Source organism: Vibrio sp. 1288, assembly GCF_033344475.1.
The window spans coordinates 1-57,671 of record NZ_JAWPOX010000002.1; the positions used below are offsets into that span (position 1 = coordinate 1).

50 protein-coding genes and 1 riboswitch (1 of these 51 running past the window's edge) are annotated in these 57,671 nt (G+C 44.3%); of the genes, 37 read left to right on the forward strand and 13 right to left on the reverse strand.

Translation table 11 applies throughout. The features are described from left to right. Positions 1-601: 601 nt before the first annotated feature. The 3 genes from uvrB to luxU all read left to right on the forward strand — a co-directional run bounded on the left by uvrB (position 602) and on the right by luxU (position 4,671). The gene (gene uvrB, locus R8O11_RS01595) at positions 602-2,632 is read left to right on the forward strand and encodes an excinuclease ABC subunit UvrB (protein WP_318193866.1); all 2,031 of its coding nucleotides are present in this window, start codon (positions 602-604) and stop codon (positions 2,630-2,632) included. 291 nt (positions 2,633-2,923) lie between these two features. Next, complete coding sequence (gene luxO, locus R8O11_RS01600; protein WP_005380768.1) at positions 2,924-4,330, forward strand: quorum-sensing sigma-54 dependent transcriptional regulator LuxO; 1,407 nt, start codon at positions 2,924-2,926, stop codon at positions 4,328-4,330. Continuing rightward, positions 4,327-4,671: a quorum-sensing phosphorelay protein LuxU gene (gene luxU, locus R8O11_RS01605; RefSeq protein WP_054576229.1), complete on the forward strand. Its 345-nt coding sequence runs from the start codon at positions 4,327-4,329 to the stop codon at positions 4,669-4,671. The genes luxO and luxU overlap by 4 nt, the downstream gene beginning before the upstream one ends. A 138-nt stretch (positions 4,672-4,809) precedes the next feature. Here luxU and R8O11_RS01610 read toward each other — a convergent pair whose 3' ends face one another. Further along, on the reverse strand, positions 4,810-5,706 hold the full coding sequence (locus R8O11_RS01610; protein ID WP_005388931.1) for a YvcK family protein: 897 nt from the start codon (positions 5,704-5,706) through the stop codon (positions 4,810-4,812). 175 nt (positions 5,707-5,881) lie between these two features. Beyond that, positions 5,882-6,016: riboswitch (molybdenum cofactor riboswitch) on the forward strand. Between R8O11_RS01610 and moaA the strand changes: the two genes are divergently transcribed. The 11 genes from moaA to R8O11_RS01665 all read left to right on the forward strand — a co-directional run bounded on the left by moaA (position 6,005) and on the right by R8O11_RS01665 (position 16,106). Continuing rightward, positions 6,005-6,994 carry a GTP 3',8-cyclase MoaA gene (gene moaA / locus R8O11_RS01615; protein ID WP_017636052.1) on the forward strand — a complete coding sequence of 330 codons (990 nt, stop codon included), beginning with the start codon at positions 6,005-6,007 and terminating at the stop codon, positions 6,992-6,994. It overlaps the preceding riboswitch by 12 nt. A gap of 101 nt (positions 6,995-7,095) precedes the next feature. Next, entirely contained in the window at positions 7,096-7,608 is a 513-nt protein-coding gene (gene moaB, locus R8O11_RS01620; protein ID WP_005388935.1) for a molybdenum cofactor biosynthesis protein B, read from the forward strand. Between the two features lie 26 nt (positions 7,609-7,634). Continuing rightward, the gene (gene moaC, locus R8O11_RS01625; protein WP_005380779.1) at positions 7,635-8,114 is read left to right on the forward strand and encodes a cyclic pyranopterin monophosphate synthase MoaC; all 480 of its coding nucleotides are present in this window, start codon (positions 7,635-7,637) and stop codon (positions 8,112-8,114) included. Continuing rightward, complete coding sequence (gene moaD / locus R8O11_RS01630; RefSeq protein ID WP_005388938.1) at positions 8,111-8,368, forward strand: molybdopterin synthase sulfur carrier subunit; 258 nt, start codon at positions 8,111-8,113, stop codon at positions 8,366-8,368. Before moaC ends, moaD begins: the two co-directional genes overlap by 4 nt. A 1-nt stretch (position 8,369) precedes the next feature. Next, the gene (moaE, locus tag R8O11_RS01635) at positions 8,370-8,825 is read left to right on the forward strand and encodes a molybdopterin synthase catalytic subunit MoaE (RefSeq protein WP_017821374.1); all 456 of its coding nucleotides are present in this window, start codon (positions 8,370-8,372) and stop codon (positions 8,823-8,825) included. A 531-nt stretch (positions 8,826-9,356) separates the two neighbouring features. After that, complete coding sequence (locus R8O11_RS01640; protein WP_017633862.1) at positions 9,357-11,033, forward strand: ABC transporter substrate-binding protein; 1,677 nt, start codon at positions 9,357-9,359, stop codon at positions 11,031-11,033. Between the two features lie 128 nt (positions 11,034-11,161). Continuing rightward, complete coding sequence (gene oppB / locus R8O11_RS01645; RefSeq protein ID WP_005380786.1) at positions 11,162-12,082, forward strand: oligopeptide ABC transporter permease OppB; 921 nt, start codon at positions 11,162-11,164, stop codon at positions 12,080-12,082. Between the two features lie 15 nt (positions 12,083-12,097). Then, the gene (gene oppC, locus R8O11_RS01650; RefSeq protein ID WP_017633861.1) at positions 12,098-13,000 is read left to right on the forward strand and encodes an oligopeptide ABC transporter permease OppC; all 903 of its coding nucleotides are present in this window, start codon (positions 12,098-12,100) and stop codon (positions 12,998-13,000) included. A gap of 27 nt (positions 13,001-13,027) precedes the next feature. After that, the gene (locus R8O11_RS01655) at positions 13,028-13,999 is read left to right on the forward strand and encodes an ABC transporter ATP-binding protein (protein ID WP_005380792.1); all 972 of its coding nucleotides are present in this window, start codon (positions 13,028-13,030) and stop codon (positions 13,997-13,999) included. Next, the gene (gene oppF, locus R8O11_RS01660) at positions 13,978-14,991 is read left to right on the forward strand and encodes a murein tripeptide/oligopeptide ABC transporter ATP binding protein OppF (protein ID WP_005387265.1); all 1,014 of its coding nucleotides are present in this window, start codon (positions 13,978-13,980) and stop codon (positions 14,989-14,991) included. The genes R8O11_RS01655 and oppF overlap by 22 nt, the downstream gene beginning before the upstream one ends. A 167-nt stretch (positions 14,992-15,158) precedes the next feature. Further along, positions 15,159-16,106 carry a glutathione S-transferase family protein gene (locus R8O11_RS01665; RefSeq protein ID WP_206958076.1) on the forward strand — a complete coding sequence of 316 codons (948 nt, stop codon included), beginning with the start codon at positions 15,159-15,161 and terminating at the stop codon, positions 16,104-16,106. Between the two features lie 114 nt (positions 16,107-16,220). Here the strand turns inward: R8O11_RS01665 and R8O11_RS01670 are convergent, their stop codons facing one another. The 3 genes from R8O11_RS01670 to R8O11_RS01680 form a co-directional block, all read right to left on the reverse strand. Next, a complete protein-coding gene (locus R8O11_RS01670; RefSeq protein ID WP_005380804.1) occupies positions 16,221-16,643 on the reverse strand; it encodes a hypothetical protein in 423 nt (140 codons plus the stop codon). Between the two features lie 342 nt (positions 16,644-16,985). Beyond that, positions 16,986-19,130 carry a phosphate acetyltransferase gene (gene pta / locus R8O11_RS01675; protein WP_005380805.1) on the reverse strand — a complete coding sequence of 715 codons (2,145 nt, stop codon included), beginning with the start codon at positions 19,128-19,130 and terminating at the stop codon, positions 16,986-16,988. Positions 19,131-19,266: 136 nt separating this feature from the next. Continuing rightward, positions 19,267-20,463 (reverse strand): acetate kinase, encoded by a 1,197-nt coding sequence (locus tag R8O11_RS01680; protein WP_005380807.1) that lies wholly within the window; start codon positions 20,461-20,463, stop codon positions 19,267-19,269. A 346-nt stretch (positions 20,464-20,809) separates the two neighbouring features. Here R8O11_RS01680 and yfbV point away from each other — a divergent pair, with 346 nt between their 5' ends. The 6 genes from yfbV to R8O11_RS01710 all read left to right on the forward strand — a co-directional run bounded on the left by yfbV (position 20,810) and on the right by R8O11_RS01710 (position 28,062). Next, the gene (gene yfbV / locus R8O11_RS01685) at positions 20,810-21,262 is read left to right on the forward strand and encodes a terminus macrodomain insulation protein YfbV (RefSeq protein WP_005380809.1); all 453 of its coding nucleotides are present in this window, start codon (positions 20,810-20,812) and stop codon (positions 21,260-21,262) included. A gap of 330 nt (positions 21,263-21,592) precedes the next feature. Next, entirely contained in the window at positions 21,593-22,558 is a 966-nt protein-coding gene (locus R8O11_RS01690) for an ABC transporter substrate-binding protein (RefSeq protein WP_005380811.1), read from the forward strand. Between the two features lie 174 nt (positions 22,559-22,732). Continuing rightward, positions 22,733-23,668: an ABC transporter permease gene (locus R8O11_RS01695; RefSeq protein ID WP_085569758.1), complete on the forward strand. Its 936-nt coding sequence runs from the start codon at positions 22,733-22,735 to the stop codon at positions 23,666-23,668. Then, positions 23,665-24,459 carry an ABC transporter ATP-binding protein gene (locus tag R8O11_RS01700; RefSeq protein ID WP_005387275.1) on the forward strand — a complete coding sequence of 265 codons (795 nt, stop codon included), beginning with the start codon at positions 23,665-23,667 and terminating at the stop codon, positions 24,457-24,459. The genes R8O11_RS01695 and R8O11_RS01700 overlap by 4 nt, the downstream gene beginning before the upstream one ends. Positions 24,460-24,600: 141 nt before the next feature. Further along, on the forward strand, positions 24,601-26,427 hold the full coding sequence (malZ, locus tag R8O11_RS01705) for a maltodextrin glucosidase (RefSeq protein ID WP_025767213.1): 1,827 nt from the start codon (positions 24,601-24,603) through the stop codon (positions 26,425-26,427). A 174-nt stretch (positions 26,428-26,601) separates the two neighbouring features. Further along, positions 26,602-28,062 carry a sensor domain-containing diguanylate cyclase gene (locus R8O11_RS01710; protein WP_025767214.1) on the forward strand — a complete coding sequence of 487 codons (1,461 nt, stop codon included), beginning with the start codon at positions 26,602-26,604 and terminating at the stop codon, positions 28,060-28,062. Between the two features lie 50 nt (positions 28,063-28,112). On the opposite strand, the gene dusC is transcribed toward R8O11_RS01710, so the two are convergent. Further along, positions 28,113-29,072 carry a tRNA dihydrouridine(16) synthase DusC gene (gene dusC, locus R8O11_RS01715; RefSeq protein WP_017633856.1) on the reverse strand — a complete coding sequence of 320 codons (960 nt, stop codon included), beginning with the start codon at positions 29,070-29,072 and terminating at the stop codon, positions 28,113-28,115. A 170-nt stretch (positions 29,073-29,242) separates the two neighbouring features. On the opposite strand from dusC, the gene R8O11_RS01720 reads away from it, so the two are divergent. Next, positions 29,243-29,851 carry a YecA family protein gene (locus tag R8O11_RS01720; protein WP_017821378.1) on the forward strand — a complete coding sequence of 203 codons (609 nt, stop codon included), beginning with the start codon at positions 29,243-29,245 and terminating at the stop codon, positions 29,849-29,851. A gap of 88 nt (positions 29,852-29,939) precedes the next feature. On the opposite strand, the gene dsbB is transcribed toward R8O11_RS01720, so the two are convergent. Together dsbB and nhaB are read right to left on the reverse strand one after the other, a co-directional pair. Beyond that, positions 29,940-30,476 carry a disulfide bond formation protein DsbB gene (dsbB, locus tag R8O11_RS01725; protein WP_017821379.1) on the reverse strand — a complete coding sequence of 179 codons (537 nt, stop codon included), beginning with the start codon at positions 30,474-30,476 and terminating at the stop codon, positions 29,940-29,942. An 83-nt stretch (positions 30,477-30,559) separates the two neighbouring features. Next, complete coding sequence (nhaB, locus tag R8O11_RS01730) at positions 30,560-32,146, reverse strand: Na(+)/H(+) antiporter NhaB (RefSeq protein ID WP_005380822.1); 1,587 nt, start codon at positions 32,144-32,146, stop codon at positions 30,560-30,562. Between the two features lie 639 nt (positions 32,147-32,785). Here nhaB and fadR point away from each other — a divergent pair. Continuing rightward, complete coding sequence (gene fadR / locus R8O11_RS01735) at positions 32,786-33,625, forward strand: fatty acid metabolism transcriptional regulator FadR (protein WP_005380824.1); 840 nt, start codon at positions 32,786-32,788, stop codon at positions 33,623-33,625. 110 nt (positions 33,626-33,735) lie between these two features. Here the strand turns inward: fadR and R8O11_RS01740 are convergent, their stop codons facing one another. Further along, positions 33,736-34,545, reverse strand: coding sequence for a hypothetical protein (locus R8O11_RS01740; RefSeq protein WP_017821380.1), 810 nt, complete (start codon positions 34,543-34,545; stop codon positions 33,736-33,738). Positions 34,546-35,287: 742 nt separating this feature from the next. Between R8O11_RS01740 and R8O11_RS01745 the strand changes: the two genes are divergently transcribed. Both R8O11_RS01745 and R8O11_RS01750 read left to right on the forward strand, forming a co-directional pair. Then, a complete protein-coding gene (locus R8O11_RS01745) occupies positions 35,288-35,932 on the forward strand; it encodes a hypothetical protein (RefSeq protein WP_225452447.1) in 645 nt (214 codons plus the stop codon). A 10-nt stretch (positions 35,933-35,942) separates the two neighbouring features. Beyond that, positions 35,943-36,287, forward strand: a complete 345-nt coding sequence (locus R8O11_RS01750) for a hypothetical protein (protein ID WP_033905756.1) — start codon at positions 35,943-35,945, stop codon at positions 36,285-36,287. Positions 36,288-36,365: 78 nt separating this feature from the next. Here the strand turns inward: R8O11_RS01750 and metG are convergent, their stop codons facing one another. Next, positions 36,366-38,441: a methionine--tRNA ligase gene (gene metG / locus R8O11_RS01755; protein WP_033905755.1), complete on the reverse strand. Its 2,076-nt coding sequence runs from the start codon at positions 38,439-38,441 to the stop codon at positions 36,366-36,368. Positions 38,442-38,603: 162 nt separating this feature from the next. Between metG and apbC the strand changes: the two genes are divergently transcribed. The 3 genes from apbC (at position 38,604) to R8O11_RS01770 (ending at position 42,778) form a co-directional block, all read left to right on the forward strand. Beyond that, positions 38,604-39,680: an iron-sulfur cluster carrier protein ApbC gene (gene apbC / locus R8O11_RS01760; protein ID WP_033905753.1), complete on the forward strand. Its 1,077-nt coding sequence runs from the start codon at positions 38,604-38,606 to the stop codon at positions 39,678-39,680. A 180-nt stretch (positions 39,681-39,860) separates the two neighbouring features. Further along, positions 39,861-40,502 carry a uridine kinase gene (gene udk / locus R8O11_RS01765; protein WP_005380833.1) on the forward strand — a complete coding sequence of 214 codons (642 nt, stop codon included), beginning with the start codon at positions 39,861-39,863 and terminating at the stop codon, positions 40,500-40,502. Positions 40,503-40,690: 188 nt separating this feature from the next. Beyond that, a complete protein-coding gene (locus R8O11_RS01770) occupies positions 40,691-42,778 on the forward strand; it encodes an AsmA family protein (protein ID WP_033905752.1) in 2,088 nt (695 codons plus the stop codon). 62 nt (positions 42,779-42,840) lie between these two features. Here R8O11_RS01770 and cobO read toward each other — a convergent pair whose 3' ends face one another. Beyond that, positions 42,841-43,446 (reverse strand): cob(I)yrinic acid a,c-diamide adenosyltransferase, encoded by a 606-nt coding sequence (gene cobO / locus R8O11_RS01775; RefSeq protein ID WP_005380837.1) that lies wholly within the window; start codon positions 43,444-43,446, stop codon positions 42,841-42,843. A 117-nt stretch (positions 43,447-43,563) separates the two neighbouring features. Between cobO and R8O11_RS01780 the strand changes: the two genes are divergently transcribed. Further along, a complete protein-coding gene (locus tag R8O11_RS01780; protein ID WP_176311094.1) occupies positions 43,564-44,013 on the forward strand; it encodes a low molecular weight protein-tyrosine-phosphatase in 450 nt (149 codons plus the stop codon). 60 nt (positions 44,014-44,073) lie between these two features. Here the strand turns inward: R8O11_RS01780 and R8O11_RS01785 are convergent, their stop codons facing one another. Further along, complete coding sequence (locus tag R8O11_RS01785) at positions 44,074-45,633, reverse strand: SulP family inorganic anion transporter (protein ID WP_005380840.1); 1,560 nt, start codon at positions 45,631-45,633, stop codon at positions 44,074-44,076. 332 nt (positions 45,634-45,965) lie between these two features. Further along, positions 45,966-49,040: a ribonuclease E gene (gene rne, locus R8O11_RS01790; RefSeq protein ID WP_318193867.1), complete on the reverse strand. Its 3,075-nt coding sequence runs from the start codon at positions 49,038-49,040 to the stop codon at positions 45,966-45,968. Between the two features lie 639 nt (positions 49,041-49,679). On the opposite strand from rne, the gene rluC reads away from it, so the two are divergent. Further along, positions 49,680-50,624 (forward strand): 23S rRNA pseudouridine(955/2504/2580) synthase RluC, encoded by a 945-nt coding sequence (gene rluC / locus R8O11_RS01795; protein ID WP_021033985.1) that lies wholly within the window; start codon positions 49,680-49,682, stop codon positions 50,622-50,624. A gap of 58 nt (positions 50,625-50,682) precedes the next feature. Here the strand turns inward: rluC and R8O11_RS01800 are convergent, their stop codons facing one another. Continuing rightward, positions 50,683-51,264 (reverse strand): Maf family protein, encoded by a 582-nt coding sequence (locus tag R8O11_RS01800; RefSeq protein WP_005380845.1) that lies wholly within the window; start codon positions 51,262-51,264, stop codon positions 50,683-50,685. A gap of 149 nt (positions 51,265-51,413) precedes the next feature. Between R8O11_RS01800 and yceD the strand changes: the two genes are divergently transcribed. From yceD to fabF, 8 genes are all read left to right on the forward strand, one after another. Further along, on the forward strand, positions 51,414-51,938 hold the full coding sequence (gene yceD / locus R8O11_RS01805; RefSeq protein ID WP_005387307.1) for a 23S rRNA accumulation protein YceD: 525 nt from the start codon (positions 51,414-51,416) through the stop codon (positions 51,936-51,938). 59 nt (positions 51,939-51,997) lie between these two features. After that, positions 51,998-52,168: a 50S ribosomal protein L32 gene (rpmF, locus tag R8O11_RS01810; protein WP_005396978.1), complete on the forward strand. Its 171-nt coding sequence runs from the start codon at positions 51,998-52,000 to the stop codon at positions 52,166-52,168. A 10-nt stretch (positions 52,169-52,178) separates the two neighbouring features. After that, on the forward strand, positions 52,179-53,204 hold the full coding sequence (gene plsX / locus R8O11_RS01815) for a phosphate acyltransferase PlsX (protein ID WP_017633846.1): 1,026 nt from the start codon (positions 52,179-52,181) through the stop codon (positions 53,202-53,204). A gap of 5 nt (positions 53,205-53,209) precedes the next feature. Continuing rightward, positions 53,210-54,160, forward strand: a complete 951-nt coding sequence (locus R8O11_RS01820; RefSeq protein WP_017821385.1) for a beta-ketoacyl-ACP synthase III — start codon at positions 53,210-53,212, stop codon at positions 54,158-54,160. 75 nt (positions 54,161-54,235) lie between these two features. Next, positions 54,236-55,159, forward strand: coding sequence for an ACP S-malonyltransferase (fabD, locus tag R8O11_RS01825; protein ID WP_238969997.1), 924 nt, complete (start codon positions 54,236-54,238; stop codon positions 55,157-55,159). A gap of 45 nt (positions 55,160-55,204) precedes the next feature. Next, the gene (fabG, locus tag R8O11_RS01830) at positions 55,205-55,939 is read left to right on the forward strand and encodes a 3-oxoacyl-ACP reductase FabG (protein WP_031781117.1); all 735 of its coding nucleotides are present in this window, start codon (positions 55,205-55,207) and stop codon (positions 55,937-55,939) included. A 246-nt stretch (positions 55,940-56,185) separates the two neighbouring features. Further along, positions 56,186-56,419 carry an acyl carrier protein gene (gene acpP, locus R8O11_RS01835; RefSeq protein WP_004406112.1) on the forward strand — a complete coding sequence of 78 codons (234 nt, stop codon included), beginning with the start codon at positions 56,186-56,188 and terminating at the stop codon, positions 56,417-56,419. Between the two features lie 93 nt (positions 56,420-56,512). Further along, on the forward strand, positions 56,513-57,671 hold the 5' portion of the coding sequence (gene fabF / locus R8O11_RS01840) for a beta-ketoacyl-ACP synthase II (protein ID WP_065274709.1). It continues 92 nt past the right edge of the window; 1,159 of the gene's 1,251 nt are visible here — the first part of the coding sequence; its start codon is at positions 56,513-56,515; the stop codon falls past the right edge of the window.

Below are 57,671 nucleotides of genomic sequence, written 5' to 3' on the forward strand. Positions count from 1 at the left end.
AAAAACCGCGCAAATTGAAAACGACTATGTTTTTTATTTTGTGCGGTTTTGTTTTTCAAACCGCGCGGCGGGCTACAGCACTCAAACTACTGTCAACAGTAAAAAAATACATTTTTAGCAAAAAATATTGAGTTAAGGGCTTTACTTTTCTGTATGGCTTGCCAGTAAAGGCTTGAGGTTAGTTATCCACTAAATTTGTGGATAAGTATGTTGATGAGATCTGGGTAAAGAAAATTGATATGCAACTAAGTTTTTATTTAATGAATTTTTAGTCAGAGTTATGCGTAAAATAAGCAAATAAAACAGAGATTTATCGATGTTAATCAAAAGGCATTCAAAGTGGATAAAAATCAATCTTTTGGGGATAAGAAAGTTTTAAGCTAATTTTTGGGGAAAAGTTGTGGAAACTATAATGTGAAGAATGTGTGTAGCTCTTCAACTAGGGCGAAGTACTATATCAGAGTCACTTTTGTATGGCTATAGCATTCTAGACAAACAAGAAAATTTATTAACAATGATGGTTAAATTCTCGATAGACGTAGATTTCATTAGCTAAGGTGTATATATATACAGCCAAAGCGCAGTAAAATTGAGGAAGGGTATGAGTAAAGTCTATGAATTGGTCTCCGATTATCAGCCGTCGGGCGATCAACCAGGAGCGATCAATCAGTTGCTTGAGGGGCTCGATGCTGGGCTAGCACATCAAACCTTGTTGGGGGTCACAGGCTCAGGTAAAACCTTCACACTAGCGAATGTGATTGCTCAAGCCCAACGACCTGCAATATTACTTGCGCCAAACAAAACGCTTGCTGCTCAGTTATATGGTGAGATGAAGTCATTCTTTCCTAATAATGCGGTTGAGTATTTTGTTTCTTACTACGATTACTACCAACCTGAAGCGTACGTTCCGACCACGGATACCTTTATAGAGAAAGACGCTTCAGTTAACGCGCATATAGAACAAATGCGTTTGTCTGCTACAAAAGCACTACTAGAACGTAAAGATGCCATTATTGTTGCATCGGTATCGGCTATCTATGGCTTGGGTGATCCTGAATCGTATCTACAAATGATGCTGCACCTACGTCGCGGTGATGTGATTGATCAGCGTGATATGCTTCGTCGCCTAGCGGAGCTCCAATACTCGCGCAATGATGTTGCTTTTGAGCGAGGGCAGTTCCGTGTCCGTGGCGAGGTGATTGATATATTCCCTGCTGAATCAGACCAAGACGCTGTGCGCGTTGAGATGTTTGACGATGAGGTGGATTGCATCAGTGTGTTCGATCCATTGACAGGCGTGGTGAAACAACGAGACTTGCCGCGCTATACCATCTATCCCAAGACGCACTATGTCACGCCAAGAGATCGCATTCTTGAAGCGATTGAAAATATTAAAGTCGAACTAGAAGTGCGCAAAAAGCAGCTTCTAGATAACAACAAGCTACTGGAAGAGCAGCGAATTAGCCAGCGCACTCAATTCGATATCGAAATGATGAATGAGTTGGGCTTTTGCTCCGGTATCGAAAACTATTCTCGTTATCTCAGTGGACGCTCGGAAGGTGAGCCGCCACCAACCCTGTTTGACTACTTACCTCATGATGGCTTGTTGATCATCGATGAATCTCACGTGACAGTACCGCAGATAGGTGCCATGTATAAAGGCGACCGTTCGCGTAAAGAAACGCTGGTGGAGTTTGGTTTCCGGTTACCTTCAGCTTTGGATAATCGTCCACTGAAGTTTGAGGAGTTTGAAGCACTAGCGCCACAAACGATTTTCGTCTCTGCTACTCCTGGAAATTACGAACTAGAAAAATCGGCGGGTGATGTAGCGGATCAAGTCGTTCGTCCTACAGGCTTGCTTGACCCTGAGTTGGAAGTTCGCCCAGTAGCGACCCAAGTCGACGACCTATTGTCTGAGATCCGTATTCGCGCAGCTAAAGATGAACGAGTTCTGGTTACAACACTGACCAAACGAATGGCTGAAGATCTCACCGAATACCTTCACGAACATGATGTTAAGGTACGTTATTTACACTCAGACATTGATACTGTTGAGCGTGTGGAAATTATCCGTGACCTTCGTCTTGGGGAATTTCACGTGCTGGTGGGAATAAACTTATTGAGAGAGGGCCTGGATATGCCAGAGGTCTCGTTAGTTGCAATTTTGGATGCGGATAAAGAGGGCTTCTTGCGGTCTGAACGCTCACTCATTCAGACCATTGGTCGTGCTGCACGAAACATCGAAGGTAAGGCGATTTTATACGCTGACCGAATCACCAACTCAATGAAAAAGGCGATGGATGAAACTAACCGTCGTCGCGAGAAGCAGGAAGCGTACAACGAAGAAATGGGTATTTCGCCACAAGCGCTCAAACGAAATATCAAAGACATCATGGAACTTGGCGATATCACTAAGTCTAAACGCCAGCGTAACACTAAACAGGTACCATTATCGAAAGTGGCGGAGCCTTCGCAAACTTACGAGGCACTGTCCCCTCAGCAGCTAGAAAAAGAAATCAGTCGACTGGAGGCAGCGATGTATCAGCATGCGCAAGATTTAGAGTTTGAGTTAGCGGCACAAAAGCGTGACGAGATTGAAAAACTACGAGCGCAGTTCATCGCAAATAGTTGAACAAACTTACCGATTTAACTATCCAAGCATTTTAGGTCGCTTGTAAAAAAAAGAAGCCAATAGGCAGTCGGGTCTATTGGCTTGTTTTGTGAACATATCGTTCACTAACAACGTCAGTTGGCTAGGTGACCCGAGGGGTCACTATCGTTACAGCATGGTTTGTGCCACTTTTTAAATAATTGATATTATTTTTGAATTTTTTCCTTTGCCCATAATTTAGATAATGTTATTTGCAAAATGCAAAGCGTAATGCGATTATTGTTTAAAACACAACAAAATAATAGCTAGGTTATGCAACAAAAACCCGAAGGCCCAAAGTCTCGTTACCTTTTAATGGTCGAGGACACCGCATCTGTTGCGGCTCTGTACCGCTCATACCTGACACCGCTTGGCATAGATATCAATATTGTCGGCACAGGTAGGGATGCCATTGAGAGCCTAAATCATCGAATTCCAGATCTTATTTTACTCGATCTCCGTCTGCCAGATATGACGGGGATGGACGTTTTACATGCCGTTAAAAAGAGTCATCCCGACGTACCTATAATTTTTATGACCGCTCACGGTTCTATCGATACCGCTGTCGAGGCCATGCGTCATGGCTCACAAGACTTTCTAATTAAACCGTGTGAAGCAGACCGTTTACGTGTCACGGTTAACAATGCCATTCGTAAAGCGACCAAGCTAAAAAATGAAGCCGATAATCCAGGCAATCAGAGCTATCAGGGGTTTATCGGCAGTAGCCAAACCATGCAGCAGGTTTACCGTACGATAGATTCAGCGGCGAGCAGTAAAGCGAGTATTTTTATCACAGGTGAAAGTGGTACTGGTAAAGAGGTATGTGCCGAGGCTATTCACGCAGCAAGTAAACGTGGTGACAAACCTTTTATTGCAATTAACTGTGCTGCAATTCCAAAAGATTTGATTGAGAGTGAACTGTTTGGTCACGTAAAAGGGGCCTTTACTGGCGCTGCGAATGATCGTCAAGGGGCAGCTGAGTTAGCGGATGGCGGCACACTTTTTCTAGATGAGCTTTGTGAGATGGACTTGGATTTACAAACCAAGTTGCTACGATTTATTCAAACGGGCACATTCCAAAAAGTGGGTTCCTCAAAAATGAAGAGCGTGGATGTGCGCTTTGTTTGTGCCACTAACCGTGATCCCTGGAAAGAGGTACAAGAAGGTCGATTCCGTGAAGATTTGTACTATCGTTTGTATGTCATTCCTTTGCATTTACCGCCTTTACGCGAACGAGGCGAAGATGTTATTGAAATTGCATACTCACTGCTAGGTTACATGTCACACGAAGAAGGAAAAAGCTTCATACGTTTTGCGCCTGATGTCATCGAGCGATTCAACAGCTATGAGTGGCCGGGTAACGTTCGTCAGTTACAAAACGTGCTACGCAATATCGTTGTTCTAAACAACGGTAAAGAGATTACGTTGGACATGTTACCGCCACCGTTGAATCAACCGCTTGACCGTCCGTCGTCTGTGGCTAAATTAATTGAGCCGAAAGCGATGACCGCATCTGAGATTATGCCATTATGGATGACGGAAAAAATGGCAATCGAGCAAGCGATTGAAGCATGTGATGGCAATATTCCTCGAGCGGCGGGATACCTTGATGTCAGTCCGTCGACGATTTACCGCAAGTTACAGGCATGGAACGGCAAGGAAGAGCGGCAAAAAGTATGAGTGTAAATGTATTAAATCAGCAAAAAATAGATGAACTGTCGATGGAAATTGGCAGTGACAACGTACCTGTACTGTTCGATATCTTCCTAGGAGAAATGGATACCTATATCGAGAACTTATCCCAACTGCAGGGGGCAGAGCGATTAGCTTACTCAAAAGAAATCAGCCACGCGTTGAAAAGTAGTGCTGCGAGCTTTGGGGCAGATCGCCTTTGTGAACTGGCGATGTCCATAGACAAAAAAGCGAAAGCCGGTGAGTTGACTGCGGAGTCTGAGGAGTTAGAGGTTATGTTCGATCTTTTGCACGAAACTCGAGATGCTTATCGCTCTTGGCGACAGTAACTATTTATTCCTATTAACCATTTTTTCTTAGTAAACATCTGTTCTTACTGGATGCCTGAACTAAAACCCTTCGATGACAGAAGGGTTTTCATTATCAATAAACACCTTAAAAGAGGGCGCTAGCCAGGTAACGTGCTCTTAAATAGAAAGTTGTAGCTGATTTTCAATCGCTAGTTTGAGCTTGTTTCTATCGTGACGCCAGTCTCGGTTAGAGGAGGCGAGTGACTCCGTCACTACATTCCATTGACTTAAGACGTCTTGCTCGGTTTTCTCTGCTAGAACCACGTCTATTTTTCTTCCTTGACAGGCACGTTCACACCATTCTAATTTTTGAGCCATCGTCATTCGTCCCGCTGGGCCGTATTCTGGACTCAGGTTAGCAACAAAAATGACTTTTGCTTTTGTGTTTGCTGCAATCGCTTTGCCGAGTTCAGGCAGCAATAAAGGAGGCATGATACTAGTTAAAAAACTGCCAGGGCCAAGAATAATCGCGTCCGCTTCCGCCAAAGCTGTGATGGCTTCTTTGGTAGCAGGCACTTCTGGTGAAAGATCCAAACGTCGCAAGTCTGCTTTCATTTCGTCGACATTTGTTTCTCCCGTAACCCACTTCCCATCTACGGATAACGCGGAAAGATCCGAAGGGTGTTCGGACATAGGAAGGATGTTAACGTCGACTTTTAACATATTGCGAATCAGATTAATGGCATCTAAAGGTCTGACCGATAAGTTATCGAGTGCAGTAAGCATCAAATTACCAAGATTATGACCATCAAGTTCGCCAGTGCCTTTGAAGCGATATTCAAACATCATAGAACTGATCGAAGGCTCTGTAATGAGCTGATTAATACAGTTACGTGTGTCTCCCCAAGCGATTCCTCCTTGGCAGTGACGAATTCTTCCTGTTGAACCACCATTGTCAGTCGTGGCAACAATCCCAGTTGCATTGCTGCCAAAATCTCGTAATGCGGCCAGCATTCGACCTAAGCCATGACCACCGCCAACAGCGACCACTTTTTTATCTGTGTAGATATTCATTATGTTCTTCTAATAATCTAATAAAAAACGGCTACAATTTATCTTAAGGAGTGTCTTAAAGGTACTCACTTAGCGGTAAATTGTGTCTCTAGAGAGTTTTTTATCACTCAAGTCTGGATTCCATTACAAATATTAAGTATTTTACACCGCAAAGCTATCAGAGATTTCATATCTCTGGTTGCCATAACTCCGAGCTCACTATTGCTAAGTCCTTGGATAAGCGTTTTGAGCCAGTGGCATACTGTCACAAGGGCATGATTGGAAATGGCCATGCCTCCCGTGTTTGGAAAGGTGTTCCGTGGCGCAACAATTCGAAGACAAATTTCATCGTAAGTTTTATTACTTGCGTCTGTCTGTGACCGACGTATGTAATTTCAAATGTACCTATTGCCTTCCTGATGGCTATAAGCCTTCGGGCAATAAAAACTCGTCTTTTTTATCTCTCCCTGAAATCAAACGGGTCGTAAAAGCATTCGCTGATTGTGGCACGTCAAAAGTGCGCATCACTGGTGGTGAGCCTAGCTTACGCAAAGATTTTACCGACATTATCCATTCAGTAGCGGCGACGCCTGGCATTCAAAAAGTTGCAACGACAACCAATGGCTATCGCATGGCAAAACAAGTCGCAGATTGGCGTGAAGCGGGTTTAACCCACATTAATGTCAGTGTGGATAGCCTTGACCCGCGTATGTTTCATCAAATCACAGGTGAAAATAAGTTTACTGAAGTCATGAATGGTATCGAACGTGCGTTCGAGGTCGGTTATGAGCAAGTAAAAGTTAATGTGGTGTTGATGAAAGATCTGAACCATCACGAGCTGCCAGCGTTTCTTAACTGGATAAAAGATCGTCCAATCCAACTGCGTTTCATTGAGTTGATGCAAACGGGTGAGATGGATGAGCTATTTAATAAGCACCATGTATCCGGAGTGGCAATTCGTAACCAGCTAATTGCAAATGGTTGGTTGCTGAAAGTGCGCTCGCATAATGATGGTCCTGCGCAAGTATTTGTTCATCCTGATTACAAGGGTGAAATAGGTCTTATCATGCCTTATGAAAAAGACTTTTGTGAAAGCTGCAACCGACTGCGCGTTTCTGCGATGGGTAAGCTGCACCTATGTCTGTTTGGAGACCATGGTGTAGAATTGCGTGATCTTTTGGAACGTGATGAGCAAGAGAGTGAGCTTATTGAACGTATCCAGGCGCAGTTACAAACCAAGTCGGTAAGCCATTTCTTGCATGATGGCAATACTGGTATGACGCCACACCTCGCGTCTATCGGCGGCTAACTTCATTCAACTTTTAGAGCGAGCTTAGTGATAAGCTGGCTCTAACTTTTTCCGAATCGATACCAAGCGTATCAAAGCTAATTAAGAGAATAGGTGAACAAATGGGTCACGCTGAAAGCAAATTCCAACCTGCAAATATTGCCGTTCTAACGGTATCTGACACTCGTACTGAAGAAAACGATACCTCTGGTCGTTACCTAGCTGAGCATGCTCAAGAAGCGGGTCACAACGTAGTAGACAAGCAAATTGTTATTGATGACATGTACAAGATCCGCGCGATTGTTTCTCAATGGATTGCTGATGAAAGCGTACAAGCGATCATGATTACTGGCGGTACAGGTTTCACCTCACGTGATAGCACGCCAGAAGCACTTAAGCCTCTATTTGATAAAGAAGTTGAAGGTTTTGGTGAGTTGTTCCGTATGGTGTCGTACGAAGAGATCGGTACGTCTACCATTCAGTCTCGTGCGATTGCAGGTTTTGCTAACCACACCGTGATCTTCGCAATGCCAGGTTCAACGGGTGCGTGTCGTACAGGCTGGACAAAAATTATTAAACAGCAGTTGGATGCAAGTCATCGCCCTTGTAACTTCATGCCACACCTATCTGTATAACCTTTCCTAAAAGCGAAGGAAAAACAATGACCCAATTTACACATATCAATGCTTCTGGCGAAGCAAACATGGTTGACGTGTCAGCAAAAACGGAGACGGTTCGTGAAGCTCGTGCTGAAGCATTTGTTCACATGGCCCCAGAAACACTTCAACTGATTGTCTCTGGCCAGCACCACAAAGGTGATGTATTTGCGACGGCTCGTATTGCTGGTATTCAAGCTGCGAAGAAAACCTGGGATTTGATTCCACTTTGTCATCCGCTACTACTCTCTAAAGTTGAAGTTCAACTGGAAGCTATCGAAGCAGAAAACAAAGTTCGCATCGAATCAGTATGTAAACTTGCGGGTAAAACTGGTGTGGAAATGGAAGCGCTCACGGCAGCTTCCGTTGCTGCTCTAACGATTTACGATATGTGTAAAGCAGTACAAAAAGACATGGTCATTGGTCAAGTTCGTCTACTAGAGAAAACGGGTGGTAAATCTGGTCACTTTAAGGTGGAATCATGATTAAAGTACTTTTCTTTGCTCAAACTCGCGAGCTGATTGGCATCGACAGTGTCGAGTTAGACGGGCCGTTTGAAACGGTTGAATCAATTCGTGCACATCTAGTGGAAGAAGGCACTAAGAAAGATGGCAAGTGGGATTTAGCGCTCGAGCCAGGAAAGCTACTTGCTGCAGTGAACCAATCCATCGTCCCTCTGGATACACAAGTAAAAGCAGGTGACGAAGTTGCGTTTTTCCCGCCGGTAACTGGGGGTTAAGATGGATTCTCGTGTTTCTGTACAAATTGAAGACTTTTCGGTTGAGCAAGAATATCAACGTCTATCTGAAGGGACGGCTGCCGGTGCTGTCGTTACATTCGTTGGTAAAGTTCGAGATATGAACCTTGGGGATAATGTCATTGGTTTACATCTAGAGCACTATCCGGGGATGACAGAGAAGAGCTTGAGCGACATTTGTGATCAAGCTGAGTCTCGCTGGCCACTATTAGGTGTACGCGTGATTCATCGCGTCGGAGACATGGATAGCGGTGATCAAATTGTATTTGTGGGCGTTTCCAGTGCGCACCGCGGCGCGGCATTTGATGCGTGCGAGTTCATCATGGATTATCTGAAAACCCAAGCTCCATTTTGGAAAAAAGAGCGTACGACGAATGAAGATCGTTGGGTTGAGTCGCGCGACACCGATCATCAAGCTGCACAGCGTTGGGAAAAATAGAACTAACCCGCATTCTAGTGAAAAAAGCTAAGTGCTAATGGTACTTAGCTTTTTTTGTATTTATCTTCATTGTATTGCTCACTTTGTTTCAATATTTCCTATCTTTTGTCTGGTGATATTCTTCACAATAAAAGTTTTTTGCCCAATATATAAACAATTATTTGTTAGACTTGATTTGTCATAAATGTTAAATGATGTGTAAATATCTAGCATAAGATGCTAGTAAATGGTTTAAACTCAGATTAATCGAAAGTTTCGCCTGTTAAATGTCGCTTCTGGTCTTTATTTGGCTGGTGAATGCTTTGGGGTTAGAGTTTACTGCTAGATATGTGTGGTTTAGTCAGCATTATTGGTTTTTTTGCTACATTTTTATGGCAAATTACTTCAATGATTGCTAATGTGTGCCGCAGTCTTTGTAAGGTTTTAGACTTTTGTGCTCAGAAAGTGCACTAAAAAAATCTAAAACTCTGACCGTTCCAGGCCCTTACAAAGAAGTCATGGATGCTAACGAAAAAATTTGGAGTTTTACGCATGTATAAGAATAAAATCACGCGCGCTTTATTTATTGGTGCTGGTCTTTCTCTCGCTCTAGCTGGTTGTGGTGAAAAGCCTGCGGAGAAACAAGCTGCTGAGCCTGCTCCGGCTCCAGCCCCTGAAGCTAAATCTGATTCTAAAGAGCCAAAACTTGCTGCTGTTCAAGAATTGGTGCGTGGTAACGGTACAGAAGTTGCGACAATAGACCCTCATAAATCTCAAGGTGTTCCAGAATCCCACGTGATTCGCGATCTTCTTGAAGGCCTTGTAAACCAAGATGCGGACGGTAACACTATCCCTGGTGTTGCAGAATCTTGGGAAACTGAAGACAACAAAACATACACTTTCCACTTACGTGAAGACGCAAAATGGTCAAACGGTGATCCTGTCACTGCAGGTGATTTCGTTTACAGCTTCCAACGCGCAGTCGATCCAGCAACCGCCTCTCCATATGCTTGGTACATGGAATACACCAAGATGAAGAACGCAAAAGACATTGTTGCGGGTAAAAAAGATAAGAGCGAGTTAGGTGTTAAAGCGGTTGACGATCACACGTTAGTGGTTGAGTTAGATACTGCAGTACCATATTTTGTAATGATGATGGGCCACACGACAGTGAAACCTGTTCATCAAGCAACTGTTGAAAAGTTCGGCGATCAATGGACGAAGCCAGAGAACTTTGTAGGTAACGGTGCTTATGTTGTTGACAACTGGGTTGTAAACGAGCGTTTGGTTCTAAAACGTAACGAACAGTACTGGGACAACGAAAACACGACGCTTGACCAAGTTACTTTCCTACCAATCGAGAACCAAGTAGCGGAAATGAACCGCTTCCTAGCGGGTGAAATCGACTTCACGAACGAGCTGCCTACAGAGCACTTCAAGCGTCTGAAGAAAGAGCACCCACAAGAAGTGTCTGTAACCGGTAACTTATGTACTTACTACTACATCTTCAATACGAAGAAAAAGCCGTTTGATGATGTTCGTGTGCGTAAAGCGATTTCTTATGCGATTGACCGTAACATTGTGACCGATGCGATTTTAGGTCAAGGTCAAAAGCCAGCTTACTTCCTAACACCTGAAATTACGGCAGGTTTCAACCCAGAAATTCCTGCATACGGCAAAATGACGCAAGAAGAGCGTAACGCAGAAGCTGCGCGTCTATTGGAAGAAGCGGGTTACGGCGCAGACAACCCTCTTGAATTTAACCTTCTATACAATACATCAGAGAACCACAAGAAACTTGCGGTTGCACTGGGTTCAATGTGGAAGAAGACACTTGGTCTAGACGTTACGCTAGAAAACCAAGAGTGGAAAACTTACCTATCTACCAAAGATTCTGGCAACTTTGAGGTTGCTCGTGCAGGTTGGTGTGGCGACTACAACGAAGCTTCATCTTTCCTAACGCTGATGATGAGTAATAACACTACTGGTGGTATTCACTACGACAGCAAAGAGTACGATGCGATCATGAACAAAGCATTTGCTTCAACTTCTGACGAAGAGCGCCAAGCACTTTACCTAGAAGCAGAGAAGTTGATGGCAAAAGATATGCCAATCGCACCTATCTACCAGTACGTGAAATCACGTCTACTATCACCGAAAGTTGGTGGCTTCCCAGTAAATAACGCGGAAGACAAGATTTACTCTAAAGATCTCTACATCACAGAGTAATTCGTAACTCGATAGAACTATAAAAATGAGGCCCTACATGTGAGAAATTGCATGTAGCGCCTATCTTTAGTCCAAAAGAATTGGACGACTTCTTTAATTTAACTGTCACAGACTGAAAGAGTGAGTTTATGCTTAAATTCATCGCAAAAAGGATATTTGAGGCGATCCCAACAATGTTGGTTTTGATCACCGTATCTTTCTTTCTTATGCGCTTTGCACCGGGAAACCCTTTCTCGACAGAGCGTCCATTGCCACCCGAAGTAATGGCAAACATCGAAGCTAAATATGGCTTGGATAAACCTGTATTTGAACAATACACCACGTATTTGACCAATGTTATCCAAGGTGATTTCGGACCGTCATTTAAATACCTTGATTACTCAGTAAACGAGCTGATCGCGGTTGCCTTACCTGTTTCGGCTAAAGTGGGCTTCATCGCCTTTATCTTTACTTTGATAATGGGGGTTACCGTCGGTACCATTGCTGCGCTCAAGCAAAATACTTGGATTGATTACACCATTATGTCGACTGCGATGCTTGGTGTCGTAATGCCATCCTTTGTATTAGCGCCTGCGCTTATCTACATATTCTCGCTTCATTGGAATATCTTCCCTGCGGGCGGTTGGCAAGATGGTAGCTGGCAGTATTTAGTGCTTCCTGTTATTGGTATGTCGCTACTGTATGTTGCTACCTTTGCTCGTATCACGCGTGGTTCGATGATCGAAACCCTAAACAGTAACTTTATTCGTACGGCACGTGCTAAAGGTCTAAGTTACCGTTATATCATTATCAAACACGCTCTTAAGCCGGCACTTCTCCCTGTTGTTTCTTACATGGGCCCAGCTTTCGTAGGTATCATCACCGGTTCCGTTGTTATCGAAACCATTTTTGGTCTGCCTGGTATTGGTAAACTATTCGTTAACGCTGCGTTTAACCGTGACTACTCGCTAGTAATGGGGGTAACCATTCTGATTGGTTTCCTATTCATTCTATTCAACGCGATTGTAGATATTTTACTTGCAATGATTGACCCGAAAATTCGCTACTAACAGGGACGTTTGGTTATGTTAACGAAAAAAGAAAACCTAGAAGCGATTGAGAAATTCTCCGAAAACTTGGAGATTGAAGGTCGCAGTCTTTGGCAAGATGCTCGTATCCGTTTCATGCGCAACAAAGCGGCGATGGTGAGCTTATTCCTTCTTGTTCTAATGACCTTGGCGGTTATTATCCTGCCAATGATCGCACCGTACACATTTGATGATACTGACTGGTACGCGATGCACGTTGCACCGAATGCTGACCATTGGTTTGGTACTGACAGCTTAGGCCGTGATTTATACGTGCGTACGCTAATTGGAGGTCGTATTTCGTTGATGGTAGGTGTTATGGGTGCATTTGTAGCGGTACTGATTGGTACGCTCTACGGCGCAGCATCTGGTTTCATCGGCGGTAAAGTTGACCGCGTAATGATGCGTATTCTAGAAATTTTATACGCGGTACCGTTTATGTTCCTGGTGATTGTACTGGTAACATTCTTCGGTCGTAACATCATGCTGATCTTCGTTGCGATTGGTGCTATCGCATGGCTAGATATGGCGCGTATCGTACGTGGTCAGACTCTTAGTCTACGTAGCAAGGAGTTTATCGAAGCGGCACATGTGTGTGGTGTAAGCAACTGGAAAATCATTACTCGTCATATCGTACCGAACGTACTGGGTATTGTAGCGGTATACTCTACGCTGCTTATCCCAAGTATGATTCTAACGGAATCATTCCTATCATTCCTTGGTCTTGGTGTTCAGGAACCAATGACAAGTTGGGGCGCTCTTCTACAAGAAGGTGCACAGACAATGGAAGTAGCAATCTGGCAGCTGGCATTCCCAGCAGTGTTCATGGTTGTGACGCTATTCTGCTTCAACTACGTTGGTGACGGCCTGCGCGATGCGCTGGATCCAAAAGACAGATAATTAAAAGATAAGATTAAGGAAGCAATGATGAGCTTATTAGATGTCAAAGATCTGCGCGTCGAATTCACCACGCAAGATGGTATCGTAACCGCAGTAAACGATTTGAACTTCTCTCTCAACCAAGGCGAAACCTTAGGTATCGTTGGAGAGTCGGGATCAGGTAAATCTCAAACCGTATTCGCAATCATGGGCCTTTTGGCTAAGAACGGTATTATTTCTGGTAGCGCAAAGTTTGAAGGCAAAGAAATCCTAAACTTACCAGAAAAAGAACTGAACAAAGTGCGTGCGGAACAGATCGCAATGATCTTCCAAGACCCAATGACATCACTGAACCCTTACATGAAAGTGAGTGATCAGTTGATGGAAGTGCTTATGCTGCACAAAGGCATGGGCAAAGCGGAAGCATTTGAAGAATCAGTACGCATGCTGGAAGCGGTAAAAATCCCTGAAGCGCGTAAGCGTATCACGATGTACCCGCATGAGTTTTCAGGCGGTATGCGTCAGCGTGTAATGATCGCGATGGCGTTGTTATGTCGTCCTAAACTGCTTATTGCCGATGAGCCAACAACAGCACTTGATGTGACGGTACAAGCACAGATCATGGACTTGTTGAATGAGCTGAAATCTGAGTTCAACACAGCGATCATCATGATCACGCACGACCTTGGTGTGGTTGCAGGTTCGTGTGACAAGGTGCTGGTGATGTATGCAGGCCGTACTATGGAGTACGGTAACGTAAACGAAATTTTCTACAATCCAAGCCATCCTTATGCGGAGGGGCTGCTGAAGGCGATTCCTCGCCTCGATACTGAGGGTGAAATTCTGCCGACCATTCCTGGTAATCCACCAAACTTGCTTCGTCTACCGCCGGGCTGCCCTTATCAAGAGCGCTGTCACCGTGTGATGGATCGTTGTAAGCGCGAGGCGCCAATTCTGACACCATTTGGTGATGGTCGTCAGCGTGCATGTTTTTCTGAATGGGAGGCTTGGAACAAATGAACGCAGTAGACAAAAAACTAATTCTGGACATTTCTGAGCTGAAAGTTCACTTCAGCATTGCCTCAAAGTCGGCATGGCCGTGGTCAAAGCCTTCGAGCCTGAAAGCGGTAGATGGCGTGAACGTTCGACTATACGAAGGGGAAACGCTTGGTGTAGTAGGTGAATCAGGTTGTGGTAAATCGACGTTTGCTCGTGCCATCATTGGTCTGGTTGAAGCTACTGACGGCCAAGTAGTTTGGTTGGGTCAAGACCTTACTAAAATGAAAAGCGTTCAGCGCCGTGAGACGCGTAAAGAAATTCAGATGATTTTCCAAGACCCATTGGCATCGCTGAATCCGCGTATGACTGTTGGTGATATCATCGCTGAACCTCTTGAGACATTCTATCCAGAACTGTCTAAGCAGGAAGTGAAAGATCGCGTTAAAGAGATGATGGCGAAAGTTGGCCTATTACCTAACGTGATTAACCGTTACCCACACGAGTTCTCGGGTGGTCAGTGTCAGCGTATCGGGATAGCGCGTGCGCTTATCCTTAAGCCTAAGATGATCATTTGTGACGAGCCAGTATCGGCGCTTGATGTATCTATTCAAGCTCAGGTTGTTAACCTGCTTAAAGAGATTCAAAAAGAGTTAGGGCTTTCTCTGGTATTCATTGCGCATGACTTGTCTGTCGTTAAACACATTTCAGATCGCGTTTTAGTTATGTATTTAGGTAATGCCGTGGAACTTGGCGAGGCCGAGGCTCTGTTTGCTGATCCTAAGCACCCATATACGCGTGCGCTGATGTCTGCGGTTCCGATCCCGGACCCGGATATTGAGCGCAATAAGAAAATCCAAATGCTAGAGGGTGATCTTCCTTCACCTATCAACCCACCGTCGGGTTGTGTATTCCGCACTCGTTGCCCACAAGCAACCGAAGAGTGTGCGAAGACGAAGCCAACCATTTTAGGTAATGACGTTCACGCGGTATCTTGTTTACACGTTAGTGTATAAATTCAGCCTGTGACGGGCTTAAGCGCGACACCTTCATCGGGTCGCGCTTTTTTTATGTGTCTGATTTATACATTCGAATTTCTTGAACATGATGTCCTAAGTTCGATGATTCTCTGTTTGATAGGAAACGCTAATATAGACACAAACAGAACGAGAGGAGAGCAATCATGGGTAAGTTGGTTGAAGGTGTTTGGCAAGATGTCTGGTATGACACAAAATCAAATGGTGGCAAATTTGTGCGCGAAGATGCCGGATTCCGTAACTGGGTTAAAAACGACCCTGATGCGGAGTTTACGCCAGAGTCCGGTCGATACCATTTGTATGTCTCTCTTGCTTGTCCTTGGGCACATCGAACCCTCATTTTCCGCAAGCTGAAAGGTTTAGAACCACATATTGATGTCACGGTCGTTTGCCCTGATATGCTCAGCCAAGGTTGGCAAATGGGGCTTCCTGAGCCATTGTTTGGTCACACGCGCATGTATCAAATTTACACGCAGGCCAAACCCGATTACACGGGCCGCGTAACCGTGCCTGTACTTTGGGATAAAAAGACCAATACTATTGTGTCGAACGAGTCGTCAGAGATCATTCGTATGTTTAACTCGGAGTTCAATGCGTTAACAGGGAATCACGACGACTACTATCCAGAACATCTAAAACACGTTATTGATGAGTGGAACGATTTTGTTTATCCGAATGTCAACAACGGTGTGTATCGTTGTGGCTTCGCGACTACGCAAGAGGCGTATGAAGAAGCGTTTGATTCTTTGTTTAATGCGTTAGATAAAATCGATGCTCACCTAGCTACGCATCGTTACTTAGCAGGGAACACAATTACTGAGGCGGATTGGCGTTTGTTTACGACTCTTATTCGTTTTGATGCGGTGTATGTGGGGCATTTCAAGTGTAACAAGCAGCGCATCGCAGACTACGAAAATATACAAGGCTACTTAAAAGAGTTATATCAAGTCGAAGGCGTCGAAGAAACGACGGATTTCTATCACATTAAACGCCACTACTACTTCAGCCACACTGGGATTAATCCGACGCAAGTTGTACCAAAAGGGCCTGATTTAGACCTAAATACTCCTCATGGAAGAGAAAGGATTGGCTAGTTTGCTGCTTCCATCGCAAATGAAAAAGTACTTAACGGTTAGCAATGCCGTTAAGTACTTTTGTGTCATCTAAATACCGGGAGTAGGAAGTTTACTTTTTCATTCATCGCCACCTTACTTAGCGCGTACGATGTCCATCACTAGCTTTCCGTCCACTTTTACAGGACCGTCCTCTTTAGCGCCGAGCGTATACTCAAACACACCAGTCTTCATGCCACCTTTCTCTCCGTGGACCATTAACATCAGCATATCGCCTGATTCTACTGGTTCCATCAAAATTGCATTTACGTTTTCATTCTTTCCCATTTTTAACGGAGCGTAGCCGATAACAGGACCAGGCTTCATTGATTCGTCTGTTCGGTGGACAACCATCCACCCATTGTCATCAGCATGAGCCATTTCAGCGGTCACCGTTCCTCCGGACATATCTTGATCGACGCCTTTAATACTCGGGGCGGAAAAGCTGAATGAAGAAAAACTAATCAGAAACGCAGCTAAACCAAACTTTATCAGTGATGTATTGATGAAATCCTTCATATATATTCCTTAGCAGTCAATGAGTTTGTGCATTGCAGTAGCTTTTACGTATTTCCTAGCAAAAAAGTTTAGCTAAAACGTAAATAATGTCGATAAATTGAACAGGGACCGTGCTGCTTTGGAGCCAATGCATTTTGGGGAGTGGGTCAATCGGTGTAAGAACAAGCACGAGCAATGTCGATTAGGTATGGGGGGCGATAGGAAGAAAAGCTTTGTGCACCAGTAATTATAGGTTGTGCAGTGATTGGTATAAAAAACAAATAAGTGTTCTGGCCAGCAATAGAAAAAGCCCTCGACGAATCGAGGGCTTTGTATCTATATCCAATTAGATGTCAGAAGCGATTATTTAGCTTCTTGGTCTGCTTGGATAGCTGTTAGAGCGATGGTGTACACGATGTCGTCTACTAGCGCGCCACGAGACAAGTCGTTTACAGGTTTACGCATACCTTGCAGCATTGGACCGATAGATACTAGGTCAGCTGAACGTTGTACCGCTTTGTAAGTCGTGTTACCCGTGTTTAGGTCTGGGAATACAAACACTGTCGCTTTACCTGCAACTGGAGAGTTTGGTGCTTTAGAAGCAGCAACGTTTTCCATAATAGCAGCGTCGTACTGTAGAGGACCGTCAATGATAAGATCAGGACGTTTCTCTTGAGCCAGTTTTGTTGCTTCACGTACTTTATCAACATCTGCACCCTTACCAGATTCACCAGTAGAGTAAGAGATCATTGCAACGCGTGGTTCGATACCGAATGCTGCTGCAGAGTCAGCAGATTGGATAGCGATTTCAGCAAGCTGTTCAGCAGTTGGATCTGGGTTGATTGCACAGTCACCGTAAACCAGTACTTGATCAGGCAGAAGCATGAAGAATACTGAAGATACGATAGACGCATTTGGTGCCGTCTTGATGATTTGGAACGGAGGAACGATAGTGTTCGCCGTAGTGTGAACAGCACCAGAAACTAGGCCGTCAACTTCGTCGTTCTCAAGCATCATTGTGCCTAGGAATACTGAATCTTGTAGCTTCTCACGAGCCACAACTTCAGTCATGCCTTTCGCACCGCGCAACTCAACTAGGCGAGCAACGTAGTTTTCACGAACAGCATCTGCATCAATGATGGTTACACCAGTACCTAGCTCAACGCCTTGTTGAGCCGCTACGCGACGGATTTCATCTGGGTTACCTAGAAGTACACAGTCTGCAATGCCGCGTTCAGCACAGATTGCTGCTGCTTTAACTGTGCGTGGTTCGTCACCTTCTGGAAGAACGATACGCTTACCTGCTTTACGAGCAAGTTCGGTTAGCTGGTAACGGAACGCTGGTGGGCTTAGACGACGAGACTTCTGAGTGCCTTCAGTCATAGACTCGATCCAGTTACCGTCGATGTGGCCAGCAACGTGTTCGTTGATGAACTCGATACGCTCTTTATCGTCTGCAGGTACTTCTATGCTGAAGCTCTGTAGGTTTAGAGACGTTTGCCAAGTGTTACCTTGTGCTTTGAAGATAGGTAGACCAGTGTCGAATGCTGGTTTACATAGGCCTTCGATTTCGCTAGGGATATCGTAACCGCCAGTTAGCAGTACTGCACCAATATCCACACCGTTCATTGCAGCAAGAGAAGCAGCAACGATAACATCAGGACGGTCTGCAGAAGTAACAAGTAGAGAACCCGGTTTGAAGTGCTCAATCATGTTTGGCAGAGAACGTGCACAGAAAGTGATGCTCTTGATGCGACGAGTGTTGATGTCACCTTCGTTGATGATATCTGCTTTCAGGTGTTTAGCCATGTCGATTGCACGAGTCGCAATCAGATCAATGCTCCATGGCACACAACCTAGTACACGAATTGGAGAAGTGTTGAAAATTTCCATCACTTTCAATTCGTTTTGTTTCGCGCTGTCTGCATCGTCAAAGATTTCAGATAGGTCAGGGCGAGTACGGCCAGCTTCGTCAACAGGAGCGTTTAGTTTGTTGATGATAACACCAGAGATGTTTTTGTTTTTAGTGCCGCCGAAGTTAGAACATGCTACTTCGATACGCTCTTTCAGTTGCGCAGGGTTATCAGTACCTGGAGTCGCAACTAGCACGATTTCTGCACCAAGTGTTGCCGCGATTTCCGCGTTTACTTGGTTTGCAAATGGGTGCTTACGAGTAGGTACAAGACCTTCGATTAGCGTAACGTCTGCGTCTTTGTTGATTTGGTTGTAACGTTCAACAACGGTTTCTAGCAGCTCGTCCATGTTGTCGTTACCGATTAGGCTTTCAGCAACAGACATCGCCATTGGTTCACCGATCTTCATATCGCTGTTACGACCAACGATAGTTGAAGTCAGATCTGGCTGATCACCACCTGAACGTGGCTGACAGATTGGCTTGTAGAAAGAAACTTTAACGCCTTTACGCTCCATAGCGCGAAGAACACCCATGCTAACGCTTGTTAGGCCAACGCCTGCGCTAGTAGGGATAAGCATAATAGTACGAGACATTCGTAGAGTACCTTTAGCTATTTGGGGGATAAAAGCTCAACTCTTATTCCATGAAGCTCGAAGAATAGGAGTTGAGCCCCTAAGAAATTCGTTTGATTGAAAATCTGGCTAGCCGAGTGGCTAGCCAGGAATTCAATTAAAGACCTGTCAGGCGAGCAGTGTCTTCAGCGATGACTAGCTCTTCGTTAGTAGAGATAACCATTGCAGGGATACGGCTGTTTTCAGTCGTGATAACGCCTTCGCCGCCGAAGCGAGCTTTAAGGTTAGCTTCGCTATCTACTTCGATACCGAAGATGCCAAGACGGTTTAGAACCATTTCACGGATAGGGCCAGAGTTCTCGCCGATACCGCCAGTGAAAGTGATTGCGTCTAGACGGCCTTCCATTGAAGCAGTGTAGCCAGCAACGTATTTAGCTAGACGGTGACAGAACACGTCCATTGCGCGCGTTGCTTCTTCTTTTTGACCGTAGTTGTCTTCAACGAAACGACAGTCAGAAGTCACTTCAGTTAGACCTTGAAGACCAGACTCTTTAGTTAGCATCGTGTTGATTTGATCAACAGAGTAACCTAGAGCGTCGTGTAGGTGGAAGACGATAGCAGGGTCGATGTCGCCACAGCGAGTACCCATTACCAGACCTTCAAGTGGAGTAAGACCCATAGAAGTGTCTACAGATTGACCGTTCTTGATCGCACATACAGATGCGCCGTTACCTAGGTGACAGTTGATGATGTTTACTTCTTCAACTGGTTTGTTTAGTAGGCCTGCAACTTCACGAGTGATGAACAAGTGAGAAGTACCGTGCATGCCGTAACGACGGATACCGTGTTCTTTGTATAGGTTGTATGGAAGAGCATATAGGTAAGACTCTTCAGGCATAGTTTGGTGGAACGCAGTGTCAAATACAGCAACGTTTTTCAGCTCTGGGAAGTTTTTCTTAGCCGCTTCGATACCGATGATGTGAGCAGGGTTATGAAGAGGTGCAAATGTTGCAGCGTCTTGAATACCTTTTAGAACTTCATCAGTAATTAGTGCAGATTGAGTGAACTGCTCGCCGCCGTGAACGATACGGTGACCGATTGCGCCTAGGTTAGCTTTAAGCTCTGGCTTAGAAGCAAGAATAGTTTCTACCATAAACGCTAGTGCTTCTTCGTGAGCTGCACCATTGCCTAGTTGAGCTTCGTGCTTGCCATCAAGTTTCCACTTGATGCGAGCTTCAGGAAGGTGAAGACACTCAGCAAGACCTGACAAGTGCTCGTCGCCGTTCTCGGCATCAACAACGGCAAATTTAAGAGAAGAACTACCGCAGTTTAAAACTAAAACTAGCTTAGACATGTATGACTACCTGTTATTCGTCTGATAAAAAATCAGTTAAAGAATGAAAAATTAATCACAAGAATAGCCGATACCCAGAAGGCTGCGTACTAATCCTGGTCAAAAATTGTTCTAATTCCATATAAAGAAATAGTGATGAACCCTTCCATCACTATGATGCGATCCGTGCAGATAGATATCTCGGAGTTGCTTAAATTGTAAATAACAGCAACAATGAGATTGAGGGTCTGCAAAGGATAGCGATAATAAGCAATGATAACAAAAAAAATTTGAAAGAATATTAACTTTCATCAATTTTTTGTACCTTCAGTTGAAATGTTCAACTATTTTTTAGTGAGAGAGCGGTATGAGTAATAAAGTCGGATTGATCCATAGCCTGAAAGATGGCCAGAATTACATGGAGATCTGGCCGGTTCGTAAAGAGCTAAGCGCCATATTTCCGGAACAGCGTATCATTAAGGCGACTCGCTTTGGCATTAAAGTCATGCCGGCCGTTGCTGCGATCAGCGTACTCACTCAAATGGCATTCAACAATTACCACGCGTTACCTCAATCCATTGTTGTCGCCTTGTTTGCGATTAGCTTGCCACTTCAAGGCATTTGGTGGCTTGGTGCTCGATCCAACACGAAATTGCCGCCTTCTTTGGCCTCTTGGTATCGGGAGTTGCATCAAAAAATTGTGGAAACAGGTTTTGCATTAGAGCCTGTCAAAGCTCGCCCTCGTTACAAAGAGCTTGCGATAATACTGAACCGAGCGTTTCGCCAGCTCGATAAATCGTCATTAGAGCGTTGGTTCTAATTTAAATTGTTTGAAATGGAGTGTGCACTGGCCGCTCCATTTTTGATCCTGCCTCTATTACCTACTTTGACGGTCGTTGATGAAGCGAGCGAAGCTTTGTTTACCAAAGATTCTTTCCGGATGAAGAAGTCCCCCCGATCACAAATGTTGCTTTAGTGTTAAATCTTTCTTTTCTTTACTAAGACTTAGTAGTAATAATAAAAACAAAATGCGCAAGAAGTGCACAGTTATATGAACACAACAATACCGCCTTCAAACATTTGAATTCACGAGTCGATACACATATTGAAAGCTCGTGAAACAAGGACGAAGTCACATCAAGGAGTTATGATGAAAACGAAACGTTTATTAGCCACTGCCGTTCTATCAGCTACTGCTATTTTCTCTTCTACCAATGTACTGGCCGCCACTGCAACTGTCGCAGTTTCACAGATTGTCGAACACCCGGCGTTAGACGCGACGCGCCAAGGGTTACTTGATGGTTTGAAAGCGAAAGGCTACGAAGAAGGCAAAAATCTAGAATTTGATTATAAGACCGCACAGGGTAATCCAGCGATTGCGGTGCAAATTGCCCGTCAGTACGTCGGCGAAAATCCTGATGTGTTAGTTGGCATCGCGACACCTTCGGCACAAGCCTTGGTGTCGGCTACTCGCTCTATTCCTGTTGTCTTTACTGCGGTAACAGATCCGGTTGGTGCGAAATTGGTTAAGTCGATGGAACAACCAGGCAAAAACGTAACTGGCCTGTCTGATCTTTCACCCGTTGCTCAGCATGTCGATCTCATCCAAGAAATTCTTCCTCAGGTGAAAAGCATCGGGGTTGTATTTAATCCCGGTGAAGCTAATGCCGTGACTTTAGTTGAATTACTAAAAGAAAGCGCAAAAGCAAAAGGCATACAAGTGGTTGAAGCGACCGCACTAAAAAGTGCTGATGTTCAGTCTGCGACTCAAGCGATTGCAGCGAAATCAGACATTCTTTACGCCCCAACAGACAATACAGTTGCAAGTGCGATTGAAGGGATGATTGTGGCAGCGAATCAAGCGAAGAAACCTGTATTTGGTGGCGCGACGTCATATGTCGAAAAAGGTGCGATTGCAGGCTTAGGTTTTGACTACTACCAGGTTGGTGTACAAACCGCGGATTACGTTGCGGCGATTCTTGATGGTCAAGAACCAGGCAAGCTGGATGTAAAAGTCGCGACGGGCTCTGACCTTGTAATTAATGAAAGCGCAGCATCTAAGCTCGGTATCAAGCTGCCAAGTTCTGTGATTGAACGTGCGACAAGCATGCAATAAGTAACGCTTTTTGGGGTTAAGCCTGTCACGTTGGTTGATAGAGGCTTGCCCCAAAATTGATACTCGCCGGATTTCTCGTGTAGAGCATTCTGCTAGAGAAGAAGGGGAGTATACGTTAGAAGTCTTACGTTCAGGTTGGTATTAGCCAGCCTGAGTATGCAGAAAGGAGCAGTTATGTCTGCATTTGCTTTTTTTGGCGCACTCGAAATTGGCTTGATTTATGGCCTAGTCGCTCTGGGTGTGTATCTTACGTTCCGTGTTCTAGATTTCCCCGATTTGAGTGTGGATGGCAGCTTTCCAATGGGAGCTGCGGTGGCTGCAACGGCGATTGTCGCAGGTATTAATCCTTGGTTTGCGACAATAATGGCGATGATAGCTGGTAGTATGACGGGGTGGGTAACCGCTTTTCTGGCTGTTCGGTGTGGTATTTTACACCTGTTAGCTTCCATTCTTACCATGATCGCTGCATTTTCAATTAATATTCGTATTATGGGCAAACCTAATATGGCGTTGCTTGGAGAGGATACTATTCTCACTCCGTTTGAAGCATTGGGCGATGCGATGTTTATTCGCCCTCTGGTTGTTGGGGTCTTAGTTCTTCTGTCCGCTTTCTTTGTCATTCGCCTGCTGAACAGCGACTTTGGTCTTGGTTTACGAGCCACGGGTGTGAATGCGCGTATGGTTTCTGCGCAAGGGGCTAGCACTGGCTTTTATACCTACTTTGGCTTGGCTTTATCCAACGGGTTTGTGGGATTCGCAGGCGCGTTGTTTGCACAAACGAACAGCTTTGCGGATGTGACCTCTGGCGTGGGCACCATTGTCGTTGGTTTGGCTGCTGTGATTTTGGGCCAGACCCTCATTCCCGGGCGCAAGATTTGGGTTGCGGTATTTGCGGTCATCATCGGTTCGGTACTTTATCGTCTTGCAGTGGCTTTCGCTTTGAGTTCTGGCATGTTTGGTTTACAAGCTTCAGACCTCAACCTGGTTACCGCAGTATTGGTGGCCGTGGCGCTTATTGCGCCAAAGCTAAAACAGAGCATGAGAGCGAAACAACGCGTTACTGATGCTAAACAAGCGGCATCAAAAAATGGTTCTGGGGAGGCATTATGATCGAACTAAATAACATTCAGGTCACGTTCAACCCAGGGACGATTTTGGAAAATCGTGCATTGAAAGGCGTCTCTTTAGAGGTTCCAGAGCATCAATTTCTTACCGTGATTGGTTCTAATGGCGCAGGAAAATCGACGTTGCTTGGTGCGGTGACAGGTGAGACGCCGATGATAGGTGGTCAGGTGATCATTGATGGCAAAGACGTCACCAAGCAGACGGTAGCCCAACGTGCGACGCAATGTGCCCGAGTGTTTCAAGATCCATTGGCCGGGACTTGTGGTGAACTGACGATAGAAGAGAACATGGCTCTAGCGCACATGCGTGGTAAAAAACGCAGCTGGGGGTTGGCGCTCTCTACTAAACGTCGCAAGCTGTTCCAAGAGAGAATTAGCATCCTTGGTCTTGGTTTAGAAGACCGCTTGGGCGATAGCATTGGGTTGCTGTCTGGTGGGCAACGACAAGCCGTTAGCCTTGTGATGGCGACGTTATCGGAGAGTAAGTTGTTATTGCTTGATGAACACACGGCTGCGCTTGATCCTCGTATGGCGGCGTTTGTTATCGACTTAACTAAACGTATTGTCGATGAGTTCGACTTAACCGTGATGATGGTGACGCATTCGATGAAAGACGCATTAGCATGTGGCGATAGGACCGTAATGCTTCACCAAGGTGAAATTGTGCTTGATGTGGCTGGAGAGCAGCGTGCTAACATGCAAGTACCAGACTTGCTGGATATGTTCTCTAAAGTGCGTGGTGAAGAGCTGGCAGATGACAGTCTTTTGTTGAACTAAGCGGTATCCGACAAGTCACTACGCCTACTAAGTGTGATCCTCCTTGAGAAAATTGGCTGATATGTCAACTCGCAGGGAGGATTTCTTGTCTCTAATTCTTCAATAACATAGTGGCATATCCGATGACGAGGAGTGCCCATAATGAACCTGCCATTTATTTTTCATAGTCAAACTATTGATGGTTTAGCTTTTAATGACGAGCAAGTTACAGTCAGACTGAAAACCGAGACATTGGATTTTGATTCCGTCTATGTGCGTATTGAGCCGGACAATGAAGAATATCTGGTCGACATGGCTCAAGTAGGAACGGCTGGTGAATTATTACTATGGGAGGCATCGTTTCGACCAAATCAAGATCGAGATGTCACACATTATGTGTTTAAGCTCCTCAAAGACGGACAACAATACTGGCTCGATGCACGAGGCGTACAAAAGCGTATTCCACCCAAAGAGTTCCACTTTAAGTTGAATGTAGAGCATCAACCACCAAGCTGGGTCCAAGAGCAAGTTTTCTATCAAATCTTTCCTGACCGTTTTTCTGCTAGTAAAAGTGAGTCTGATATTCGCCACGCTTATGCTCAGTATGATTCTGCATCGATCGTCAAGCCGTGGGGAGACGCGGTAGGCTCTCACCAAAATACCGGGGCGCGTGAATTCTTTGGCGGCGACCTCAAAGGTGTGGAGCAAAAGTTGGACTATCTTGAACAGCTCGGCGTTACTGCGCTTTATTTTAATCCGATCTTTTCTTCACCAAGTAATCATAAATACGACACCACTGATTACTTCACTGTTGACCCTATGTTCGGCACCAATGATCAGTTTGCTGAACTGTGTGAGAAAATCCGTGGTAAGAATATGAAGATTGTCTTAGACGCGGTGTTTAACCACACGTCAGTGCATCATCCTTGGTTTGATATCGAACAAAAAGGAGAAGGAGCGTATGGCAATCCGCAGTCAAAGTTCCGTGATTACTACTTTTTCGAAGGCGAAACCAATCACTACATGGGTTGGAAAGGCATTGGTAACTTACCGGTTCTGAACTTTGAAAATGAACAGGTGCGCGACTACATCTACCAAAGTGAAGAGTCTGTCATCAAGTATTGGCTGAAGCCACCGTACTTGGTTGATGGCTGGCGGTTTGATGTAATCCATATGCTTGGCGAAGGGGAAGGCGCGAAAAACAATGCTCATTATGTGGCAGCGTTTCGTCATGCAACTAAGTCAGTAAACCCGAATGCTTATGTGTTAGGTGAGCACTTTTTTGAAGCAACGCAGTGGTTGCAAGGTGATCAAGAGGATGGGGCGATGAACTACTACGGTTTTGCTCATCCAGTCCGAGCTTTTATCGCACGACAAGACATTATGTACGATCCAATCAACATTGATGGTTTGGAGTTTAAAGTATGGTTGGACGAAGCCAGAGCAAAAATCCCATTTTCGAATCAGCTATCGCAGCTGAATCAACTCGATAGTCACGATACTGCTCGGTTTATCACACTGGTTGATGGTGATAAGCGTAAAATGAACATCGCGCTAGCAATGCTTATGACTTACGTTGGCACGCCTTGTATTTACTACGGGAGTGAAGTCGGTCTAGAAGGAGGTCTAGACCCGGATAATCGTCGTTGTTTTCCTTGGAATGAAATCGAAAGTTCACAATGGCTATCGCTTTACCAACAATGGATCAAGATACGTAAACAATGTAAGCCTTTACAGTCGGGCTGTATTCAATGGCTGCATTGCACTAACAACCAGTTGGCGTACGCACGTGTACTGGGTCGTGAAGCAGTCGTTGTTATGATTAATCTCAGTGGTAATGAATGTTCAATCGATTTACCTATGTGGCAACTGGGCTTGGAGGTTAGCCAAGTTATATCGTTGTTAGATGACACAGAACAGGTTGATTATAAAGGTCATATCTCTGTCAATATGTCGGCACAGAGCTGCAAATTATGGCGACTAAAGTGACACCACACTCTATATTGATTAAACTCCTTTAATATATAAACGGTCTCAAACAGCGCGCACACATTTGTTTGGTCTCTTGTTATCTGGTGCTGCATTGCATGCGTCACCAGATAACGAGTATCAATTTAATAGCAGTCATAAGAGACTATTGACCTTTCATATGCATGGTACTCAATGGTAAACCAAAGGCGATTTAGCCTCTCATTTGTCATCTTTTTTCCTATGGCGTTATTTGTAGTGGTTTTACTCGTGACAACGAAAAATTACTATGATGCGGTTAACCGCTATATCGATTCTGAGTATTCGCGTATCGAGCGTGCAATGTCTCGCGGTATTAAAGTACTCACGGCTTTAGATTACAGCTTCACCAACTATACCAATTACGCTAACCCACTGTTTGAAGAACATAATTCTTTAGTCAAAGAAGGGCTTTGTTATCTTTGGCCTATAGATGTGTTATTACTCGAAAGTGTTTATAGTGAGGGGTTACCTGCGGTTGACCTTGATTATATGATCGTAGGGGATGAAAGCTTATGTCAGCAAGGTTCAACGATTAACCAGTTAGCTGAACAAAAGGCGGGTTTTGCGCCGTCATTGTCATTTCTGCACGATATTGAATCGCACATTGTTGGAATCCATTACATTGACAAGCGCGGTTACGTTATCTCCTCACCCGATACCTACGCAAAAAATTTCACTAGAGAGCTTTTGTCAACGCTAAAAGCCCGACCTTTTTGGCAAAAAACCGCGCAAGATAAAGTGAACATTACCTTGGCTGGACCAGGGCCTGTGTTGGACTCGATGGAAGGTCAAGTCATTAGTATGACGGTACCCGTCTATGAGAAAGGAGAACATCAAGGTGTTTTGTCTATTGATTTTGACATCAATACGCTCATGGCTTCGTCGCTAGGTCTTGTTGGTCAGTTTCATTTGGTTTCCAATTTACAATCCATTCCTTCAAACAGTACACGAATCAAACCAGTCGAATTAGAGCGATTGAGTGCGAATCACAGCATGTACTACGAGTACAACCTTTGGGATGAAGCTAAGAACCTAGCGGTTTTTGAAAAATACAGCCTTATTGTCGCACTATTTATTTACGTGCTGAGTACCGTCGTCTTGTTCTATGTGAATATGCATAGCGAGCGACGTTACTTTAAAGAACTGGCAGCAAGAGACCCAATGACCAGCTTATTGAATCGTCGAGGTATGCAAACCGTGTGGCGTAATAAGATGACAAAAAAACAGGTTGCTTTGGCAGTGTTCGATATTGATAACTTCAAGAAGATCAACGACACCTATGGTCATGATGTCGGTGATTCTGCAATTCAGCTTGTTGCAAAATGTATACGTGAAAATATTCGCCATACCGATGTTGCCTCAAGGTTTGGTGGCGAAGAGTTCGTTTTAGCTATTTATGACGAAGATTCAGAAGGCATTAAACTCATTTTAAACAGAGTAAAAAAAGCCATAGATGAGCGCTCGATACGCGTAACGAAAGAAGGCTTTACGATCTCTGGCGGTGTGGTGTTTAGTAAAGAGAGCCGAGTAGAAAACTTTGATGAGTTGTTTAAAGCGGCGGATGAAAAGTTATATCAAGCCAAAAGTACCGGAAAAAATAAGATTTGTTACTAGGATTTAGGTACTAAAAAGGACGAGATATTCGTCCTTTTTGTGTTCGGGAATTATGCAACCTGAGAGTTTAAGTCATCGCGGTAGCGTTGAATATGCTCAACAATTGGTGCGGCTTTGTTGAACGTTCTGATTTCTCTAAATAGGTCTTTTGCTTCAGGATAAGCCTGACGTAAGTAAGAGAACCATTGTTTTACGCGGTTTGGGTAATACAAGCCTTTATCGCCTTTCATCTCGAACTTGGAGTAATAGATGAGCAACTCAACCACCTCGGGCCATGACATTGGCTGGTGGTTATGTTTCACCATATTGCCTAAGTTAGGGATATTGAAAGCGCCTCGGCACACCATCAAAGAGTTAACGCCAGTCGTTTCAATGCAACGTTGACCGTCTTCATAATTCCAAATTTCACCATTCGCTATCAGTGGGATATCAAAACGTTCGCGAATTTGGTTGATGTAATCCCATTTTATCTCAGAAGCTTTATAACCACCTTGTTTAGTACGTGCGTGTACGGTCAATTCATTTGCGCCAGCAGACTGAATGGCATCGACAATTTCAAAGCAATCTTCAGGGTTCTCCCAGCCAAGACGAATTTTTGCAGTTACGGGAATGGCTTCTGGAACGGCTTCTCGACAAGCTTTAACCACACGGTGAATGAGCTCTGGATGTTGGAGTAGCGCTGCTCCACCTTTACTTTTGTTGACCATTTTGGCTGGGCAACCAAAGTTTATATCAATGCCTCTTGCGCCAAGGTTTGCCGCTTTAATTGCGTTCTCAGCCATCCAGTTCGGTTCTTGTCCCAACAATTGCACATGTACTGGCACACCAGATGCAGTCTGAGAACCTTGCAACAGCTCTGGGCATAAACGGTGAAACACATGATCGGGTAATAGCTGGTCGATTACGCGAACAAACTCCGTAACACACAGGTCATAGTCGTTTATCTCGGTCAGGATTTGGCGCATCAAATGATCTAAAACGCCTTCCATTGGGCCTAGTACAACTCGCATAGCTTGCCTAATACAGTTTGGTGGTAAAAAGGAGGGCGATTGTAGCGATGTAAGTTAAGTTTGTCATTAAAAGAGTCGAAGCGCCCAATGTAGTCAAACACACAACGTTAGGTTACGTGCTTTTGAGCTCTGAGGTATAATGCCGCCAAATTTATGGGAAACCAGATGTCATGCAATACACATTGATTGAAAAAGGTGAAGTTCACGTCGATGAATCTTGCCTATTTATCGAAGGCGCAGTGTTAGCTGCGAATCTGACGACAAAACCACTCGCTCCTGAAAAGTGGTTAGAGCCGCTATTAGGTGAGGGATTCAAAGCGATTCAACCAGCTGTGGAAGAGCAAATTCACAAGCAGCATAACCGAATTCAACGAAACGAATATTCCGTGCTAGAGCTAACAGGCAAAGAACCTGAACAACTTGCTGATTTTGCCGAAGGCTTTATGTCTGTTTGGCCAATGATTGAAGAACAGTGGCAAGACGTTGAGCTCAATGATGGATTACAGCGTATGCTGCAAGCATTACTGACCACTTTGATGCTGGCGATCGATGAGCCAGCAACGCAGCAACAGATGCGCGACGCAGGTATTGAAACGCCACCGGCCCTGACAGATTTAGTCGACCAGCTTGATTTAATGGTCGGTGAAGTCGCGCTGGGCGCGGATGAGTTGATGGTAGGCAATAAAGCTCAAAGCCTAAACCCATTCAAAGGTATCGGGCGCAATGATCTCTGTCCTTGTGAGAGCGGAAAAAAATTCAAGCAGTGCTGTGGTCAATAACGCGGCTAAGTCGAATCGCCGCGCTATCCACTTAACAAAAAGCCGACCAGATGGTCGGCTTTTTGTTAATTTTTACGCGTCAGTAGGATTAACGAATTGGATTAACGCGTTTTGCAGGGAAGAATTGTGCAATTACAATTAATGCCAAAGCGATTAAATTGCCTGCAAAAATTACGACTAACCATTGTGGCATTGATAAATCAAGGAACTGCCATACAACCTTAGAGCAATCACCATATGCTTCAAACATCCAAGGAACCCACTGATTGAGCGGAGCCCAGCTAGGGAATGTGACGAATAAATCGCAAGTCGCGAATGGTGATGGATTAAACTGGTAGTCAACGTGCTGCATCGCAAGTAACAAACCCTTGTAAGCACTTAATCCCCAGCCTATCAAACCTAGCCAGCGGAAAATTGGGTTCTTGGGTGCCAATATACCAACCATTGCAGCGACGCCCACTCCCATCATCGCGACTCTTTCATAAATACACATGACACATGGTGCAAGCATCATGACGTGCTGAAAATAGAGGGCACATGCTTCAAAGAAAACGACGAATAGCAGAAGCAGTAGCCACGATAAACGTCCCTTTGAAAACTGGTTAAGTGAATTTAAAATAGTCACGTTTTTGTTCCTGTCTGAAATAGAAAAAGCTCTGAATACTCAGAGCTTTTTATCGTGGATAAGTTTCCTAATCAACTCAAATTTTAGTGACCACCGGATACTACGGGAGTCAGATCACCACTATGAGGTAAAATCCAACCAGCTTCGTAGAAAGAAGCTGTTGCAGGCTCTAGGAAGAACATGATTCCCATCAGACCGACAATCGCAAGAACGACGGTGTAAGGCAGCGCCATGATAACCATTCGACCGTAAGACAGACGAATTAATGGAGCGAGAGCCGATGTGAGTAAGAATAGGAATGCCGCTTGACCGTTTGGCGTTGCAACAGAAGGCAGGTTAGTACCAGTATTGATTGCCACCGCCAGTAAGTCGAACTGATCACGAGTAATGAGGCCCTCAATGAGTGCAGTTTTTACTTCATTGATGTAAACCGTACCAACGAACACGTTATCCGACACCATAGATAATAAGCCATTCGCCACATAGAACAGAGCTAGCTGAGTACCTTTATCTTCAACGGCAAGCACCGCATCGATGACTGGTTTAAACAGCTCTTGGTCAATGATTACAGCAACGATCGAGAAAAATACTGCAAGCAGTGCAGTGAAGGGCAGGGCCTCTTCAAACGCTTTCCCCATGGAGTGCTCTTCAATGACACCAGTAAATGCGGTCGCTAAAATGATCACAGAAAGGCCAATTAAGCCGACAGCAGCTAAGTGCAAAGCGAGTGCAACGATCAACCAAACCGCAATAAGACCTTGAACCCAGAGTTTTGCGACATCTTGATTTGTTCGCGTTTTACGCTCTTCACGGTCAAAATCGACGAGGATCTGACGAACGTTATTAGGAAGCTTCGCGCCGTAGCCAAACACTTTAAGCTTTTCAACTAAAGCACAAGTGATGAGACCACAGAAAAATACAGGTAGTGTCACTGGAGACATACGGATTAGGAATTCACCAAATAACCAACCCGCTTGGTCTGCAATAATTAAGTTTTGAGGTTCACCAACCATCGTGGTTACGCCACCTAAGGCAGTACCTACACCAGCATGCATCAACAAAGAGCGCAAAAAGGCACGATAGTTTTCTAAGTCATCACGCGTTAGTTCAGTGATCGTGTCATCTTGTGTATGGTCATGGTCACCGATAGGGTTACCAGACGCTACTTTGTGATAGATAGAGTAAAAGCCGATCGCCACGCTGATAACAACGGCGATAACCGTCAAGGCATCCAAAAATGCAGACAAAAATGCCGCAGCAAAGCAGAACGCGAGTGATAGTAGGGTTTTAGAGCGAATGCCAAGTAAAATTTTGGTAAAAATGAACAGCAATAGCTGCTTCATGAAGTAGATGCCCGCAACCATAAACACCAGAAGTAGCAGTACTTCGATATTTGCTACTAATTCGTGCTTAACTTGCGCAGGGCTAGTCATGCCGATAGCAATGGCTTCAATAGCAAGTAAACCGCCAGGTTGTAATGGGTAGCATTTTAATGCCATTGCTAGCGTGAAAATAAATTCAGCGACCAACAACCATCCAGCTACAAATGGGTTTATTAGGAAGAATACAATCGGGTTAATTATTAAGAAGGCTATAATGGCAACTTTGTACCAATCAGGCGCTTTACCAAGGAAGTTCTTGATAAAAGCGTTTCCGAGCGATATCGGCATGATAATTCTCTTTATAACAAAATTATGAATAGACACTACAATAGTGCTTAAGTATCTGTTTGTTAGACTTATTAACTAGTCTTTAAAAACAATAACTTAGTAAAACAACAATCCTTTGTTTATTGTAGTCTTGCCAAGTTACTTCCCCTGAACTCAAGCACCGCTCACTTTCGACCGCAAACTCTACACTCAGGCATTTATTAGTCAATAACAAAACGTGATGCTACCGACTAAAATGACTTTTTAAATGTAATAACGCGATCAAAACGGCGTTACTATACCATGAAAGTCTTAAAAAAATCCTCTTGGATTTTAAATGACGGTCAGTGACGAGAAAAGGCAAATTAAGAAAGAATATTAACTGTGATATACAAAGTAATTTTTCATATTTTGAATATAAAAATGTGACACGGTTGTCTTTATTTCTCCGAGATTTGTGAGCTGTTTAATTAAATGAAAATTCATATTTTACTGCTTTCGCTCGCATGTTAGAGCCTCTTAAATTGACACAACATATAGAGTATTAACTCTATGTTATGTAGTCGTTTCCACTATTGATCGTAAATTTTCTCAAACCGCTAAGTAGTGGTATGATGAGTAGTATCGACCCTCAGAAATCAATATTGGATAAAAAGTAGAATGGTCATAAAGGCGAAAAGCCCTGCGGGATTCGCAGAAAAATATATTATCGAGAGCATTTGGAACGGCCGTTTTCCTCCAGGCTCAATTTTACCTGCTGAGCGCGAGCTGTCCGAACTGATTGGTGTTACTCGAACGACTTTAAGAGAGGTTCTTCAACGACTAGCCCGTGATGGATGGCTGACTATCCAGCACGGCAAACCTACGAAAGTTAACCAATTTATGGAGACCTCTGGTCTGCATATTTTGGATACTTTAATGACGCTAGACGTTGATAATGCGACAAACATTGTAGAAGATCTGCTTGCGGCACGTACCAACATCAGTCCTATCTTTATGCGCTATGCATTTAAAGCGAACAAAGAGAGCTCTGAGCGTACAATTAAGAACGTAATCGAATCTTGTGAAGCTTTAATGAATGCGGCTTCCTGGGACGAATTCATCGCTTCTTCGCCGTATGCTGAAAAAGTTCTGCAGAATGTGAAAGAAGATAACGAGAAAGATGAAGCGAAGCGTCAAGAAATCTTGATTGCTAAAACGTTCAACTTTTACGATTATATGCTTTTCCAGCGCCTAGCATTCCATTCAGGAAATCAAATTTACGGTTTGATCTTTAATGGTTTGAAGAAGCTTTACGATCGTGTCGGTAGCTACTACTTCTCAAATCCAGCTTCTCGTGAGCTAGCTCTGAAGTTTTACCATCAATTGCTCGAAACTTGTGAAAGTGGCCAGCGTGAGCAACTACCAGTAGTGATTCGTCATTATGGTATGGAAAGTGCGTTGATCTGGAACGAAATGAAAAAGCAATTACCAACGAACTTCACGGAAGACGACAGCTAAGCGCTGACAAGTTGGATAAACGAAAACCGCAGTGCCTTAGGCCTGCGGTTTTTTTGTTTTTATTTATAAGTCGGCGACGGACCTAGCACCAATAATAAGGCATGGAACGTTTATCCTGCTAGCGAGAGTCTGGGTAACGGTAGATATAATGACTCTACGACATCTGAAAGGACATGGTCGTAAGTATTGAAGATGGTCAATGACAAGTCCGATGTGACGCCATAAAGCTCTGCTTCTGTTAAGTCGACATGACTCCCTGTCACGTATTCATTTAGCGTCTGTATTGAGCGCGTGGAAGCAGGAGAGGTAATGCTAAGTGGAGCGATAACCGCTAGTTGGTTTAGCTTACGCATCATGACCGATGCATAGTTTTTGAAACGCTCATTTCCGCCTTGTTCTCCTAAATCTTGAATGCTGATTCGTAACTGAGTCAGGGTCTCCAAGCTATCCATAATGTTTTGCCAGTTCATGTGATACTCATTATGCAAGTCATCTCTTTGCTCAACCGCTAGCCATGCGATGGTTACTTCATCCATCAAAAACAAGCAATGACGAATTAACTTACCATGCTCCATCTGGTTTCTTGCAACACTATGGTCATTCCATTGTTCAAGTAGTTTCCCTACTTTAATCTGTAATACGCGATACATGGGTTTGTTTTCAAACCGTGATGTTTCGACTAAAAGATGCAGCTTGTTAGTCAGAGCATCATGAAGAGCGTCCAATTTTTGTTGATCGTTTTGTTGGAATTGAAGCGAGTAGTGAGTAGCAGCTCGGTGGTGTCTCAGAAGGTGAACAACATCTCGCAACAATGTTAACAGCTGATATTTGCGCGCATGTTGCTGCTCTCGTTTAGAAGATAAGTGATATATTCCGGCTAAAATAGCGATGGACAATAGTGTGGAAATCAAAACAAACATAACCAACTCCTTGTTAGTGTTTGGACCTAACAAGGAAGATTGCAGTTTTGATGCCAAACAAAAACTCAATTTAAACAATTGGTTATATTGAATGTTCTTTTTGAATGGTCGTTGTTGGTGCATGGATTCACCAAATTTGTGAATATGGTTGATTATTCGGTGTCGATGCTTGGTGTACGCGTTATTCTTTGTGAGTTACATATTGATTACTTTTTGTAGTCTGATTCAAGTCACAATGTTTAGAAATTAAAATACTCGAACACTTCATATGATATAAGTTGTCTATTTTGTTGATTGTTCGAGGTAATTAATTTGTCTAATAAATTCGACCTATGCTTCAGTACTCACTCAAAGATAACGCTCCCTATCGATACAAATGATGAGGATAGGTACCTTCAGTTTCGTAAGGACAACCCACATATATTTGGTAGTTTTATTCCCGCAGGTACTCCTTTCATACTGAACGAAGGCTCTGTGAACAACATAGCTAAGTTGCGTAGCGAGAGACCTGATATAGCTTGTGCTCTTGATACTGTAAAAAGTTGGTCACAAGAAACCAAAAGAAATGTAGCCAATCTAACACGTGAGTTTGGCGATGAAAACTAACAAGCGGTAGCCCTCCTCTATGAAAAAGAGATTAAGCCTTTTTAGATGCTACTAATCATACTATGGGGAGGGGGGAATCGATGAGTATACTGCAGTAGGTGCTGCCGCTACTGCTGTTAATGAAAAGCAAGTCAGATTGAGTAATTTCGGGAAAGCTTCGCTCAAATATCAAAACGCCTTACTAGATGTACGTACAGCCTCACGAAGTGGTGCGCAGAAAAAGGAGCTTGTGAAGCTTGGATATAGAGTTAAAGAAGCTCACAGTTCTTTGAATGCCAAATTTACAAAAGAGCTTGCCCATTATGCAGGACGAGTTAAAAGTAGCCGTGGAAACATTTGGAGCAACCCGAATAGGGCTGTCAATATCGCGCGAAGTGGCAGGGATATAACTAAGTTACATTTAACATCTATAGCTAACATCCGCTCAATTCGATTTCTTGAACAAAGCTCTAGTATTGTGGGTAAAAAGATCATCATGATTGATGCTGGTGTTCGCTTTAACAATGTTCGAAATGCCAAGAATAACGGAGAAAATTGGCAAAAAAGAGCAGCAATGGAAGTTGCAGGGTTTGGTGCGAGCAACGCTGCTGGCGTTTGGACTACATCCAAAGTGATTGTATCTGGAATGGGAGTCGCTTTGGCTGCTGGCCCATTTGGAGTAGTAGTATTAATAGGTGTTGGTTTAGGGGCTGGTTATGCGGCTGCAAAAATGGGTGATTGGTTTGGGCAAGGTTTAGCAGAAAAAACCTATGAAACTAGCTCTAAAGTAAATTGGTTTTAAAGGAGTAGTTGTGTTTTGTTTCGATCTTATACTGATGATTGTTGGTTGGACATGGTTACTGAGCACATTGGTTTTTATTCGTGTATCAGCAAAGCGGATTGAGACAAAAATATTGCAGGATGGTCATGATCCAATTGGCTGGGACAGAAATGGGTGGGGTTTTAGATTTCCCATGTACGCCTCAGTGTTGATGCGAGGTAAACCTGCGAAAGTATCACTTGTAGATGATCAGTTAATACTAAAATACGCAACGACATTTGATCGAGTTCTCGCTTTTGTAGTCACGATCAGCTTTGTACTTTTCCTTGCATGTGGCGCGATTATTACTTGGGGTCCAGAAGAATTCTCTTTGTAGTACAATCAAGCTTAATCGATAAGCTTAACTGCGAGAAAAGGCTTAACTGATTTAGTTAAGCCTTTTCAATAAAGATACTTACATTACGCGCATACCAGGTTGAGCGCCTTCGTGTGGCTCAAGGATCCACAGGTCACTACCACCAGGGCCTGCCGCTAGGATCATACCTTCAGACATACCAAACTTCATCTTACGAGGTTTTAGGTTTGCAACCATTACCGTTAGTTTGCCTTCTAGCTCTTCAGGTTTGTAAGCTGACTTGATGCCAGAGAATACCTGACGAGTTTCACCACCGATGTCCAATTGGAACTTAAGCAGTTTGTTGGCTTTTGGTACTTCTTCACAAGAGATGATACGAGCGATACGCATATCTACTGCAGCAAAAGCATCGAACTCAATCTCTTCAGCGATTGGCTCTTTGTCTAGCTCAGTTTCGCTAGCCTTGTTCTTTTCCGCTTCTGCTTTCTCTTTCGCCGCCATTTCTGCCGCCGCATCTTCTTTAGATGCTTCGATCATCGCTTCAACATTCTTCGGATCGATACGGTTGAACAGTGCTTTGAACTTAGTGATCTCGTGGCCTGTTAGTGGAGCAGCGATGTTTTCCCAAGTTAGCTCTTGGTTTAGAAACGCTTCAGTACGCGCAGCTAGCGATGGCATTACTGGTTTCAGGTAAGTCATCAGTACGCGGAACAGGTTGATACCGACAGAACAGATGTCTTGTAGTTCCTGATCTTTGCCTTCTTCTTTTGCTACAACCCACGGTGCTTTTTCATCAACGTATTGGTTAGCTTTGTCTGCCAATGCCGTGATTTCACGGATTGCACGACCAAACTCACGCGTTTCGTAAAGCTCAGCGATACGGTCAGCAGCAGCAACAAATTCGTTGTAAAGTTCAGGCTCTGCAAAGTTGTCAGACAGTTTGCCTTCAAAACGTTTCGCGATGAAACCTGCGTTACGAGATGCCAGGTTAACGATCTTGTTAACAACGTCAGCGTTTACGCGCTGAGTGAAGTCTTCAAGGTTAAGATCTAGATCATCGATACGGCTGTTTAGCTTCGCAGCGTAGTAGTAACGTAGACACTCAGGGTCTAGGTGCTCTAGGTAAGTGCTTGCTTTTACGAACGTACCTTTAGACTTCGACATTTTCGCGCCGTTTACGGTTACGTAACCGTGTACGAATACGTTGTTAGGCTTGCGGAAGCCAGAACCTTCTAGCATTGCTGGCCAAAATAGGCTGTGGAAGTAAACGATGTCTTTACCGATGAAGTGGTACAGCTCTGCTGAGCTGTCTTTTTTCCAATACTCGTCGAAATCTAGATCGTCGCGCTTGTCACATAGATTTTTGAAAGAGCCCATGTAGCCGATAGGCGCGTCTAGCCACACGTAGAAGAATTTGTTTTTCTCACCAGGGATCTCGAAGCCAAAGTATGGTGCGTCACGTGAGATATCCCATTGCTGCAAACCAGATTCGAACCATTCTTGCATTTTGTTCGCTGTTTCAGCTTGTAGCGAGCCAGAGCGAGTCCACTCTTTTAGCATGCTTTCAAACTGAGGCAGGTCGAAGAAGAAGTGCTCTGAATCTTTCATTACTGGCGTCGCACCAGAAACCGCAGATTTAGGATTGATCAGTTCTGTTGGGCTGTAAGTCTCACCACAGTTGTCACAGTTGTCACCGTACTGGTCTTCAGACTTACATTTTGGACAGGTACCTTTTACGAAACGGTCCGGTAAGAACATCTCTTTTTCTGGATCGAACAGCTGAGAGATAGTGCGGCTAGAGATAAAGCCATTTTTCTTCAACTCAAGATAAATGTGTGACGCTAGCTCACGGTTCTCATCTGAGTGTGTGCTGTGGTAGTTATCAAAGCTGATATCAAATCCAGCGAAGTCTTTTTGGTGCTCTTCGCTAACTGCGGCAATCATTTCTTCAGGAGTAATACCCATCTGTTGCGCTTTAAGCATGATTGGCGTGCCGTGAGCATCGTCAGCACAGATGAAGTTTACAGTGTTGCCGCGTAGGCGTTGGTAACGAACCCAAATGTCCGCTTGGATATGCTCAAGCATATGACCAAGGTGGATCGAACCGTTAGCGTACGGAAGGGCACAAGTTACCAGCATTTTCCTTGACGGAAAGTTTTTTGGATCGTTTGCCATACTTAATATTCGCTTTTCTTGATAGGTATAAATAAATTTTGATGGATAATACTACCCCATGAACTGACTAACTCCAAGGTGTCAAACTGCGGAATGCCTTAGTTTTTTTGGGGTTCTGGTTGAGCCTGGACGGTGGTAGCATGACATCTAAAAGGAGGGCTTATGCATCAGTTCACTTCAAAACAAGATTTTTGTCACTGGTTTAACCAATTCCAACATCCACAGTTGGTGGAAAACTGGGCAGATATTCATGGCGCAATTTCGATTACGACACAGGGTTCTATTGATATAACGTTGCCATTCGCAAGTAATGAGCTTCAAACCGTACTGCATGACTGGATTAAACAGCAGCAAGCCTCGGGTAAAGTGGCTGAATTCCCATTTAATATTCGCCTTGGAGTTAAAGCTTTAGAAACTCAAGTGGCTAACTCGGTTAAGGGTGTTAAGAACATCGTTGCCGTCAGTTCTGCGAAAGGTGGCGTTGGTAAATCTACTACCGCAGTTAACTTAGCGTTGGCGATTGCTCAATCTGGGGCGAAAGTGGGATTGTTGGATGCAGATATCTATGGTCCGTCTGTACCTATGATGTTGGGGCAAGAAGATGCTAAACCAGAAGTTCGTGATGGCAAGTGGATGGAACCCATTTTTGCTCACGGCATCTATACTCATTCTATCGGTTATTTGGTGGATAAATCAGAAGCGGCGATATGGCGCGGTCCAATGGCTTCAAAAGCGTTGTCGCAGTTATTAACTGAAACAGATTGGCCAGATTTGGATTATTTGGTGATTGATATGCCGCCAGGTACGGGGGATATTCAATTGACTCTGTCACAACAAATTCCGGTAACAGGTAGCGTGCTAGTCACAACACCGCAAGATTTAGCCCTTGCCGATGCAAGGAAGGGAGCGGCAATGTTTAACAAAGTCCATGTCCCGGTTATTGGTGTTGTGGAAAACATGAGTTATCACATTTGTAGTCAATGTGGCGCGAAAGAGCATATTTTTGGTATGGGCGGAGCTGAAAAAATGTCGCAAGAATTTGGCTTAGCATTGTTAGGACAAATTCCGCTTCATATCTCTATGCGAGAAGATATTGACGCTGGCGTGCCAACGGTAGCAAGACGCCCAGAAAGTGAGCATGCAGGGTATTATACGCAACTTGCCGATCGCGTATGTAGCACGATGTTTTGGCAAGGCAAAGCAAAACCAGATGCGATTAGCTTTACAATGGTGAACTAAGTTTACTATGCCTGTTGGTTGATAATTGCACATTTTAACGTTTGCTCGGAGGTTAATCCTCTGAGCAGGCAGAAACTTATGACTAAACCCTAATTCCAACTAGTAACTATGGGGTGAACTCCCTATAATCAGGCAGTTTATCTTTTTATGTGACTAGAAATCATCATCGGGTGCAAACTAATGTCTGATAATAATCAATGCGTCATCGTAGGTATTGCTGGCGCTTCTGCTTCTGGAAAAAGTCTGATCGCGAGCACTATTTATAATGAGCTTCGCGCGAAAGTAGGCGATCATCAAATCGGTGTCATCACGGAAGATTGCTACTACAACGACCAAAGCCACTTAAGCATGGAAGAGCGAGTAAAGACGAACTACGATCACCCGAGTGCGTTGGACCACGACCTACTGTGTGAGCACCTAGAAAAATTGGTACGTGGTGAAGCAGTAGAAGTGCCTGAGTACAGCTACACTGAGCACACAAGAACAATTAACACCACCACAATGACACCTAAAAAGGTGATCATTCTAGAAGGTATCCTTCTTCTTACAGACCCTCGTCTTCGTGATTTGATGCATGCGACAGTATTTATGGACACACCGTTAGATATTTGCTTGCTTCGCCGTGTTAAGCGTGATGTGGAAGAACGAGGCCGAACTATGGAGTCTGTTCTTAAGCAATACCAACAAACAGTACGTCCGATGTTCATGCAGTTTATCGAACCTTCTAAGCAATATGCGGACATTATTGTTCCTCGCGGTGGTAAAAACCGTATCGCAATTGATGTATTAAAAGCTCACATTGCAAGACTTTTGAAAGCTTAAGCCTATAGACGGCTATATCGCTTTATTTTTAAGAGAAGAAGTGGCACCTTAAGTGCCACTTCTTTTTTTGTTTTTAAATTAGTCAGTTGCAGGTTAAAACCAGACACTTTTCACGCTTTTGTGGAACTGTCAGCGGTAAATGGAGTCTGCGCTTATAATTGTAAAAACACTCGAGCAAGGAAAAACAAATGAAGAAACTGCTCTTAATTCTAGCAATACCGATTGTGGTCATTTTGGTCGCAATTTTAGCGTTAACCATCTTCGTCAATCCGAATCAGTTTAAACCCCTTATTGTTGAGCAAGCGCAAAAGCAAACGGGATTAGAGTTGGTGATTGAAGGGGATATCAGTTGGCAATTTTTCCCATCGATTGGCTTTGAGTTGGGACATACAGAATTGCGAAACCCACAAGGCTTTAGTAAACCCAATTTATTCAAAGTTGATACCGTTGGTGTAGACATCTCTGTTATGCCACTTTTTAGTCAACAGCTTGAAATTGGAAACGTCACGCTTGATGGTGCTGAGTTCTACATTGAAACCAAGAAAGATGGCAGCAAGAATATTGATGCATTGACGAAAGCCCAAACACAACAAGCAGAACAAGAGAGCAATGCTGCGCCTACGCAAAATGGTGAAACGCAAACTTCTGGTTCTGATTGGAGTATTAATCTTGCTGGCGTTACGGTTTCTAACGGTTCATTAGGAATGCAGGATAAGCAAGCCGGTAGTTACACCAAACTTTATGATATTTCATTAAACCTTTCCGAATTCGCTTTTGACAACTGGACAACGGCTGATTTTGGCGTGAAGGGCGAAATGAACGACCAAAAGTTCACCGCGAAAGGTCAGGCAGACTTTAAGCTAGAAAAAGGTTTGGCAAACTACGCGCTAAAGAACATCAACTTTGATGCGACATACTCTGACCCTGCCAATAAAATTGAATCGGCAACGATCGGTTTAGACACGTTTGAATTCGATAAAGTAAATAACCTGACTTATGCCATTAAGGGTGTCGCTGGTGGTATGAAGTTAGATATGCAGGGTGCTGGTCAACTTAGCGTGGACAAGGCTATCAGCAAAGTACAGTTGGATAAGTTAACTCTTAAATCGACTTTTGAGGGTGATGCTTTACCTCAGTCCCCGATGAAAGTCGACATGGTGTCTGATCTGTCTTTCGACCTAACGAAAAACCATCTGAGTTTTGTTCTAGAGAAGTTAACAGCGAATGCTATCGCCCTAGATGGTAAGGCAGATGTGACACTCGGTGATGTTCCTAAAGTACGCTTTGCTCTCCATAGCCCCAATATCGATCTTGATGAGTTTTTAGGGTTAGATAAGCAAGCTGCCGAAGGTAATAAGCCTGCTTCTGGTGGCGAGAGTGCTCCTGCCGGACCTGAGGTTGAGCCTGATTTGTCTGCGTTGAAAACGTTAGATGTAAAGGGTGACATTACCATCGACAAATTCAAAGCGGCAAATGCGAAGATGGAAGCGGTAAAAACGAGCTTCACTGTAAATCGTGGCGTGTTTGAGCTTACATCTTTTAGTTCGAAGTTGTACCAAGGCTCAATCTCAGCGACAGCGAAGTTAGATGCACGCCAATCACCAGCGACTTACAGTGTTAAAAAGTCAATCAAAGGCGTGAAAGTTCAACCGCTACTTATAGACGTTGCTGAAAACGACAAACTTGAAGGGACAGGTAACATTGATGTGAATGTTACAGGTAAGAGTCTAACGCCTACCGGTATCAAGAAGAATCTATCTGGTACGGTTGTTATCAATTTTGCTGACGGTGCGGTGAATGGCATCAACGTTGCTCAGTTGATTCGTGAAAACTATGCGAAATTTAAAGGGCAAAAAGTTGAAGGCACCAATGAAGCTAAGAAAACAGACTTCAGTGCGATGACGGCGACATTGAAACTCAACAAAGGTGTAGTATCAACGGATAATATGCAAGCTCAGTCTCCATTGTTACGTGTTCGTGGTAAAGGTACCGCAAACTACATCAATGAAACAGTCGACTTTACTATCAGCACGTCAGTTGTAGGCAGCCTAGAAGGCCAGGGCGGTAAAGATATAGATGAGCTGAAAGACATCACGATTCCAATCAATGTGTCTGGTAAGTGGGCAGAACCTAAATTCAAGCTCGTATTCGATGATGTTCTGAAGCAGAAAGCTCAAAAAGAAATCGATCGTGGCGTGGAGAAGCTAACGGACAAAATCAAAGACGAGAAAACCAAAGATGCGGTCGATGGTTTATTGAAGAATCTTTTCAACTAACCGTGCGTGAAAACCAAAAGGGTTGGCATTTTGCCAACCCTTTTTAAATTACTCTGCGAGTGTTACCAATCGACGCCTTTGAGGGCTTTTACGCCAGATTCAAATGCGTGCTTTACATTTTTCACTTCAGAAACGGTATCGGCCATTTCAATCAGGGTTCGATGTGCGCCACGCCCAGTAATAATAACCGACTGCATTTTAGGTCGGTTGCTCAGCGCTTCGACCACTTCGTCTAAGTCGATGTAGCCGTAGCTCACCATATAAGTTAGCTCGTCAAACAAGATGACATCGATAGAGTCGTCTTGCAGCATGCGTTTACATTCTTGCCATACGCCTTGCGCTGCTTCGGTATCAGCGGCTTTGTTTTGAGTTTCCCATGTAAAGCCGGTCGCCATTACTTGGAATTCAACGCCGAGTTTCTCAAGTAGGTTGCGCTCACCGTTGTCCCAAGTACCTTTAATAAACTGCGCGACAGCACAATTCAAACCATGACCCACTGCGCGTGCGATCGTACCGAATCCTGATGTCGATTTACCTTTACCATTTCCGGTAATGATCAGTAGCAGACCTTTTTCCTCTTGAGCAGCAGCGATTTTTGCGTCTACCTGTTCTTTGACTTTTTGTTGGCGAGCTTTATGGCGTGCTTCTTTATTTTCTTCGATAGACATAATACTTCCTCAATTCCTTTTCGTGCTGTGCCCAAGCTAATTTGGGTTCATTGATTTATCTCGCTATGATAGACCAACATATCGTGAAGAAAAACCACCGATAATTCAGGGAATAAAATGAAGAAAATACTTGTTGTTTGTATGGGAAACATTTGTCGGTCACCAACTGGAGAGGCAGTGTTAAGAGCGAAAGCTCAAAAGCTAGGCGTTGAAGTAGAGGTTGAGTCGGCAGGTACAATTGGCTACCACGCAGGAAACCGACCGGATTCAAGAGCGATGGCAGCAGGAAAGCTGCGAGGCTATTCTTTTAGAGGAATGCAAGCGCGCCAAGTCACCATTGATGACTTTGAAAAGTTTGACCTTATATTAGCCGCAGATAAAGCAAATTTGGCCGATTTATTGGATATTTGTCCGTTGAAGTATCGACACAAAGTATCGTTATTTTTAAGTCATTCTGGGTCAGGTTACGACGAAGTCCCTGATCCATACTATGGTGGGGAAGATGGCTTTGAACTGGTGCTTGATTTAATCGAAGAGGCATCAGATGCTATTTTGAAGAAGCTATAATCGCCGGGCTTGAAGACAATAGAAAAAGGGATGAGCTCAGCTCATCCCTTTTTATTCGTGTTAACCCGCTAGTATGTCGGTTGCGACTTTGTAGCTTGGGTCTTCCTTCACGTTAATTTCAACCAAGCTGCCAGCTTTGTCCAAAAGTTTACGACAATCTGGGCTTAGGTGACGAAGGTGCAGCGTTTTACCTTGAGCATTGTAACGCTCAGCCAGTGTTTCAATGGCTTCAATTGCAGAGTGATCTGTCACGCGAGAGTCTGCAAAATCGACAATCACATCTTTTGGATCTTCAGGCGCGTTAAACAACTCCAGGAAGTTAGCCGCAGAGCCAAAGAAAATAGGGCCGTGAATCTTGTACTCTTTTGAACCTTCCTCGTTTAAGCACGTGTCGGCATAGATGTGCTTAGCGTGTTGCCATGCAAACATTAATGCAGAAACGATAACACCAACCGCTACGGCAACAGCAAGGTCAGTAAGAACAGTAACAACGGTCACAAGAACAATAACGAAGAAGTCTTGCTTCGGTACGCGGCGTGCTAGCTTAAATGTTGCCCATTCGAATGTACCAATGACAACCATGAACATCACACCAACCAGAGCAGCGAGTGGGATCATTTCAATTAGCGAAGAAGCGAATAAGATAAACATCAATAGAGCGATAGCCGCAACGATACCAGATAGACGGCCGCGACCACCTGAGTTTACGTTGATCATCGACTGACCAATCATCGCACAACCACCCATTGCGCCAAACACAGAACACGTCATGTTTGCCATACCTTGACCGATACATTCGCGGTTAGATTGACCACGAGTATTCGTCATCTCATCTAAAACTGTCAGTGTTAGTAGAGATTCAATTAGACCAATGGCCGCGAGAATGATCGCGTATGGAAGAATGATTTGTAGTGTCTCTAGTGTAAATGGTACCGCAGGAATAGAGAAGGTTGGTAGTGAACCTGCGAGTGTTGCAGCTTCATCTCCAGACATTGTACGCAGGAAGTCAACAACAGTGCGAGTTTCCAGATCCAAGCCAACCACTAAAGCCGTCACCGTTACGATCGCAACAAGTGAAGAGGGTACAGCTGTTGTGATTTTTGGTAGAAAGTGAATGATTGCCATAGTCAGCGCAACCAAACCAAGCATTAGCAGCATCTGGTCTTGTGGTAGCCAAGTAAGCATGCCGTTGATGTCAGGCGCTTTAAACTGACCCAACTGAGCTAGGAAGATAACAATAGCCAGACCGTTCACAAAACCGATCATCACAGGGTGAGGTACGATACGGATGAACTTACCCAATTTAAACATACCAGCGGCAATTTGAAGAATACCAGCGAGCATGATGGCTGCGAATAGGTACTGGACACCGTGAGTCGCGACAAGCGAAACCATTACGACTGCCATGGCACCTGTTGCACCAGAGATCATGCCGGGACGACCACCGAAAATGGAAGTAATAAGACCAACGATGAATGCAGCGTAAAGACCGACCATCGGATCTACGCCTGCGACGAACGCAAATGCGACAGCTTCAGGAACCAATGCTAGCGCAACGGTTAAGCCTGATAGCACATCATTTTTTACGGAGTGCTTAGAAAATTGGGGAAATTCGAACATGTTTGTTTTTAAGTTCTCTTTGCAATGAGTTAAACCCGACACATATTCGTATTTGCACAAGCCACTGAGTGGTTGATTTCTAATCAAACATTGCAGTGTAAACCGTAGTATTAAAAGAGCAGCATCAGAATGGTGTCGAAAACTTGAGTCGGCGCATGCTACCGAAAAGTGTGATTAAGTTCAAGAATGATACGAATAATGGCGTACAAATGTGATCGCGAATTGGTATTTATATGAACAATTTATTGGGCAGATATGAAGATAAAAAAGGCTACCAGATGGTAGCCTTTAATTTATTTATGCCGTTAAGCAGTTGAACGTAATGATTTAGCCTAGTTAAAGTTAGGCTTTGTCATCTCTGCCGATGCGCGGTTTTTAGCCACTTGGCTACCCGCACCTTTAGCTTGGTAACGTTCGGTTTTGAACGGTGCTGCTGCAACCGTGATTTCGCGTAGCTCTTGAGGGCCAGGTGCTTTTGTCATCGGTGCGCTAGCGTTTAGCTTAGCAGCAACTTTGATGGCTTCGACTTTAGGCTCTGGTTTAGCTACTGGCGCTTCGGCTGCAATCTCTTTTGCTGCTTCAACCACAGGCTCTTCAGCTGGTGCCGTTTCTATAATGGCATCAACCGGTTCAGCATGTTCAGTTGCAGGAGTTTCAACGATAGGCTCTACAGAGGCTGTTTCTACTACTGCCGATTCAGTTTTTTCTGCGATTACTGCTTCCACAACAGGTGCTTCTACTGCTGGAGATTCAACTTTCGCTTCAACGGTTTCTTGAACCTTGTGTTCAACAACTGGAGCATCTGTTACGACAGGTTGCTCGCGACGAATAATCACTTTACCCATTGCCATTTCTGGACACGCAAAGCCACCTTGGATTGTAGGTACTGCTGCTACAGCTTCTTCCTTAACTCGCTCTTCCTTCTTAGGTGCTGGTTTCGGAATGTAACGTGGCATTACTTTACCCATAGCCATTTCAGGAGAAGCGACACCTCCCTTACGTAGGCGGAACGGGTTAGGGCGGCGATCACGGCCACGGCGACGACGCTGGCCGCTTGCACGCAGGTGACGTGGCGAACGACGATTACGACGTTGCTTAGACTCTGCTTGCTTGTTGTCTTGCTGTGCTTCTACCGCTGCTTCTGTTGGCTTCTCAACTTTGGTTTCAACCGTTTCTTGAGTCTTAACCGCTGTTTCTTCGGCTTTCCTCTCAACCGCTTCTTGGTCTTTAACGCGTACAGACTTGTTCAGTTTGCGACGTTGGCGACGCTCCTTCACTTTTTCTGCTTTCGCGTTTTGTTGCTTTGGTTTGCTCTCTTCTGGTTTTGTTTCAGTTCGAGCTTCCGCCGCTAGCTGCAGGCCTTTTTCCGCTACTTTTGCATTTGCTTTTTGCTCTTGGGCTTTGTCTGCTTGTTGAGCTTTAGGCTTACGCTTTTGGTTGCGGTTTTGCTGTTTATTGGTTTGTTGTTGAGCTTCGTTTTGCTCATTCGCTTGCTCATCACGAGGCTTACGACGACGTCGGTTATCGCGATTGTCGCGGTTATCACGATTATCGCGCTGGTTGTTATTGCGACGACGATCGTTGCGATCACGCTTATTACGTCGATTATCGCGATTTGGTTTTTTCTCTTCCTGAGGTTTCTGTTCTTCTTTTGTTTCTTCAGAACCACCGAATAGGAAGCTACCAAGTGCTTTAAACAGACGGCTGAACAATCCAGGTTTCTCTTCTTGTTCAACATTTTGTTCTTTCTTCTTCGCCTCAGGAGCTGGTTTAGCTGCTGGTGCAGGTGCGGTTTGAGACGGAGCAGCAAAGCCTTTAAGAACTGGCTCTTCAATTCGTTTTGGTTTTACGTCAACTTCCGCTGGCTCTTTACCTTCTGCTTCTTTCATTGCTTCCAGTTTCTTAGGAAGTAAGTAAGATATCAGATCGAACTCTTCGCCTTCACGAACACGGATAACTTCAAAGTGCGGTGTTTCCATATCAGAGTTAGGAACAACCGTAATTTTCACTTCTTGAATGCGTTCGATATGGTTTACTGAACGACGTTTTTCGTTCAATAAGTAAGAGGCGATTGGCACAGGTACGACTGCAAGTACTTGTGCTGTGTTGTCTTTTAGCGCTTCCTCTTCAATTAAACGAAGTACAGAAAGTGCTAGAGATTCGTTGTCGCGAACGACACCAGTTCCGCTACAGCGAGGACAGATGTGATGGCTTGCTTCTGCAAGAGAAGGGCTCAAGCGCTGGCGTGACATCTCCAACAAACCAAAGCGAGAAATACGACCGATTTGTACACGAGCGCGGTCAAGGCGAACGGCTTCACGTAGACGGTTTTCTACTTCTCGTTGGTGACGAACTGGGGTCATATCGATAAAGTCGATAACCACTAAGCCACCTAAGTCACGTAGACGCAATTGGCGAGCAATTTCGTCGGCTGCTTCTAGGTTCGTGTTTAGAGCTGTTTCTTCAATATCGCCGCCCTTGGTTGCACGAGCAGAGTTGATATCGATAGACGTTAGTGCTTCAGTCGGGTCAATAACAATAGAACCACCAGATGGCAGACGCACTTCACGTTGGAAAGCCGATTCAATTTGGCTTTCGATTTGGTAGTGGCTGAATAGTGGAACTTCACCTTCATATTTCTTAACGCGGTTAAGGAAATCAGGGCGCACCAATTGAATGTGCTCTTTTGCACGTTCGTAGATGGTGTTGCTATCAATTAAGATTTCGCCAATATCACGACGCAAATAGTCACGGATTGCACGAACGATAACGTTACTTTCTTGGTGGATTAAGAATGGAGCAGGGTTAGAGTCCGCTGCACCTTTGATTGCACCCCAGTGGTTAAGTAGTACATTCAAATCCCACTCAAGCTCTTCAGCACTCTTGCCAACGCCAGCAGTACGTACGATTAGGCCCATGCCCTGAGGCAGTTCCAAAGTACTTAATGCGGCTTTTAGTTGAGTACGCTCGTCACCTTCGATTCGACGAGAAATACCGCCAGCACGAGGGTTGTTAGGCATCAGAACAAGGTAACTACCAGCAAGAGAAATGAAAGTAGTAAGAGCTGCGCCCTTGCTTCCACGTTCTTCTTTTTCCACTTGAACGATAACTTCTTGGCCTTCCGTTAGCACTTCTTTGATGCTTGGACGACCTTGGTAGGTGTAACCTTCAGGGAAATATTCGCGGGCAATTTCTTTGAGAGGGAGGAAACCGTGACGCTCGGCGCCGTAATCAACAAATGCGGCTTCTAAGCTTGGTTCGATACGTGTGATACGTCCTTTGTAGATATTCGCTTTTTTAGATTCATGACCTGGACTCTCGATATCAAGATCGAAAAGTCGCTGGCCATCAACCAGAGCGACACGCAACTCTTCTTTTTGAGTTGCGTTAATTAACATTCTTTTCATTGAAAATTCTCGTTGTCTTTTCTTTTATATCTTTCTTGTCGACTTGCCACTGTTTTTTCGCTCTTTCACGGTGCCTGATCCCATGGCTTGTATTTTGCAGCCTCCCGGCTGGAAGGGGATGCTCTCGGGCACTTCAGTCATCACAAGCCTCTTGTGGTTTCTGTTGGAAACGTAGACTTGTGACCCGCTATTTGGGCGGTAGGTACTCAACGTGAATATGCGAGGAGTAGGGTGGCAAGAGTGTTGAATTCGATGTGTCTCACGCCAATGCTGCACTCGACCTTCAACGATCTACTCACATTGCTTGAGGATAAATGATTGGTAATGAATAAAATGTAACCAAACCTTCCTTAGCAGCTGTGAACTATAGCAGTGCGCGTGGCTATCAGCAATCTGCTTTCACGCAAACGATAGAAAATTTGCCGCTAAACTCAAAATTTCTAATTTATAACTGGCTGTTTCATAAGCAATTGAGATGTGCAAACTGTTCAGGACAGAAAACAAATTGAGAACTTGATTGAGAGTTTTAATAATTTAAACAAAAGCTTGGCGAAATTTAGACCAGTATGTGCCACAGAGTGTTTCTTTTACGACAAGAATAATGTGAAGTCGCACGAAATTGAGTTTACAATACCGCCCATGAACGAAATAAGAACAAAAGTCCAGTTCGTCGACATCGACGAAGATATGGCGGGTCAGCGCATTGATAATTTTTTGCGCAACCAATTAAAAGACATTCCTAAAAGCATGATTTACCGAATTGTGCGTAAGGGCGAAGTGCGCGTAAATAAAAAGCGTATAAAAGCAGAGTACAAGTTAAAAGCAGGCGATCTCGTTCGTATTCCACCGGTGACCGTCGAGAAAAAAGATGACGATGTCGCACCAAGTACGAAACTTAACAAAGTCGCTGAGTTGGAAAATATGATTATCTTCGAAGATGACCATATGTTGATTCTAAACAAACCATCTGGCACCGCTGTGCATGGTGGCAGTGGTTTAAAGTTTGGTGCGATTGAAGCGCTTAGGGCTCTGCGTCCTCAAGCTCGCTTTCTTGAACTTGTGCATCGTATTGACCGTGATACTTCAGGGATTTTGCTGGTTGCTAAGAAGCGTTCTGCACTTCGTCACTTGCAAGCCCAGTTTCGTGAAAAGACAGTAAAGAAGTTTTACTTAGCTCTTGTCATGGGGCAATGGAAAAGCAGTTGTAAGGTTGTGAACGCGCCACTGCTCAAAAACGAAGTGAACAGTATTGTTCGTGTTAACCCTAATGGTAAGCCGTCAGAAACGCGTTTTAAGATTTTGGAAAAGTTCGAACAAGCTACATTGATTCAGGCGAGTCCGATTACTGGTCGAACTCACCAAATACGAGTTCATACGCAATACACTGGTCACCCAATCGCTTGGGATGATCGCTACGGTGATCGTCGCTTTGACGCTTACACAGGTCAAGTTGGTTTAGATCGTTTGTTCCTACACGCGGCAAACATCAAGTTCCAACACCCATCAAATGATGAGTGGATGGAAATCAACGCACCGATGGAACCGAAACTAGAAAAAGTGTTGGCGGGTTTAAGAAACGCGTAACCATGTTTTCCTCGCGGATGCAAAAGGGAGCCTGTGGCTCCCTTTTATCGTATTTGGGTTAAAGGACATCGAGTCCTTGAACATGCAACATATCAATCAAATCAATCAATGGTAGTCCGACAAGTGTGTTCGGGTCTTTACCAACTAATTTCGTAAACAAACAAATTCCCATGCCTTCGCTTTTAAAGCTGCCTGCGCAGTAAAAAGGTTCTTCCCTGTCGACGTAGCGTTCGATTTGTTCAAGCGTTAAATCTCTAAAGTGCACCTCGAAAGAATCAAAGCCGACTTCTGTATGGTTTGTCACGGTGTTATGTACCGCAAGACCAGTATAGAAAGTGATGACTTTTCCACTTTGAGCCAAAAGTTGATTTATCGCGTTATCTCTATTTAAAGGCTTGCCAACGATTTCACCATTAATGACACAAACTTGGTCACTGCCGATAACTAAACTTGCTTTATCCGTCTGGCAAGATATTGCTTTCTCTTGGGCCAGTCTCTGCACAAGTTCAGTTGGCGTTTCTTGGTCAAAAGGTGTTTCATCGCAATCAGGTGATAAACAAACGAATGGTAGTGAGAGCTTTTCAAGCAGTTGTTTACGAAAAGGGGAGGTTGAGGCTAAAACCAGTTGGTAATTTTTCATTTTGAATTACAATTCGTGGGAGCATTTCCAATAGGATAATAGATCAAAAATGATTCTGGCTAATGCTCTGTATGTTAAGCGTAAAAAAGTACAACTTTTTTGCCTTTTTCTTTGACTAATTTTGATTTGGAAGATAATATTCGCGCCCTATGCAAAAGGTAAAAATACCGCGAACGGTTGACCCAGCTAAAGCTGCACAGAAACGATTGGATTACGATGGCATCATCCAAGCTAGTCTTTTCAAGCGCTTAGTGGAAACAACTGAAGGCGTAAAACGCGACGCAGAAGTCTCATTGTCATTTGGGATGGATGAACAGCGACTCGTTGTTATCTCTGGTAAAGCTAACATCGAAGTCGATTTAGAGTGTCAGCGTTGTAATGAGGTATTCGCACATGAGTGCGAAGTTGAATTCCTTTCTACTCCTTACTACGGTGAGAAAACAGAACAGGAAGCACCAGAAATTTATGATTTGGTAGATCTAAATGAATATGGTGAATTAGACCTCATACAACTTGTTGAAGACGAGTTCATCTTAGCATTACCTCAAATTGCGATGCACGATGAAGCGGATTGTAGCGTTGATTCAAATAACATGGTTTTTGGTGAGATTCCTGAAGAAATTGAGGAAGAAAAACCGAATCCATTCGACGTTTTGAAAAGTCTGAAAAAGTAATAGGTGTGGTAGCCGATTCTTCTTCAGGTTTTTAACCCAATAGTATAGGAGTAGGGTCAATGGCCGTACAGAAAAACCGTAAAACTCGTTCTAAGCGCGGTATGCGTCGTTCACACGATGCGCTAACTACAGCTGCTCTATCTGTAGACGCGACTTCTGGTGAAACTCACCTACGCCACAACGTAACTGCTGAAGGTTACTACCGTGGTCAAAAGGTTATCAACAAGTAAGGTTGAACCTTTGCAAAGTATTACCGTTGCACTTGATGCAATGGGCGGGGATTTCGGTCCACGCGTAACAGTGCCTGCCGCCGTGCAGGCACTGTCTCATTTCCCAGAGCTAAAAGTGATTCTTATTGGTGATCAATCTCTGATCACGTCTCAATTATCTCAACTCGGTACCTCGACCAGTTCCCGCTTGACTATTCTTCACAGCGAGAAAGTTATCTCGAACTCAGAAAAACCTTCATTGGCGTTACGTAATAGCCAAAATAGTTCTATGCGTATGGCTATCGATTTGGTTTCTGAGCAGAAAGCGGATGCTTGTGTTAGTGGTGGCAACACCGGTGCATTAATGGCACTATCGCGTTTCATTCTTAAGTTACTTCCTGGCATTGAACGTCCTGCTTTAGTTTCCGCTTTACCGACGATTACCGGAAAGCGTACTTGGATGCTGGATCTGGGGGCGAATGTATCGTGCGATGCTGATAGCTTGTTCCAATTTGCTGTAATGGGCAGTGCATTAGCTGAAGAACACTTGGGTCGTCCTCCTCGCGTTGCTGTACTCAATATTGGCGCAGAAGAGATTAAAGGTAACGATTTAGTCAAACGTTGCGCAGAAATGCTTTCTCAGACCGATGCGATTAACTTTGTCGGTTATATCGAAGGTAATCAAATTTTGCATGATGTTGCGGACGTCATTGTTTGTGATGGATTTGTCGGCAACGTATGCTTAAAAGCCAGTGAGGGAACAGCTCAACTTTTTATCGAAAAAATTAAAACCAGCATAATGGCATCAACGATAAAGGGTTGGATAGCTAGAAAGTTGTTTTCTAGGCTGTTTAATGAACTAAAAACACTGAACCCCGACCAGTATAACGGCGCAAGTTTGCTAGGATTGCGCGGCATTGTCATAAAAAGCCATGGAAGTGCGGATGTATCTGCGATTGTCAATGCACTTGGCGAGGCAGTACACGAGGTCAAACGACAAGTACCAAGCCGTATTAGCGATCGTTTGGAAGCGGTTTTACTCGAGAGGCATTATTAGTCTTCATGTATAGCAAAATTTTAGGTACTGGCAGCTACCTGCCATCTCAGGTGCGTACAAACGCAGATCTAGAGAAAATGGTAGATACAAGTGATGAGTGGATCGTTGCTCGCACGGGTATTAAAGAGCGTCGAATTGCTGCAGAAAACGAAACTGTAGCAGACATGGCATTCTACGCAGCTGAAAACGCTATCGATATGGCGGGTATTGATAAAAACGATATCGACCTGATTATCGTAGCCACAACGAGCAGTAGCCATACTTTCCCTTCATCTGCGTGTCAGGTGCAGGCAAAGCTTGGCATTAAAGGTTGTCCAGCTTTTGACTTAGCCGCTGCTTGTTCTGGTTTTGTGTACGCATTATCTGTTGCAGACCAACATATCAAATCTGGTATGTGCAAAAACGTACTTGTGATTGGTTCAGATGCTTTGTCTAAAACGTGTGATCCGACAGACCGTTCAACCATTATCCTATTTGGTGATGGTGCCGGAGCCGTTGTCGTAGGCGCTAGCCAAGAGCCTGGCATTATCTCTACCCACATATACTCGGATGGTCAATTCGGAGAGCTTCTAAGCCTACCTGTACCTGTGCGGGGGCAAGATGCGGATAAATGGCTTCATATGGCTGGGAACGAAGTATTCAAAGTCGCTGTCACTCAGTTATCGAAACTAGTAAAAGATACGCTTGAAGCCAACAACATGCATAAGTCTGAACTAGACTGGCTAGTGCCGCACCAAGCGAACTACCGCATTATTTCAGCGACAGCGAAGAAACTTTCGATGTCACTAGACCAAGTCGTGATTACACTTGATAAACACGGCAACACATCAGCTGCGACTGTGCCGACAGCACTAGATGAAGCGGTACGTGATGGTCGTATTAAACGCGGTCAAACTCTGCTTCTTGAAGCGTTTGGCGGCGGATTCACTTGGGGCTCGGCCCTTGTGAAGTTCTAAGTTTCACAAGAATTCAAAATTTAAGGTGCACTTGGTGCATCTTATTTCTTTTTACTTTGCTTAAAGGAAAACAACATGAGCAAGTTTGCTATCGTATTTCCAGGTCAAGGTTCTCAAGCTGTAGGTATGCTTGCAGAACTAGGCGAACAATATGACGTAGTAAAACAAACATTTGCAGAAGCATCTGACGCACTAGGTTACGATCTATGGGCGCTTGTTCAAAATGGACCTGCAGAAGATTTAAACGAGACTTTCCGTACTCAACCAGCTTTGCTAGCTTCATCTGTTGCAATCTGGCGTGTATGGCAGGAACTTGGCTTAGAGCAACCAGCAAACCTAGCCGGTCACAGCCTAGGTGAGTACTCAGCACTTGTATGTGCGGGTGTTATTGACTTTAAAGAAGCCATCAAGCTGGTTGAATTACGTGGTCAACTTATGCAAGAAGCAGTACCAGCTGGTACTGGCGCAATGTACGCGATTATCGGTTTGGCTGATGATACGATTGCAAAAGCGTGTGAAGACGCAGCGCAAGGCGAAGTGGTCTCTCCAGTAAACTTTAACTCGCCTGGTCAAGTCGTTATCGCTGGTAGCAAAGACGCAGTAGAGCGAGCTGGTGCGCTATGTAAAGAAGCTGGTGCGAAGCGTGCGCTTCCTCTTCCTGTTTCAGTACCTTCACACTGTGCACTTATGAAGCCAGCAGCGGAAAAACTTGCTGTAGCTCTTGAGTCTATCGAATTTAACTCACCACAGCTGCCAGTTATCAACAACGTTGATGTGATTGCTGAGACAGATCCTGCAAAAATCAAAGATGCGCTTGTTCGTCAGCTACATAGCCCAGTTCGTTGGACTGAAACAGTTGAACTGATGCACGAACAAGGCGTAGAAAATCTTCTTGAGCTTGGTCCTGGTAAAGTTTTAACAGGTCTAACAAAACGTATCGTGAAAACGCTAACTGCAGCAGCAGTGAATGATATCGCATCGCTAGACGCTGCGAAGTAATCCATCAAGCGATAAATTTGCGATAAGAAAAGGAAACACAACATGATGAATCTAGAAGGTAAGATCGCGCTAGTTACCGGCGCAAGCCGTGGTATTGGCCGCGCGATCGCGGAACTTCTTGTCGAGCGAGGTGCTACGGTTATCGGTACTGCTACTTCTGAAAGTGGTGCGGCTGCTATCAGCGAGTATCTTGGTGATAACGGTAAAGGTCTAGCTCTTAACGTGACCGATGTCGAGTCTATCGAAGCGACACTAAAAACGATCAACGAAGAATTTGGTGTGATCGATATTCTGGTGAATAACGCTGGTATTACTCGTGACAACCTATTGATGCGTATGAAAGATGATGAGTGGAACGACATCATCGATACCAACCTAACGCCTATCTACCGCATGTCTAAAGCGGTTTTACGCGGCATGATGAAAAAACGTGCGGGTCGTATCATCAACGTAGGCTCTGTTGTTGGTACCATGGGTAACGCAGGTCAAACTAACTACGCAGCAGCGAAAGCGGGCGTGATTGGTTTTACTAAATCAATGGCTCGTGAAGTTGCGTCTCGTGGTGTAACAGTGAATACTGTTGCTCCTGGTTTCATCGAAACTGACATGACTAAGGCACTAAATGATGACCAACGTGCGGCAACTTTGTCGAACGTGCCAGCAGGTCGTTTAGGTGACCCACGTGAAATTGCATCAGCAGTAGTTTTCCTTGCTTCTCCTGAAGCAGCGTACATTACTGGTGAAACTTTGCATGTAAATGGTGGTATGTACATGGTTTAATGCGACAGTTTATGCAAAATAAGCTATTTTACATTGTGAAAAATAGCCTATAGTTGCAGTTAACTGTCATGAACTTGTCATGCTTATGCGCAAGATTTGTGCATGATTTAAGTCAAAAATGTATTGAAATTCGGTTAAATTCGCTAATTTTGTGGTTTGACCAGCAAGGACCCCCTTGCAACTTTCAATAGTTCGAATAAACTACGGAATCATCGCATTAGGCGAAATCTGTAAAGGAAAAGAAAAATGAGCAACATCGAAGAACGCGTAAAGAAAATCATTGTTGAACAGCTAGGTGTAGACGAAGCAGAAGTTAAAAACGAAGCTTCTTTCGTTGACGATCTAGGTGCTGATTCTCTAGACACTGTAGAATTAGTTATGGCTCTAGAAGAGGAATTCGACACTGAGATTCCTGACGAAGAAGCTGAGAAGATCACTACTGTTCAAGCTGCAATCGACTACGTAAACAGCGCTCAGTAATTAGCTCTCCCAGGCGGTCTCCTAGACCGCCTGTGTTCTTTCTAACTTCTTCTATCCTCTCATAGAAATATTCAATTCCCGGAGAATTATATCGTGTCCAAGCGTCGTGTAGTTGTCACTGGCATGGGTATGTTGTCACCGGTAGGCAACACAGTAGAATCATCTTGGAAAGCCCTGCTAGAAGGTCAAAGTGGTATCGTAAATATCGAGCACTTTGATACTACGAACTTCTCAACTCGTTTTGCAGGTCTTGTTAAAGATTTCGATTGCACAGAGTACATGTCTAAAAAAGATGCTCGTAAGATGGACCTTTTCATCCAGTACGGCATTGCAGCGGGTATTCAAGCTCTTGATAACTCTGGCTTACAAATTACCGAAGAAAATGCGGCTCGAGTTGGTGTTGCTATCGGCTCAGGCATTGGCGGTCTTGACCTTATCGAAACTGGCCATACTGCATTAGTAGACAAAGGCCCTCGCAAAGTTAGCCCATTTTTTGTTCCTTCGACCATTGTAAACATGGTTGCAGGTAACCTATCTATCATGCGTGGTCTTCGTGGTCCAAATATCGCGATTTCTACCGCATGTACTACTGGCCTGCATAATATCGGCCATGCAGCACGTATGATTGCCTACGGCGATGCAGATGCGATGGTTGCTGGTGGTGCAGAAAAAGCTTCTACGCCTCTTGGCATGGCTGGCTTCGGTGCAGCTAAAGCACTATCTACTCGTAATCAAGAGCCTCAAAAAGCGTCTCGCCCATGGGATAAAGGCCGTGATGGTTTTGTTCTAGGTGATGGTGCTGGCATGATGGTGCTTGAAGAGTACGAACACGCAAAAGCACGTGGCGCGAAGATTTACGCAGAACTGGTTGGTTTTGGTATGTCTGGTGATGCTTACCACATGACATCTCCAAGCGAAGACGGCTCTGGTGGTGCACTTGCGATGGAAGCGGCGATGCGTGACGCTAACATCACAGGTACTCAAGTAGGTTATGTGAATGCTCACGGTACTTCTACTCCAGCTGGTGATGTTGCAGAAATCAAAGGCGTGAAACGTGCTCTTGGTGAAGAAGGTGCGAAGCAAGTTCTTGTATCTTCAACTAAGTCGATGACGGGTCATCTATTAGGTGCTGCTGGCTCTGTTGAAGCAATTATCACGGTTATGTCTTTGGTTGACCAAATTGTTCCGCCAACCATTAACCTTGATGATCCAGAAGAAGGTCTAGACATCGACCTTGTGCCGCATACAGCGC

Coding starts and splice junctions, on each gene's coding strand:
- uvrB (WP_318193866.1), top strand. CDS start 602: ATGAGTAAAGTCTATGAATTGGTCTCCGATTATCAGCCGTCGGGCGAT.
- luxO (WP_005380768.1), top strand. CDS start 2,924: ATGCAACAAAAACCCGAAGGCCCAAAGTCTCGTTACCTTTTAATGGTC.
- luxU (WP_054576229.1), top strand. CDS start 4,327: ATGAGTGTAAATGTATTAAATCAGCAAAAAATAGATGAACTGTCGATG.
- R8O11_RS01610 (WP_005388931.1), bottom strand. CDS start 5,706: ATGAATATCTACACAGATAAAAAAGTGGTCGCTGTTGGCGGTGGTCAT.
- moaB (WP_005388935.1), top strand. CDS start 7,096: ATGGGTCACGCTGAAAGCAAATTCCAACCTGCAAATATTGCCGTTCTA.
- moaC (WP_005380779.1), top strand. CDS start 7,635: ATGACCCAATTTACACATATCAATGCTTCTGGCGAAGCAAACATGGTT.
- moaD (WP_005388938.1), top strand. CDS start 8,111: ATGATTAAAGTACTTTTCTTTGCTCAAACTCGCGAGCTGATTGGCATC.
- moaE (WP_017821374.1), top strand. CDS start 8,370: ATGGATTCTCGTGTTTCTGTACAAATTGAAGACTTTTCGGTTGAGCAA.
- R8O11_RS01640 (WP_017633862.1), top strand. CDS start 9,357: ATGTATAAGAATAAAATCACGCGCGCTTTATTTATTGGTGCTGGTCTT.
- oppB (WP_005380786.1), top strand. CDS start 11,162: ATGCTTAAATTCATCGCAAAAAGGATATTTGAGGCGATCCCAACAATG.
- oppC (WP_017633861.1), top strand. CDS start 12,098: ATGTTAACGAAAAAAGAAAACCTAGAAGCGATTGAGAAATTCTCCGAA.
- R8O11_RS01655 (WP_005380792.1), top strand. CDS start 13,028: ATGAGCTTATTAGATGTCAAAGATCTGCGCGTCGAATTCACCACGCAA.
- oppF (WP_005387265.1), top strand. CDS start 13,978: ATGGGAGGCTTGGAACAAATGAACGCAGTAGACAAAAAACTAATTCTG.
- R8O11_RS01665 (WP_206958076.1), top strand. CDS start 15,159: ATGGGTAAGTTGGTTGAAGGTGTTTGGCAAGATGTCTGGTATGACACA.
- R8O11_RS01670 (WP_005380804.1), bottom strand. CDS start 16,643: ATGAAGGATTTCATCAATACATCACTGATAAAGTTTGGTTTAGCTGCG.
- pta (WP_005380805.1), bottom strand. CDS start 19,130: ATGTCTCGTACTATTATGCTTATCCCTACTAGCGCAGGCGTTGGCCTA.
- R8O11_RS01680 (WP_005380807.1), bottom strand. CDS start 20,463: ATGTCTAAGCTAGTTTTAGTTTTAAACTGCGGTAGTTCTTCTCTTAAA.
- yfbV (WP_005380809.1), top strand. CDS start 20,810: ATGAGTAATAAAGTCGGATTGATCCATAGCCTGAAAGATGGCCAGAAT.
- R8O11_RS01690 (WP_005380811.1), top strand. CDS start 21,593: ATGAAAACGAAACGTTTATTAGCCACTGCCGTTCTATCAGCTACTGCT.
- R8O11_RS01695 (WP_085569758.1), top strand. CDS start 22,733: ATGTCTGCATTTGCTTTTTTTGGCGCACTCGAAATTGGCTTGATTTAT.
- R8O11_RS01700 (WP_005387275.1), top strand. CDS start 23,665: ATGATCGAACTAAATAACATTCAGGTCACGTTCAACCCAGGGACGATT.
- malZ (WP_025767213.1), top strand. CDS start 24,601: ATGAACCTGCCATTTATTTTTCATAGTCAAACTATTGATGGTTTAGCT.
- R8O11_RS01710 (WP_025767214.1), top strand. CDS start 26,602: ATGGTAAACCAAAGGCGATTTAGCCTCTCATTTGTCATCTTTTTTCCT.
- dusC (WP_017633856.1), bottom strand. CDS start 29,072: ATGCGAGTTGTACTAGGCCCAATGGAAGGCGTTTTAGATCATTTGATG.
- R8O11_RS01720 (WP_017821378.1), top strand. CDS start 29,243: ATGCAATACACATTGATTGAAAAAGGTGAAGTTCACGTCGATGAATCT.
- nhaB (WP_005380822.1), bottom strand. CDS start 32,146: ATGCCGATATCGCTCGGAAACGCTTTTATCAAGAACTTCCTTGGTAAA.
- fadR (WP_005380824.1), top strand. CDS start 32,786: ATGGTCATAAAGGCGAAAAGCCCTGCGGGATTCGCAGAAAAATATATT.
- R8O11_RS01740 (WP_017821380.1), bottom strand. CDS start 34,545: ATGTTTGTTTTGATTTCCACACTATTGTCCATCGCTATTTTAGCCGGA.
- metG (WP_033905755.1), bottom strand. CDS start 38,441: ATGGCAAACGATCCAAAAAACTTTCCGTCAAGGAAAATGCTGGTAACT.
- apbC (WP_033905753.1), top strand. CDS start 38,604: ATGCATCAGTTCACTTCAAAACAAGATTTTTGTCACTGGTTTAACCAA.
- udk (WP_005380833.1), top strand. CDS start 39,861: ATGTCTGATAATAATCAATGCGTCATCGTAGGTATTGCTGGCGCTTCT.
- R8O11_RS01770 (WP_033905752.1), top strand. CDS start 40,691: ATGAAGAAACTGCTCTTAATTCTAGCAATACCGATTGTGGTCATTTTG.
- cobO (WP_005380837.1), bottom strand. CDS start 43,446: ATGTCTATCGAAGAAAATAAAGAAGCACGCCATAAAGCTCGCCAACAA.
- R8O11_RS01780 (WP_176311094.1), top strand. CDS start 43,564: ATGAAGAAAATACTTGTTGTTTGTATGGGAAACATTTGTCGGTCACCA.
- R8O11_RS01785 (WP_005380840.1), bottom strand. CDS start 45,633: ATGTTCGAATTTCCCCAATTTTCTAAGCACTCCGTAAAAAATGATGTG.
- rne (WP_318193867.1), bottom strand. CDS start 49,040: ATGAAAAGAATGTTAATTAACGCAACTCAAAAAGAAGAGTTGCGTGTC.
- rluC (WP_021033985.1), top strand. CDS start 49,680: ATGAACGAAATAAGAACAAAAGTCCAGTTCGTCGACATCGACGAAGAT.
- R8O11_RS01800 (WP_005380845.1), bottom strand. CDS start 51,264: ATGAAAAATTACCAACTGGTTTTAGCCTCAACCTCCCCTTTTCGTAAA.
- yceD (WP_005387307.1), top strand. CDS start 51,414: ATGCAAAAGGTAAAAATACCGCGAACGGTTGACCCAGCTAAAGCTGCA.
- rpmF (WP_005396978.1), top strand. CDS start 51,998: ATGGCCGTACAGAAAAACCGTAAAACTCGTTCTAAGCGCGGTATGCGT.
- R8O11_RS01820 (WP_017821385.1), top strand. CDS start 53,210: ATGTATAGCAAAATTTTAGGTACTGGCAGCTACCTGCCATCTCAGGTG.
- fabD (WP_238969997.1), top strand. CDS start 54,236: ATGAGCAAGTTTGCTATCGTATTTCCAGGTCAAGGTTCTCAAGCTGTA.
- fabG (WP_031781117.1), top strand. CDS start 55,205: ATGAATCTAGAAGGTAAGATCGCGCTAGTTACCGGCGCAAGCCGTGGT.
- acpP (WP_004406112.1), top strand. CDS start 56,186: ATGAGCAACATCGAAGAACGCGTAAAGAAAATCATTGTTGAACAGCTA.